We start from the raw sequence: 55171 nt of genomic DNA, 5'->3' as shown, positions 1-55171 counted from the left end.
CGCCGCTGACCGTCGAGGAACAGCGCACGGTGGGCGCTGAACTTGGCGCCGACGCCGTGCGTGCGGGCCAGATCTCCACCGGCATCGGCTTTGTGACCATCCTGGTCTTCATGGTCCTGGCCTATGGCGGTCTGTTCGGCGGGATTTCCGTCGTGGCCCTGCTGATCAACGCCCTGCTGATCTTCGCCATCATGTCGGTGACCCAGGCGACCCTGACGCTTCCCGGCATCGCCGGTCTGATCCTGACCCTGGCCGTGGCCGTGGACGCCAACGTGCTGATCTATGAGCGGATGCGCGACGAGATCAGGGCCGGGCGAACCGCCATCGCGGCGATGGACGCCGGCTTCTCCAAGGCCATGAGCAGCATCATCGACGCCAATGTGACCACCATCCTGGCGGCGCTGATCATGTTCCAGTTCGGCTCCGGGCCTGTCCGGGGCTTCGCCTGGACGCTGTCGATCGGCGTCGTCACCTCGGTGTTCACCGCCGTTCTCGTCACCCAGGTCCTGCTGGCCCTGTGGTTCCGGGCCGCACGGCCCAAGACCCTGCCGATCGTCTGAGGTTGCGAACCATGTGGCCCCTGATCAAGATTCTGCCCGTCAAGACGAACTTCCGGTTCGTGACCTTCGCCAGATATGCCGGCGTCGCCTCCCTGCTGGCGGCGATCGCCTCGCTGTTCCTGGCGCTTTATCCGCTCACCCCGCCCTGCGGCGGCATGAACTGCGGCATCGACTTCACCGGCGGCACACTGCTGGAGATTTCCACTGCGCCGCAGGAGGTCGACCTGGCCGTCGTGCGCGGCGAATTGGGCGCCCTGGATCTGGGCGACGTCCAGGTGCAGGCCTTCGGCGCCCCGACATCGGCCCTCGTTCGCTTCCAGACGCCGGAAGGCGAGAGCGCCGAACAGGCCGTCAGCGAGGTGAAGGCCGCGCTGACCGCCTCGCTCGGCGAGGTGGTCTTCGCCAAGACCGAGGTGGTCGGCCCCAAGGTGTCGGGCGAACTGTTCGAGAGCGGCCTCCTGGCGCTTGGCGTCGCGATCGGCCTGATGCTGCTCTACATCTGGTTCCGGTTCGAACTGCAATACGGGGTGGGCGCGGTCGTGGGCCTGTTCCACGACGTCATCCTGGCGTTCGGCTTCATCGCCCTGTTCGACCTGGAATTCTCGCTGACCACCATCGCCGCCATCCTGACCATCATCGGCTATTCGATGAATGACACCGTCGTGGTGTTCGACCGCCTGCGGGAGAACATTCGAAAGTACAAGGTCATGCCGCTGGGGCAGGTCATCGACCTGACGATCAACGAGACCCTGTCGCGCACGGTGATCACCGGTCTGACCGCCATTCTGGCCCTGACGGGCCTGGCCCTGTTCGGCGGCCCGACCCTGTTCGCGTTCTCGGTGATCATGATCTTCGGCGTCGTCATCGGCACCTATTCGTCCATCTATGTGGCCGCCCCGGTCATCCTGCTGTGGGGCGTCAAGCGCGGCGAGGAAGAGGCCGAGCCCCTGCCGGTCCGCTCCTAGGCCGTGGCCCGGGACGCGCCCAGCCTGGACAGCTTCGGACCCGGCGGCTTCCGGGTGTCCGGGGTCTGGCGGCCGGGGTCCCTGCTGATCGTGTCCGATGTCGCAGCAGCCTGGCCCGTCAGCAGACTCGCCGATGTCACGCCAGATTCCCTCTATCCCGTGTTCGCCGCCGGGGCCCGGGATGTGGAGTTCCTGCTCCTGGGAACCGGCGCGGCCAACGCCCTGCCGCCGCGGCCCCTGCGCGACCTGCTGCAGAAGGGTGGGATCGGCCTGGAGTTCATGGACACTCCGGCCGCGGCGCGGATGTACAATGTGTTGACCGCTGAGGGCCGCCGTCTGGCCTGCGCCCTGATCGCGGTCTGACTAGGCCGACGTCCGGCCAAGATCCTCATCAAGGGACTGGACTTGCGCCGCGATAAGCGCGGCTATAGGGCAGAACCAAGAACAACGGGGAAAACGTCGATGCAGGGCCTGCTGTCCAACTTCCGCAATACGATGATCGTGAGCCTGCTGCTCTCGGTCGTCATGATCGTCGGCTATATGGTGCACAATCGCGGCGCCGACGTGATCTTCGTCCAGGCGGTGTTCCGCTGGATGCACCTGGTCTTCGGCATCCTCTGGATCGGGCTGCTCTACTATTTCAACTTCGTCCAGATCCGGAAGATGCCCGACATCCCGGCCGAGATGAAGCCGGCCATCTCCAAGCACATCGCGCCTGAAGCGCTGTTCTGGTTCCGCTGGGCGGCGCTGTTCACCCTGGTCTCGGGCCTGGCCCTGGCCTGGAGCCGCGGCTTCCTGCTCGAGGCCCTGAGCCTGGGCGCCGCCAGCGGCTTCGTCGTGCCGCAGCACACCTTCATCGGGGTCGGCATGTGGCTGGCCATCATCATGTTCCTGAACGTCTGGCTGTTCATCTGGCCGAACCAGAAGATCGCGCTGGGCATGGTCGAGGCCGACGATGCGGCCAAGGCCAAGGCCGGCCGCACGGCCATGCTGTTCTCGCGCACCAACACGCTGCTCTCGCTGCCGATGCTGGTGACCATGGCCATGAACCAGACCATCTTCGGCTGACCGTCGAAGCACGCTAGGTTTGCAAGGACCCGCCGTCATGGCGGGTCCTTTTCGTTTCCGGAGATCCATGAGCGACGACACATCCCCCCCGGCCCAGGATCTGGACGCCCTGGTCCTGCGGGTCGACCCCGACCGCTGGCTGGCCAGCCGGCTGATCGCCGAACCTGTGGCGCGGGCCGATGTGGTCGCCCTCTACGCCTTCGACCACGAGTTGGCCCGCGCCCCCAAGGTGGCCTCAAACGCCCTGCTGGGCGAGATCCGCCTGGCCTGGTGGCGCGAGGTGCTGGACGAGGCCTATGGGGGCCTGCCGGTGCGCCACCATCCCACCGCCCAGGCCCTGGCGCAGGTGATCGCCCGGCGCAACCTCCCGCGGGCGGATCTGGAGCTGATGATCGACGCGCGCTATCGCGAGTTGGACCCGACGCCGATGACCCCGGAAGAGGCCCTGCTCTGGGCGCGGGAGACCGGCGGCGCCGCCGCGCGGCTGGCGGCCCAGATCCTCGATCCTGACGCCAGCCCCATGGCCGCGGAGGCGGCCGGCGCGGCCTGGGCCTTGTCACGCCGACGGCTGGCCGGCGAGGCGCCGGGCGATCGCGATGCGATTGCGAGCCTCCGCGATCAGGCCCGTGGCCTCAGCGTGGCGGCCTTTCCCGCCGGCGCCCAGGCGGCGCTCTCCAAGGTCTATGCGACCGGCCGAGAGCCTACGGCCTTGGGCAAGCGATGGCGCATCACCCTGGCGGCGCTGACCGGCCGGGTCTGAGCCGGCTATTCAGCCGCCAGGGCCGGCTGGCCGATCCAGGCGTCCAGGTCGGCCAGGGCGCGCTCGCCCACCATCCGCTTCTTGGTCCGGCCCCGTTCCTTGGAGCCTAGCCTGCGGCCCTCGGCGTCCCGCTTGGGGCTCTCCAGGGGCGGGATCAGGCCGTAATTGATGTTCATCGGCTGGAAGGAGCCGGCGCCGCCGTCCAGGTGGCCGCCGGTGATGTGGCCGATCAGGGCGCCCAGCGCCGTCGTCGGCGGCGGCGGGGCCAGAGGACGGCCCAGGCGCTCGGCCGCCGCAAAGCGGCCGGCCAGCAGGCCGACAGCCGCGCTCTCCACATAGCCTTCGACGCCCGTCACCTGGCCGGCGAACCGCAGGCGCGGATCGACCTTCAGCCGCAGGGCGCCGTCCAGCAGCAGGGGACTGTTGATGAAGGTGTTGCGGTGCAGGCCGCCCAAGCGGGCGAAGACGGCCTTCTCCAGGCCGGGGATCATCCGGAAGATCTCGGTCTGGGCACCGTGCTTCAGCTTGGTCTGGAAGCCCACCATGTTCCAAAGGGTGCCCAGCGCATTGTCCTGGCGTAGCTGGACCACCGCATAGGCCTTCTCGTCGGGCTTGTGGGCGTTGGTCAGGCCGACGGGCTTCATGGGGCCGTGGCGCAGGGTTTCGCGGCCGCGCTCGGCCATCACCTCGATGGGCAGGCAGCCGTCGAAATAGGGGACGTGCTCCCAGTCCTTGAACTCGGACTTCGGGCCGGCCAGCAGGGCGTCGATGAAGGCCTCGTACTGCTCCTTGTCCATGGGGCAGTTGATATAGGCCGCCGCATCGCCGCCAGGCCCGACCTTGTCGTAGCGGGACTGGCGCCAGCAGATGTCCATGTTCACCGACTCCACCGTCACGATGGGGGCGATGGCGTCGAAGAAGGACAGGGCGCCTTCGCCGGTCAGATCGAGGATCGCTTGCGACAGGGCCGGCGAGGTGAGGGGGCCGGTGGCGACGATCACATTGTCCCAGTCGCCGGGCGGCAGGCCTGCGACCTCGCCCCGGTCGATCATGACGTTGGGGTGGGCCTCCAGCCGCGCGGTCACGGCGTCGGCGAAGCCGTCGCGGTCCACCGCCAGGGCGCCGCCGGCCGGCACCTGGTTGGCGTCGCCGCAGGCCATGATGATGGAGTCCAGCTTGCGCATCTCGGCGTGGAGCAGGCCGACGGCGTTTCCGGCCCAGTCATCGGCCCGGAAGGAGTTGGAACAGACCAGCTCGGCGAGCTTGTCGGTGTGGTGGGCGTCGGTGCCGCGCACCGGGCGCATTTCGTGCAGGATGACGGGTGCGCCGGCCTGGGCGATCTGCCAGGCGGCTTCGGAACCGGCCAGGCCGCCGCCGATGACATGGATAGGAGAGAGGCTCATGGGCGTTCCATTAGCAACGATCTGCGCACTTCGCGAGCCGGCCCTTGCGGGTGGGCGGGGCGCGCGCCTAGTTTCTCCGCCGATGGTCGGCGACTCCAGGCGCTTCAAGCCTTTGGCGCGTCCGTCTGGGAGCTGAGATGAGCGACTTTTCTTCGGGTGATGCGGCCTTCTCTTCAGGCGATGCGGCCTTCGAGGGCTTTCGGCTGACACGGGAGGCGCCGCGGGTGGTGCTGACCTGGGCCCTGTTCCACCTGATCGTCTCCTTCGTGAGCGCCACGGCCCTCATTCTCCTGGGCGGCGATTTCCTATTGCAGGCCGAGAACGCTGCGGAGATGACCCCGGCCGAGATGGCGGTTTTCATGCGCGACATGGCGCCGGCCTACCTGACCCTGGCTCCCATCGGTCTGTTCGTGGTCTCGGTGGCGGCTGCGGCGGTCTATCGGATCTATCTGCGGCCAGAGGAGGCGGCCGAGCGCGGCTATCTGCGTTTCGGCGCCGATGAAATCCGGCTGATCGGCCTGACCCTCATCTACTATCTGCTGACCATCGGCGGCGTGCTTGCCCTGTCCCTGTTGGCGGCTATCGGCGCGGGCCTCGCCTCCCTGGCGGGGCAGGGCGCCATGGCCCTGGTGGGCGGCGGCATGCTGCTCTTCTTCGGCGGGCTGTGGCTCTATGTGCTGGTGCGCCTGTCCCTGGCGCCGGTCCTGACCTTCGACCAGCAGCGGCTGGTGGTGTTCGGTTCCTGGAGCCTGACCCGCGGGCATTTCTGGCGGATGCTGGGCGCCTATCTGCTGGCGCTCATCTCGATCATTGTGGTCAGTCTGCTGGCCATGGTGATCTTCGCGGCCTTGGCCGGCATCGCCACCGTGGCGACTGGGGGCAGCATGTCGTCCGTGGGCGAGGCCTTCCAGCCCGACTTCAGCTCATTTGGCGCCTATGTCTCGGCCCAGACCGTGCTTTATCTGATGTTCAACGCGGTCCTCACAGCCATCTACTATCCGGTGATCCTCGCGCCGCAGGTGGTCGCCTACCAGGCCTTCCGTCCCGCGCCGGAGGCGCAGGACGGCGGCGTCGAGCTGTCAGCCTAGGCGGTTCAGGCCTGGGCGCTGGGGCGGGCGGTGACCCGCTGATGCCAGGCTGCGAGGTTGGCGTAGTTGGGGTCCATCTCCAGGCCGATCCAGGTGGCGAAGTCCACGGCCGACAGGGCGCAGATGTCGGCAATGGTGAAGTCGTGGCCGGCGATGAAGTCCCGGCAGGCCAGCTCCCGGTCCAGCCACTTCTGAGCTCCGGCATAGGTCTCGCGGTTCGATTCGCCGAAGTCCTTGAACTGGGTCAGCAAGGCGGCGGTATAGGGGTGGGCGTGGCGCCAGTAGTTGCCGATGGGCGTCATCAGCACGAACTCGACCCGGCGAACCCACATGTCCACATGGGCCTTCTCCAGGGCGGTGCGGCCAAACAGCGGCGGCTCAGGATTGGTCTCTTCGAAATAGCGGCAGATGGCGACGGTCTCGGAAATGGTCGCCCCGTCGTCCAGCTCCAGGGTCGGGATCTGGCCCAGCGAGTTCTTGGCCCGATAGTCCGACGACTTGTGCTCGCGCTTGCGCATGTCGACCGTGGTTTCGGGCAGGTCGATGCCCTTTTCAGCCAGGAAAATACGGACGCGGCGCGGGTTCGGCGCCGGCATGGGCGCGCCGTAGAGGATCATGGGTCAGCTCCAAATCGCTTAAACGAATGGAGCGACGCTATTTCGAACAGCTGTTTACGGAAACCCTGACGTAGCGTCAGCCAAGCGCCGGGAGGTCGCGGGCGAGGCCGGACATGACGGCCGCCTCCCAGTCTGCGGGCCAGGCGGCGCCAGTCGCCTGTGCGACCCGGCGGGCGCGTGGCAAAAAACGGTCGCGCAGGTCGCGATTGGCGGCCAGAAGTTCGGCCTTGATCGCCCGCGGCGGGGTCAGCGCCTCCAGCTCTGCGATCTGTTCGGCGGTCAGGAAGGGATAGAGCTTCTTGGCGCCGCCGCGCTCGGCGGGACCGACGCCGTTCTCCTCCAGCATCAGCTCGATCAGCAGCCGGCGCAGATGGCCGACGCCGTCCTGCATCACCACCCACTCCCGCCGTCCGACCGCCACCGGGGCGAGGGAGAGAATGCGCAGGAATTCGGTGACGAGCGCCTCGACGCGCCGCGCGGCAGCCGCTGGATCGGACGGGCGCGCGGGGCGCTCAACCGGACCCTGGCTGGCGTCGCCGAACAGCAGCTTCACGCCCGCAGCGGTCTGGCGGGCGAACTCTTCGGGCGTCGAGAGCACCAGGTCGAACCGAAGCAACTCAGGCGTGGTCCCGTTCACCAGCCGCCCGAACTGGCTCAGGCGCAGGGCTGTGGCGGGCAGGGGGCCGTCCTGGGCCATCAGGTCGCCGAGCAGGCCCGGGATGTCGCCGGCCCCCGCCACCAGGGTGATGTCGATATCGCTCCAGGCGTCGCCACGGCCGGCCCCGAAGCTGCCGGTCAGCCAGGCCGAACCGATGCGCGCCTCGGATCGGAGCGCCGTCTCAAGCGTCTCCAGAAGGGATTGCTGATCCGGCGTCACGGCGAGGGCGCTCCAGGGTTCAGGCGCTCTTGCGGCGGGCCAGGCGGCGCTGTTCGTGGCGATCCAGCACGTCCTTGAGATAGCGGCCAGTCCAACTGGCCGGCTGGGCGGCTACGGCCTCGGGCGTGCCCACCGCGACGATCTCGCCGCCGCCGTCGCCGCCCTCGGGACCGAAGTCCAGCAGCCAGTCGGCGGTCTTGATGACGTCGAGATTGTGCTCGATCACCACCACCGTATTACCCTGGTCGACCAGCTCGTGCAGCACCTCCAGCAGCTTCTGGATGTCCTCGAAGTGCAGGCCGGTGGTGGGCTCATCGAGAATGTAGAGGGTGCGTCCCGTGGCGCGGCGCGACAGTTCCTTGGACAGCTTGACCCGCTGGGCCTCGCCACCCGACAGGGTCGTGGCCGGCTGGCCGACCTTGACGTAGCTCAGGCCCACCCGCTTCAGCGTCTCCATCTTGTCGCGCACGGTTGGCACGGCCTTGAAGAACTCGGCGGCCTCCTCGACGGTCATGTCCAGGACGTCGGAGATCGACTTGCCCTTGAACTGGATCTCAAGCGTCTCGCGGTTGTAGCGCTTACCCTTGCAGACATCACAGGTGACGTAGACGTCGGGCAGGAAGTGCATCTCGATCTTGATCAGGCCGTCGCCCTGGCAGGCCTCGCAGCGGCCGCCCTTGACGTTGAACGAGAAACGCCCCGGCCCGTAGCCGCGGGCCTTGGCCTCGGGCAGGCCGGCGTACCAGTCGCGGATCGGCTGGAAGGCGCCGGTATAGGTGGCCGGGTTAGATCGCGGCGTGCGGCCGATGGGCGACTGGTCGATGTCGATGACCTTGTCGAAGTTCTCCAGCCCCTCGATCCGCTCGTGCTGGGCCGGCGCGTCGCTGGCGTTGTGCAACCGCCTCGCCGCGGCCTTGTAGAGGGTCTCGATGGTGAAGGTCGACTTACCGCCGCCGGAGACGCCGGTGATGCAGGTGAAGACACCCACGGGGATTTCGCCGGTGACGTCCTTCAGATTGTTGCCGCTGGCGCCGATGATGCGGACCACCTTCTTCTTGGAGATGGGCCGCCGATCCCGCGGCACGGCGATCTCGCGGGCGCCGGACAGATACTGGCCTGTCACGCTCTTTGGGTTGGCGATCACCTGCGCAGGCGTGCCCTCGGCGACGATCATGCCGCCGTGGACGCCGGCGGCCGGCCCCATGTCGATCACATAGTCGGCCGTCAGAATGGCTTCTTCGTCGTGCTCGACCACCAGCACCGAATTGCCCAGGTCGCGCAAGCCGCGCAGGCTGTTGAGCAGGCGGGTATTGTCGCGCTGGTGCAGGCCGATGGACGGCTCGTCCAGCACGTACAGCACGCCCGTCAACCCTGAGCCAATCTGGCTGGCCAGGCGGATGCGCTGGCTTTCGCCGCCGGACAGGGTGCCGGAATTGCGCGACATGTTGAGATAGTTCAGCCCCACATCGACCAGGAACCGCAGGCGATCATTGATCTCCTTCAGGATTCGCCGGGCGATCTCCATCTGCTTGTCGGTGAGACGATCCTCCAGGGCGGTGAACCACTCTCCGGCATGCTGGATCGACAGGCGCGAGACCTCGCCGATGTGACGGCCGTCGATCTTCACCGCCAGGGCCTCAGGCTTCAGGCGGTAGCCGTGGCAGACCTCGCAGGGCGTCTCCGACTGGAACCGCCCCAGTTCCTCGCGCACCCAGGCCGAGTCTGTCTCGCGCCAGCGGCGCTCCAGGTTCGGCAGGACGCCTTCAAAGGTCTTGTTGACCTCGTACTTGCGGGCGTTGTCGTCATAGACGAAGTGGATCTTCTGGCCCTTGGAGCCGTGCAGCACCACGTCCTTGGCAGCGTCCGGCAGCATCCACCAGGGCTCGTCCATCGAGAAGTCGTAGTGGCGGGCCAGGGCCTGCAGGGTCTGGGTGTAGAGGGGCGAGGGCCCCTTGGACCAGGGGGCCACGGCGCCCTTGTGCAGGGGCTTGTCCTTGTCGGGGATGACCAGGTCGGCGTCGAAGGCGAGCTTGGCGCCGAGGCCATCGCAGGCCGGGCAGGCGCCGAACGGGTTGTTGAACGAAAAGAGCCTGGGCTCGATCTCGCTGATGGTGAAGCCGGAGACCGGGCAGGCGAAGCGCTCGGAGAAGATGATCCGCCGGGGCTCGGTCTCGCCCTCGGCCACGTCGGCCCATTCGGCGGTGGCGATGCCGTCGGCCAGACGCAGGGCCGTCTCCAGGCTGTCGGCGTAGCGGCTTTCCTGGTCGCCCCGGGTGACCAGCCGGTCCACCACGATGTCGATGTCGTGCTTGAACTTCTTGTCGAGGGTGGGCGCGTCCTCGATCGGATAGAAGGTCCCGTCGATCTTCAGCCGCTGGAAGCCCGCCCGCTGCCACTCGGCGATCTCCTTGCGGTACTCGCCCTTGCGGCCGCGGATCACCGGGGCCAGCAGATAGAGCCGCTCGCCATCGGGCAGGGCGGTCAGCTTGTCGACCATCTGGCTGACGGTCTGGCTCTCGATGGGCAGGCCGGTGGCCGGCGAATAGGGAATGCCGACCCGCGCCCACAACAGGCGCATATAGTCGTGGATCTCGGTGACCGTGCCGACGGTGGAGCGCGGATTGCGGCTGGTGGTCTTCTGCTCGATGGAGATGGCCGGCGACAGACCCTCGATCAGGTCCACATCCGGCTTGCTCATCAGCTCCAGGAACTGGCGGGCATAGGCCGAAAGGCTCTCCACATAGCGGCGCTGGCCCTCGGCATAGATGGTGTCGAAGGCCAGCGAACTCTTGCCCGAGCCGGACAGCCCCGTGAGCACCACCAGCTCCCCCCGCGGGATGTCGACATTGACGTCCTTGAGGTTGTGCTCCCGCGCACCGCGCACGCGGATGAAGTTTAGCTGATCGGCCATGACTGTCCTGGAAACCCTGCCGGCCGCCCAGGTTCCAGACAGCCGGTTTCTATGTAGTGCCGGGACTCAGAGATAACACGAGAACAAGCCGGGAACAAAGCGCCTCAGCGGGTCGCCGCGGCCTGGACCTCGGCGAAGACCCGCAGGGCGTTGCCGCCCCAGAACTTGTCGAGATCCTCCTGAGTGAAGCCGGCCGCGATCAGGCGTTCGGTGAGCGTCGGGAAGGTGGTCACGTCCTCCAGCCCCTTGATCCCGCCGCCGCCGTCAAAGTCCCCCGACAGGCCCACATGGTCGATGCCGGCCACCTCGACCACATGCAGAATGTGCTTCATCAGGTCGTCGAGATTGGCCTGGGGCAGGGGATAGGCCGCCTCGATGGCCGCCAGTTCGGCCAGATAGGCGTCGCGGTTTTCCACCGCCACGTCCCGGCGCTGGCCGTACTTGGCGGTGAGCGCGGCCAAGGCGGCCTGACGCTCGGGGATGCGCGGCACATCGACCATGTAGCCGGAGAAGGCGTTGACCTGGATCACCCCGCCCTTGGCCGCCAGCTTGCGCAGCAGGTCGTCGGGGATGTTGCGCGGGTGGTCATAGACCGCCTTCACGCCCGAGTGGGACAGGATCACCGGGGCGGTGGACAGGTCGAGGATCTGGTCCAGGGTCTGGTCCGAGGCGTGGCTGGGATCGATCACCACGCCCAGCTGGTTGGCGCGGGCCACGAAGGCGCGGCCCTTTTCGCTGAGCCCGCCCCATTCGGGGCCCTTGGGATCGGTGGAGGAGTCGGCCAGGTCGTTGTTGGCGAAGTGGACCGGCCCCATCATCCGGACGCCCAGCTTGTAGAAGGTGTCCATCAGGGTCAGGTCGCCGGCCACCGGCGCGCCGTTCTCGATGCTGATGAAGACGAACTTCTTGCCGGCCGCCTCAGCCGCGGCGGCTTCGGCCGGGGTGGTGACGAGGGCGAAGTGCTCATGCTCCCGGGCCGTCATCTGCAGGATCTCGCCGGCGCGGACAAAGGCGTGGTCCCGGGCTTCGGCGTCGGCCTCAGGGCCGCGGCCCCGCTGCGGGGTGAAGATCACGAATACACCGCCATCGACGCCGCCCTCGACCATGCGGGGATAGTCCACCTGGGTGCCGTCCACGGCGACGTCGTGGCGCTCCATGATGCTCCAGCCCTCGGCCCCGAAATTGGCCGGGGTGTCGAAGTGGGTGTCCAGCACGGTGGCGGCCTCGTGCATCTCTGCGGGGGTCTGGGCCAGCGCGGCGCCGGCGACCGTGGACAACAGGCCGGCGAGCAGAATGGAGCGGATGTTCACGAGACGGACCCCCAGGATGCGATGGAGGGCGGAGGTTAGGTCGCGCCGCCTCGGCAGCGCAACGCCGGAGGTCGTCAATCGGCCGCGAATTTGCATGCCGCCCTGAGGACGACTACATCCGAGGCTCCAGCCCAGAGGAGAGACAGACATGCGCGCCGCAAGCGATTTCCGCTCCGCCCTGCACGCCCACGTCGCCACGGTCTTCTCCCATGTCTGCGCCCTTCGTCACCCTCGACGGTCTCTCCTACAGCACCCCTGACGGCCGTCGGCTCATCGACGACCTGACCCTGGCCTTCGGGCCAGAGCGCACGGGTCTGGTCGGCCGCAATGGCGTGGGTAAGACCACGCTGATCCGCCTGATCCTGGGCGAGCTGACGCCGGCCGCCGGCGCGGTGGCGATCCAGGGCCGCATCGGCGTGCTGCGCCAGATGGTGGAGCCGCCGCCGGGCGCCCGCGCCGCCGATCTCATGGGGCTGGGCGAACCGCTCTCGCGGCTGGCGCGGCTCGAGACGGGCGTCGGGGACGAGGCCGACATGGCCGACGCCGACTGGACCCTGCCATCGCGCCTTGACGCGGCCCTGGTCCGGGTCGGCCTGGCGGGGCTCGACCCCTTGCGCCCCGCGGCCAGCCTGAGCGGCGGAGAGGCGACGCGGGCGGCCCTGGCCGGTCTGCTGGTCCAGGCGCCTGATCTGCTGATCCTCGATGAGCCCACCAACAATCTCGACGCCGAGGCCCGCGCGCTGGTCGCCGATGTGCTGGCACAATGGCGGGGCGGCGCCATCGTGGTCAGCCACGATCGGGAGCTGCTGCGTCAGACCGACCGGATCGTGGAGCTTTCGACCCTGGGGGCGCGGTTCTATGGCGGGAACTACGACCTCTATGCCGAGCGCAAGGCGCAGGAAGAGGCCGCCGCAGAACAGGCCCTCGACAGCGCGGCCCGCGACCTGGCCCGAGCCGGCCGCGACGCCCAGGCCGAACGGGAGCGCAAGGCGCGCCGGGATGCGGGCGGCCGTCGCTTCGCCGCACGGCGCAGCGAGCCGAAGATCCTGCTGGGCGCCCGGGCCGAGCAGGCGGAGAACTCCGGTGGTCGGCAGAACCTGTTGGCCGAGCGCCGCCGCGAGGCCCTGACCGCGCGGCTGGCCGAGGCGCAAGGGGCCGTCGAGCAGGTGCGCCGGCTCGGCTTCGACCTGCCGTCGTGCGGCCTGGCGGCCGGGCGCCGCGTCCTGACCCTCGACAGGGTCGCGCGCCGCCTGCCCGATGGCCGCCGGCTGTTCGAGAACCTGTCCCTGGAGATCACCGGGCCGGAGCGTGTGGCTATCGCCGGACCCAACGGGTCGGGCAAGACCACCCTGCTGCGCCTGGCCGCCGGCGAGATCGCGCCTCAGGCCGGTCTGGCGCGGCTGTGGGTTCCAGCCACCGTGTTCGATCAGCAGACCGCCATGCTGCGGCCGGACGAAACGCTGTTGGAGGCCTTCCTGCGCCTGAACCCGGACGCTGACGTCAACGCCGCGCATGCCGCGCTCGCGCGCTTCCTGTTCCGCAACACCGCCGCCGAACGGCGGGTGGACAGCCTCAGCGGCGGAGAGCGCCTGCGCGCGGCCCTGGCCTGCGTGCTGATAGCGCAGACCCCGCCGCAGCTCCTGATCCTGGACGAGCCCAGCAACCACCTCGACCTCGACTCCCTGGCCGCGGTCGAGGTGGCGCTGCGGGACTATGACGGGGCCCTCCTGATCGTCAGCCACGATCGCGATTTCCTCGCAGCCGTCGGCGTCCAACGGGAGATCCGCCTCAATCCCGGCTGACGACCCGGAACACGCCATTGGCCCGCGCGCACGGCTTGCCGTCGGCGGTTACGAAGGCCTGGGTGAAGCACAGGGTCGAGCCGAGCTTCACGAAGTCGGTCTCGAACGCCAGCCATTGGCCAAGCTGGGCGACCGCCAGGAAGTCCAGGTTCAGGTTCACTGTCACCAGCGACCGGTCGCCGCCAAGCCGATGGGCGCAGGTCAGGCCCATGGCGTTGTCGGCCAGGGCCATCAGGAGACCGCCGTGGACGAAGCCCCGGCCATTGGCGTGGGCCGGGCCGGCGCGGAGCCCCAGGATGACCGCCGTGTCCGTCTTTCGAACGAACAGGGGTTCCCAGGGCTCGGTCAGCGGGCTCTGTCGGTCATGCGGAACGAAGCCTTCGGGCGGGACAAGTTCGGTTTCCATGGCGATCCCTCACGCCGCCAGCTTGGCGAGGTTCTCCAGGGTGAGCACGCAGGCCTCGGCGGCCTCGGCGCCCTTCTTTCGGAAGTGGGCGTGGAAGAAGGCGTGATGCGCGTCGTGCTCATGGAAGTGGTGCGGGGTCAGCACCACGGAGAAGACCGGCGTCTGGGTGGCGAGCTGGACCTGCATCAGGGCGGCGACCACGGTCTGGGCCACGAAGTCGTGCCGGTAGATGCCGCCGTCGATCACGAAGGCCGCGCCCACCACCGCGGCGTAGCGGCCGGTGTGGATGAGGCTCTGGGCGTGCAACGGGATCTCGAAGGCGCCGGGGACCTCGAAGCGGTCGATGCGGTCGGGGCCAAAGCCCCGCTCGGCCATGGCGTCGGTGAAGCCGGTATGGGCTTCATCGACGATGTCGCGATGCCAGAGGGACTGGACAAAGGCGATGCGTCCGGCGCGGTAGGCGCCATTGGCGGTGGGGAGTTCATAGGCGGCTTGGGTCATGGTCGTTTCCCTGACGGGTGGATGAACCACGACTCAGGGGCGCGCTGGACGGACCATGCGGGCGCACGCGCCCTCAAGGTGTCGCCCAACGGTTCTCATAACCGGACTCTAACCGTCGGCCCCGGGATCACACCGGGTCTGCTCGTCCCTGGCGGCGGTGAGGCCGACAGGCGCCCGCGGGCTCGTCCGGATCTTCGCAGACCCGGCATTACCGCCGGTGGGGAATTACACCCCGCCCTGAGAACGTAGATCGCCGGAACCCCCGGCGACGGCGCCAGACTAGCCGCATATCTGCGCGGCGAACAAGCGTTTGGATCAGGCGCGCTTGTTCAGGGTGATGGCGGTGGCGGTGTTGTTGGCGGTCTGGCTGGAGCGGGGACCATAGCCCACGGCCTGGCCGCGCTGGGCCGTGACCTCGTCGGCGATGGCCTTGACCAGGCCTTCCGTGATGGTGCGGGCCGCCTCGATGGCGCGGCCCTGGCGGGCGAGGACGGCGTCGAATGCCTCGGTGGCGCGGACCAGGCGCGCGCGCTGGGCCAGGGGGGCGCCCGCCACCAGGGCGGGATCAGCCCGAACCCGCGCAGATTCGTGGCGGTAGAGATTGGCCAGGCGGGTGGTCTCGTCGAGCTGGGCGGCGGCCTCATGCGGGCGGCCCTCCTCGAAGGCCTGGGCGCTCCGGGCCACCAGTTCGGTGAGGCGGTCGGTCAGCATGACCAGTTGTTCGACGCGGTCCTGCGCGTCCGTCGCGGCGATCGCCATGGCGGCTACCCCTCCAGGCCTTGAAGCTTCAACATCTCGCGGGCCACCGTATCGGCCAGTCCGATCCCGCCGCTCTGGGTCGTCTCCTTGGCGAAGGCCTCGGTGAGGAAGGAGCGGAACTGGTTTTCCGCCTGGCCGCCGCCGAATGGGGCGGACACCTCGGTGGCGGTGAACATCTGCTGCATCATGATCGACAGGAAGGCGGCCTCGAAGTCGTTGGCGGTCTTCTCGATCTGGCCGCGCTTGGCGAGTTCGGCGGTGTTGGCTGCGCCCTCAGCGGCATGCGGGGCGGGGGTGATGGCGGAGATGGGGGAAAGCGCGCTCATCACATCACCTCGATGTCGGCCTGCAGGGCGCCGGCGGCCTTGATGGTCTGCAGGATGGAGATCATGTCCCGCGGCGTGACGCCCAGCGCATTGAGGCCGGCGACCAGGTCGGAGAGCGAGGCGCCGCTGCGGACCGTCAGGAACTGCCGGCCGCGCTCCTCCTCCACATCAACTTGGGTCTGAGGCACGACGACCGTCTCACCCTGGCTGAAGGGCGCCGGCTGGACCACGGCGGGGAATTCCTGGACGCGGATGGTCAGGTTGCCCTGGGCGATGGCCACGGTGGAGACGCGGACGGCCTCGCCCATGACGATGACGCCGGACACCTCGTCGATGACCACCTTGGCCGGAGTGTCGGGATTGACCGAGATGTTCTCGATCTGCGCCATGAAGGCGGTCATGTCGTGGCCGGCGGGCGGGCGCACGGCGACGATGGTCGGGTTCTGGGCGTAGGCCGTGCCGGGAAACTGCCGGTTCACCGCCTCGGCGATCCGGCGCGAGGTGGTGAAGTCGGGATTGCGCAGGGTCATGCGCATCTGGCCCATGGAGGCGAGCTGGAAGCCCAGCTCCCGTTCCACCAGGGCGCCGCCGGCGATGCGGCCGGCGGTCGGCACGCCCTTGGAGATCGAGGAGCCCGAGGCGCCGCCGGCCGAGATCGAGCCGGTCTGGACGGTGCCTTGCGCCACCGCATAGGCCTCGCCATCGGCGCCCATCAGCGGCGTCACCAGCAGGGTGCCACCCTGCAGGCTCTTGGCGTCGCCCATGGCCGAGACCGTGGCGTCCACCGGCGATCCGGCCGCGGCGAAGGCCGGCAGGCGGGCCGTGACCATCACGGCGGCAACGTTCTTGGTGTTGATATTGGCGTCGCGGGTGTTGACGCCCATCCGCTCGAGCATCCCCTCGAGGCTCTGGCGGGTGAAGGGCGCGTTGCGCAGGGAGTCGCCGGTGCCGTTCAGGCCGACGACAATGCCGTAGCCCACCAGCATGTTGTCGCGCACGCCCTCGAACTCGACGATGTCCTTGATGCGGGACGCCGACAGGGCGGGGCTGGCCGCCAGGCTGGCGGCGATCAGGATGGCGCTGAACAAGCGGAACGGGTGGGACATGGAGTCTCGCCGGGCATGAGGAACCTGGACCTGCCCTTGCGACGACCATGCCAGATGGGAGCGCCTGAAAAGTCTAACAATTACAGTTAATGGTCGCAGGTCCGGCCTGACGGCGAGGCGGCAAGCTGCAGAATTTGCCCGGCATTAACCATACCCTAAGGCCGCCGGCCCAAGGTCTGGCTTGAGTTCATTCTGCGTGATGTGGGTCGCATGAAAGTCAGTGGTGCAGGCGGCGCAGGGGGCGCTTCAGGTCCGGGTCGGGCCCGGGGCGCGCAGGGGAGCGAGGGGTTCAAGCTGCCGTCCGCGGGCGGCGCAGCCTCGGCGGCCGCTGCCGGGCCGACCACCGGGGCTTCGGCCTTGGGCGGAGTCGGGGCTCTGCTCGCCCTGCAGGAGACGGGGGGGCCGCTCGAGCGCAAGCGCCGCGCTGTCAGGCGGGCAGGACGCATCCTCGATGTCCTGGAGGAGGTGAAGATCGCCCTGGTGGGCGGCGACCTCTCCATGAGCCAGCTGGAGCGCCTGGGCCGCGCGGTCCGCGAAGAGCGTGACCAGACCGAGGATGCCGCTCTGGAAGGCGTTCTCAATGAGATCGAGACGCGGGCGGCCGTGGAACTGGCCAAACTTGAGATGGCTCGTTCTGCTGCTCTTCCAGCGCGAAGTGAGTCGCGTTGAATGTCGCGGGAGTTCTGCTATATAGCCGCCTCCCAAGTTCCGGGGATACGTCCAGGGGCGTGAGGTATCGATTATGTCGACCACTGTCTTGGCTAAAGAAGACTCCTATCGTCCGTCTGAGGACGAAGAGTTCATGAACGACCGTCAGGTCGAGTATTTCCGACAGAAGTTGAATGACTGGAAGGAAGAGATTCTCCGTGAATCTCGCGAAACACTTTCGCACCTGCAGAATGAAACTGAAAACCTGCCGGATGATATCGATCGCGCTTGGTCGGCCACCGATCGTGCGCTTGAATTACGCACCCGCGATCGTCAACGAAAGCTGATCTCCAAGATCGACGAAGCCCTGCGCCGGATCGAGGACGGCAGTTACGGCTATTGCGAAGAGACCGGCGAGCCCATCGGCATCGCGCGGCTGGAAGCGCGCCCCATCGCCACCCTCAGCCTGGAAGCCCAGGAACGCCACGAGCGTCGCGAGCGCGTCCATCGCGACGACTGAGGCTCCGGACGTCCGGCGGCGCCTCGGCGCCTGCCGGATGCCGACCTTCGGGGGATCAAGTGATCTGCGTCGCGGTCCGCGGAGCGTCGTCCTCGTCTCCGGCCGCCAGACGAGCCTGGATCAGAGGCAGGATGTCATCCACCCGGGTCGCCACCGCCCAGCTGTCCATGAAGTCCCGGGGCGTGAGGCGCGCGTCCACCGTGTGCTGCAGCAGTTGGAACAGCGGCTCCCAGAACCCGTCGGGGCTGTAGAAGACCACCGGCTTGCGATGCAGGTCCAGGCGCCGCCAGGACAGCAGCTCGATGATCTCCTCCAGGGTGCCGATGCCGCCGGGCAGGACCACGAAGCCGTCCGAGCGCTCGAACATGATCTGCTTCCGCTCGTGCATGGAGCGCACGACGATGGTCTCGACCACATCCAGGGCCCGCTCGCGACTGGTCAGGAACTGCGGGATGATCCCCAGCACGTCCCCGCCGGCCTCGTGTGCGGCCCGCGCGCAGGCGCCCATGAGGCCCACCCCGCCGCCGCCATAGACCAGGCGCAGGTTCGCCGCCGCCAGGGCGCGGCCGAAGTCGGCGGCGTCGGTCAGCAAGCTCGGTTTCGCGGCGTCCGAAGAGCCGCAGAAGACACAGACGGACTCGATGCGATCGGGCGAAGCGCCCATAGGATGTGTGCCTCCGGGAGAATGACGGGCTCGCCAGGCGAGCCGGGAATCCGAGTAGCTAGGCTCTGACATGATGCGATTCAAGGAAACCCTGCCCGGTGCGGCCTTTGGCTCGGTTCTGATGCTGAGCCTGCTCCTTGTGGGCTGCGGCGAGGCGCAGGTGAATCCGGGCGCCGGCCTCAACCGCGAACCCCAGGCCCAGGCCACCTATACCGCCCCGCCGCAGGGGACCGGCGTGGTCCGGGAGGGGGCGGGCCGGGTGCTGATCGGTCGGGCCGCGCCTTCGGCCCGCGTGCGGCTGGCCACCCCTGAGGGCGAGGTGCGGATGACGGAGGCCGATGCGCAAGGCGCTTGGCGGATCGGGCTGCCGCTGGCCGAGGCGCCGAAGATCTTTGGCCTTTCCATGATGCTGGACGACCGCACTGTCCAGGCGGAGGGCTATCAACTGGTCCTGCCGGATGATCGCCTGGTGCTGCTGCGGGCTGGCGCCGGCGCCGTCGTGTCGCCGGTTCCGTCGGGCGGGGCCGAAGGTCCAGCCGCGCCGCGCCTGCTGGCCTTCGATTTCGACGAGGAAGGCGGCGCCGTGGTGTCTGGCCGTGCGACGCCGGAGATCGCCCTGTCGATCCGTATCGACGGCCGGCCAGTGTCCACCGACGGGGCCACCGACGCCCAGGGACGGTTCAGCCTGCCGTTCGGCGCGCCGGTGCCGCCGGGACCGCATCGCATCGACGTCATGGGCGAACAGCTCGTCCTCACCGCCCAGGTGGACGCCACGCCCGCCGCGCCGCCAGAGAGCGGGGCCTTCACCGCACGCGCCACGTCATCTGGCCTTCGCATTGATTGGCTAACCCCCGGCGGCGGCGTCCAGTCGACCCTGCTGCTCGATTGACCGGAGTTTTCGTTTGAACCCGCCTGGATTGGCCCGGGGCCGCAACAGCGGCGACCTGGCGCTCGCCCCGGACTTCCGGTTCTGGCCGGCCATGGCCGATCTCGGTCGGCTGGTCATGCGATCCGGCGCGCCGCAGCTGCGCCTGCGTCTGGCCGCCGCCGTCGTGCTGGTGCTGGCCGGCAAGCTGGCCGCGGTGATCTCGCCGGTGATGCTGGGGGAGGCGATCAACACCCTGTCGGTCCCGGGCGGCGTGGTGGTGATCGGCGGCGGTTTCGTCGCCCTGGCGCTCGCCTTTGCAGGCCTGCGCCTGCTGTCGGCCTGCGCGCCCTTCGCCCGCGACGCCGTGTTCACCGCAGTCTCCCAGGCGACGATGGCCCGGGCAGCTGTCGAAGGGTTCGGCCACGCGGTCTCCCTGTCCCTGGATTTCCACCAGAGCAAGCAGACCGGGACCCTGGCCCGGGTGATCGAGCGCGGCGCGCGCTCCACTGATTTCCTGATCCGCAGCGTGGTGTTCAACCTCGGTCCCACAGCGGTGGAGCTGGTGCTGGCCATGGGCGTCATGGTGGTGCGGCTCGACTGGCGGTTCGCCGCCACCGCCCTGCTGACCGTGGTCATCTACGCCATCGTCACCTTCAAGATCACCGACTGGCGCCTGTCCCATCGCCGGGAGCTGAACGAGGCCGACGCCCGCGCCGCGGGCCTGTCGGTGGACGCCCTGATCAACTTCGAGACGGTGAAGACCTTCGGCGCCGAAACCCGCGCCGTGGGCGCCTATGGCCAGGCGCTGAACACCTATGTGGGCGCAGCCGTGAAGGCCAACACTTCGCTCTCCCTGCTGAACGGCGCCCAGGCGGTGATCCTCAATCTCGGCCTGGCGGTGATGACCGTGCTGGCCGGCATGGAGGTGGCGGCCGGGAGCATGCAGATCGGCGACGTGACCATGGCCATCCTGCTGCTGATCGGCATCTATGCGCCGCTCAGCATGCTGGGCTTCAACTATCGCGAGATCCGCCAGGCCTTTATCGACATGGAGCAGCTGGTGGCCCTGACCGGCCGGGCGCCGGACATCATCGACGCGGCCGATGCTCAGCCCCTGCCGCCGGCGGCGCCGCAGGGCGCGCGGCTGGAATTCCGCGACGTGGCCTTCCGCCATGACGCCCGTAGCCAGGGCCTGCTGGATGTCAGCTTCGTGGCCGAGCCTGGGGCCACCGTCGCCCTGGTCGGGCCTTCGGGGGCGGGCAAGACCACCGCCGTGCGACTGGCCCTGCGCCTGATCGATCCGCAAGCCGGTGCGGTGATGCTGGACGGCATCGATCTTCGCCAGGTCCGCCAGTCGGCCCTGCGCCGCGCCGTGGCCCTGGTGCCGCAGGACGTGGCCCTGTTCAACGACACCCTGCGGGCCAATATCGCCTTCGCCCGGCCAGACGCCAGCGCGGCCGACATCCAGGCTGCGGCCGAGGCCGCCGAGCTGGGCGCCTTCCTCGAAGGCCTGCCGGAGGGGCTCGACACCATGGTCGGCGAGCGGGGGCTGAAGCTGTCCGGCGGCGAGCGCCAGCGGGTGGGCATCGCCCGCGCCCTGCTGGCTGATCCCCGCCTGCTGATCCTGGACGAGGCCACCAGCGCCCTGGATGGGCGGACGGAAGAGGCGATCCAGGCGACCCTGCGCAAAGTCCGCACCGGACGGACCACCCTGGTGGTGGCCCACCGGCTTTCGACCATCGTTGACGCCGACCTGATCGTCGTGCTGCGCCGGGGTCGGGTCGTCGAACACGGGACTCACGACAGCCTGCTGGCCTCGGCCGGCGAATACGCCGCGCTGTGGCGGCGCCAGACCCGCCAGCGCTGAGACCTATTCGGCCGCCCGGGGCAGGGCTGCGTCATTGGCGGGGCGGCCGTCCCTGGGGCGCAGGCCCAGTCGGCGACGACCCCAGTTCGCGGCCCTATGCAGGCGTTCGGCATAGACCTTGGGGGCGGCCAGCATGACCGGCGTCAGGACCAGGGTGAGCAGGGTGGCGAAGGACAGGCCCCAGACCACCGCGGCCGATAGCTGGACCCACCATTCCGAGCCCGGCGCCCGATACTCGATGTGGCCGACCCGGAAGTTGGGGTGCAGCTGGAACATCAGGGGCAACAGGCCGACCACCGTCACCACCGTGGTCAGGATCACCGGGCGGAACCGCTGGGTGGCGGCCCGCACGGCGGCGTCATCGGCCGGATAGCCCGAGCGACGGAGCTGGTAGTAGGTGTCCACCAGCACGATGTTGTGGCCCACCACGACGCCGGCCAGGGCGACGATGCCGGTGCCCAGCATGATCACCGACACATAGTTGAAGGTGCCCAGGAAGTTGATCTGCACCCCCAGCAGCACGCCCACGGTTGAGAGCGCCACCGCCGAGAGGGTCACCACCACGCCGTAGAAGCTGTTGAACTGCCACAGCAGAATGACCCCCATCAGGAACAGGGAGACGGCCATGGCGACCATGAAGAACTGGGCCGCCTCCTGGCCCTCTTCGTCGGCGCCGGTGAACTTCCAGCGCACCTGATCGTCGATGTCGGCCTGTTCCAGCCAGGGCCGCAGCTCGGCGATCTTCTGGTTGGCGGCGACGCCGTCGATGGCGTTGGCCTGAACGATGACCAGCCGCTCGCCGTCCCGCCGCTGGATGGTGGTCACCTGCTGGGCGGGCGCCTGGCGGATGAAATAGCTGGCCGGCACGGGACCAAGCGCAGTGGAGATCTTCAGGTCGTCGAAGGCGGCCATGTTGCGCGCCTCCGGCGGAAAGCGGATGCGGATGTCCAGTTCGTCCTCGGCGTCATCGGGACGGAAGCGGCCCACCAGGACACCGGTGGTGATGAACTGGATGGCCTGGCCGACGGACAGGACGTCCACGCCATAGCGGCCGGCGGCCTGGCGATCGACCGCCAGGTTCAGCTCGATCCCCGGCGAGGTGCGGTTGTCCTCCAGCTCGAACAGTTGCGGGTCTGAGGCCAGGCGCGCGCGGACCAGGTCGGCGGCGGCGTTCAGCGCTTCGGGATTCTGGCCGCGCAGCTCGACCTGCACGTCCTTGCCGGTGGGCGGCCCGCCCTGCGGCTCGCGCACCTCGATCAGCACGCCGGGCAGGTCGGTCAGGCGGGTGCGGATATCGTCCACGATGTCGGCCCCGCGGAGGTCCAGGGCGAGGCGCTCCTCGAAGTCGACGAGATCCACCTGCAGACGGCCCACCGTGTCATTGGGCGGCCCGCCGCCGCCGCCGCCGGGGCTGGTGGCGCCTGATCGGGTGTAGATGGAATTGACCCCGGGCACGTCCAGCAGGCGGGCCTCCACCTGGCGGACCAGCACGTCATGGGCCTCGGGCGACAGGTTGCCCCGGGCCTTCACATAGACCTGCGCCCACTCCGGATCTTCTTCCAGGAAGAACTCGGTGCGGTGCGGAGTCATGGCGAACCAGGCGACGATGGCGGCCACGATCAGGAAGGTGGCGGCGAAGGTCCGGGTCGGCGCTGCCCCCAGGGTCCAGAGGGTGCGGGCATACCAGCCCATGAAACCCGACATCTCTCGCGGATCGCCCCGCTCGGACTTCTCGATCTCAGCCAGGTGCGCCTCGTCCACGGCGGCGTTGCGCCCGAAGATCGAGCCCAGCGCCGGGGTGAAGATCAGGGCCACGAAGATCGAGGCGCCGAGCACATACATGAGCGTCAGGGGCAGGAAGCTCATGAACTTGCCCGGGATCGAGTTCCAGAACATGAACGGCAGGAAGGCGCAGAGCGTCGTCAGGGTGCCGTTCAGCACGGGGAAGAACATCCGCTTGCCCGCCGCGGCGAAGGCTTCCTCCTTCGGCAGGCCTTCGGCCATCTTGCGGTCGGCGTACTCGACCACGACGATGCCGCCGTCCACCAGGATGCCGACCGCCAGGACCAGGCCGAACATCACCATCTGATTCAGGGTCACGCCCGAGGCGTTGAGCATCAGGAAGGCCAGCATGAAGCAGGCCGGGATCGCCGCGCCGACCATCAGCCCCTGCCGGATGCCGAGGCTGTAGACGATGATCATCATCACCAGGATGGTGGCGATCAGCAGGCCCGATTCCAGCACCACCAGGGTGCGGTGGATGAAGTCGCTCTGGTCATAGGTGTAGGAGACTCGGATCGTCTCCGGCCAGCGGGTCTCCTCCTCGGCGACCACCGCCCGGACTGCGTCCACGGTGTCGAGAATGTTCGATCCGCTGCGCTTGGCCACCTCCAGCGACATGGCTGGCTCGCCATTGAAGCGGGTGATGAAGTTGGGTTCCTTGAAGGTGCGCCGCACCTCGCCGATGTCGCCCACGGTGATCACCCGATCGCCGTTCTTCTTGATCGGCAGGCTCAGGATGTCGGAAGGCTCCTCGACCACGCCGGGCACCTTGACGGCGAACTGCCCGCCGCCGGAGCGCAGGTTGCCGGCCGGCACCAGCTGGTTGTTTCGGCTGATCACCTGGGCCAGTTCGCCGGTGGTGACGTTGTAGGCCTCCATCCGCAGGGGATCGATGGTGACCTCGAGCATCTCCTCGCGGCCGCCGGTCAGCTGCACTTCCAGCACGCCGGGGGCGGCCTCCAGGCGGTCCTGCAGGCTGCGGGCGATGCGATAGAGCTCGCGCTCAGGCGCGGCGCCAGACAGCACGATGCCGATCACCGGCTCGCCGCTGAAATTCGCCTCTTCGATGATCGGCTCTTCGGCGTCCGGGGGGAAACGTCCGCGGGCCAGATCCACCTTGGCGCGGACCTCCGCGAGGGCGGTGTCCTTGTCGAAGTCGGCCTCGAACTCCAGGTTGACGATGGCCATGCTCTGGCGGGCCGCGGAGTTCATCTCCTTCAGCCCTTCGATGGACTGGAGCTCCACCTCCAGGGGTTTGACCAGCAGGCGTTCGGAATCCTCCGGGCTCACCCCCGGATAGGGGACGATCACCGAGACGAAGGGGAAGTCGATGTCGGGATTGGCTTCCCGCGGCATGGCCAGATAGGCGAACAGGCCGAAGATGCCGGCGATCAGCGTGACCCCCAGCACGACCTTCCGTCGCTTGATGGCGCCGTCGATCAACGGACCGATCATAGTCGCAAGCCTCCTGTGCGGCGCGCCCTAAACCCTAGCGGGCCAGCGCCACGCGAACCTTCTGTCCCTGGTCGACGTAGGACTGGCCGACGGTGATGACCCGGGTCTGACCCGTGAGGCCGCGGACCCAGACGCCGTCGGCGCCTTCCTCCATCACCTGCACCGGCGTGAAGGCGACCACGTCGCCCGCGCCCACAAAACGCACCCCCTGCCGGCCCTCGGAGTCGAGGACCAGGGCCGAAGGCGGCACCAGGTGCGCTGGCCCCGAAGCGCTGGTGATCTTGACGTCCGCCGACAGGCCCGAGCGCACGGCGCCGCGCGGGTTGCGTGCGACGACTTCCAGGCGATAGGTGCGGGTGGCCGGATCGGCTTCCCGCGCCACATAGCGGACCTGGCCCGAAATCACCTGGCCGGAGACCAGTGTGGCCGTGGCTGGCTCGCCGCCCGTCAGCCGACCCGCCTGGGTTTCCGGCACGTCCCCGACGATCAGGATGGGGTCGAGCTCGATCAAGGCGCCGCAGGCCTGGCCCGGGGAGAGATAGGTCCCCACCTCGGCCTCGCGCTTGTCAAAGACGCCGGCGAAGGGCGCGCGAATATTGACCTGTTCCAAGGCGATCTCCGCCTGGCGCACGGCGGCGGCGGCGGCGTCCAGATTGGCCTGGTCCTGCAGCACCTGAGTTTCGGAGCGATAGCCCTTCTCGGCCAGGGCCGCCGAGGCCTTGCGCTGCAGTTCCCGCGAACGCAGGGCGGCCCGGGCCTGATCGAGCGACGCCTGGCGGGCGTCCACCGACAGGCGACAGAGGACGGCGCCCCGGGGGACGACCGCGCCCTCGCGGGTCGGCGTCGCTACGACCACGCCGGAGGTTTCGCTTCGGACCGTGACGCTGCGGGCGGCCTCGGTCCGGCCGCGCAGGGTCACCTGATAGGGCCGGATCACTTCCTCGACCACGGCGACCTGGACCTGCGGCGTCTCATCGGCCTTGTCGGCCGCCTCAGCCGGGGCGCTGTCGCCGCCGCCGAGAACCGTCATCAGGATAAAATAGAGCGCAAGCGCCCCAAAGACGCCAAGAATGAAATAGTGAGACGTCTTGAGACGCATAAATCTGTTTCCCCCGGCTGCAACGACGGCATGTGCAGCCCGTCCAAGCCCGCATTCCCATGTTCTTTGGGATCACGCGCCGGTTGTGCTGCGCTGCCGACCCTCACGCAAATGAAATCGCAGACAGGATCACTTTCGAGCTGCGACTGTGCCTGACGAACCGCAGCGAACGGCATAGGATTGCGACGAACCCCAAGGACGCCTCATCGGCGCCCGTCAGCCTTCAGAGGGAGCCTCCATGAGATACCTCCACACCATGGTCCGCGTGCGGGACCTCGACGCCTCGCTGGACTTCTATTGCAACAAGCTTGGCCTGACCGAGCTTTCCCGGGTGGAGAACGCCGCAGGGCGGTTCACGCTGGTCTTCCTGTGCGCCCCGGGGGACGAGGAGATGGCCAAGGTCAGCCGCGCGCCGACGGTCGAGCTGACCTTCAACTGGGATCCTGAGGATTATCAGGGCGGCCGCAATTTCGGCCATCTGGCCTATGCGGTGGACGATATCTACGCCGTCTGCCAGCGCCTGACGGAGGGCGGCGTCACCATCAACCGGCCTCCGCGGGACGGCCATATGGCCTTTATCCGCTCGCCGGACGGCATTTCGGTGGAGTTGCTGCAGGCGGGCGCGGCCCTGCCGCCGGCCGAGCCCTGGGCGTCGATGCCCAATGAGGGCCAATGGTGATGGCTGGCGGGGCGAGGCTCACGCTCAATGACGGCCGGATGATTCCGCAGGTCGGGCTCGGCGTATGGCGGACCCCCGCCGATGACGCCGCCGTCGTGGTCCGCACGGCGCTCGAAGCTGGCTACCGGGCGGTGGACACCGCGGCCATCTATGGCAATGAGGCCGGGGTCGGGGAGGGCGTCCGCGCCTCGGGTCTCCCCCGCGACGAAGTGTTCGTCACCACCAAGCTCTGGAACGAGAGCCAGGGCTATGACCGCGCCCTGCGGGCCTTCGACAAGAGCGTGGAGCGCCTGGGTCTCGACCATGTGGATCTCTATCTGATCCACTGGCCCTGCCCGCAGCAGGGACTCTACCTGGAGTCGTGGAAAGCGCTGATCCGGCTGCGCGAAGAGGGACGGGCCAGGTCCATCGGCGTGTCCAATTTCGCCGCTGAGCACCTGGAAAGGATCATCAGCGAGACCGGTGTGGTCCCGGCGGTGAACCAGATCGAACTTCACCCCAGGTTCCAGCAGGCCAGCCTGCGAGCCGCCAACGCCGCAGCCGGCGTGCTGACCGAATCATGGAGCCCCCTGGGACAGGGGCAGATCCTGGAGGATCCGATCATCGCAGGCCTGGCGGCCAAGCACGGCGTGACGCCGGCCCAGGTGGTGATCCGCTGGCATGTTCAGCTTGGTCTGATCGTCATTCCGAAATCGGTGACGCCGGCCCGGATCGTCCAGAACCTGGACGTCTTCGGTTTCGCCCTCGACACCAACGACATGGCCGCCATGGCCAGCCTCGACACAGAAAACGGCCGTATCGGTCCCGATCCAGCGAGCTTCGGCTGAGCAGGGCGACCTGTGATCGAACTGGACGTGGGGATTGCGCCCGTTTGGCGCTGGTCGAAGCCTCTGGCCTCAAAGGCTGCGACGGTGCGGTGGCTCCCCGAGCAGGACTCGAACCTGCGACAAGTCGGTTAACAGCCGACTGCTCTACCAACTGAGCTATCGGGGATCAGCACCGTAGGGCGGCGCGTATACGCCGGGCTGGCGGGCGGTGCAAGCCTCGCGAAGCGCCCTATCCACAGCCGGCGAAAAAAAGAGCCCGGCCGAAGCCGGGCTTGAGAAGGTTGGTGATGGTGGGGTGTCTTCAGAGAAGACGCTGAGAGGGTGGGCGTTTATGGTTAAGCGAAGATTAATGGTCATCGGCGGCGGGACTGTCGGGCGCCGGATAGACAAGCCCTGGACGAGGCTCTAGAGCCGAAACCACCAGCCGTTCGGATCCAGGCAGGCTGAGAATGCGAGCCACGCCTCGCGGGGGGGCTTTCAGGACGTCATGCGGTTGTTCCAGCAGAACATCGTATTCGCGTACGGCCTGGCGATTCTCAGCGCAGCTCTGGCTTTCTATGTTCGTTGGCTTTTGGACGGCGTGCTGCCTCCGGGCTTTCCCTATCTGACCTTTTTCCCCGCGGTGATTCTCACGGCCTTCCTGGCAGGGCTTTGGCCAGGAATTCTCTGCGCGGCGCTGTCGGGTCTCGCCGCCTGGTGGTTCTTCATTCCCCCCCTGGGCTTCAGCCTCTCGGCGGCCAGCGGGCTGACCCTGGTCTTCTTTGTTTTCGTGGTTGCGGTGGATATCACCGTGATCGAGCTGATGCGCCGGGCCATGACCAGTCTTGGCGCCGAACAGGCCCTGACCGCCCAGCTCTATGAGCGTCAAAGGGTGATGTTTCAGGAACTGCAGCACAGGGTCGCCAACAACATGACTTTCGTCGCCGCCCTGCTGCAGATCAAGAAGCGTGCGATCAATAATCCCCAGGCGTCGGCAGCCTTGGATGAGGCGCGCGAGCGGCTGGTCACCATGGCCCAGATTCATCGACGCCTCTATGACCCAGCCACGCTGGAGCTCAGTGTCGAGGGGTCTCTACGGGAGCTCTGCGACGACCTCGTCCAGGCCGCCGGGGCGGAGGGCGTAGCCTGTTCGGTGCGGGCCGATGGGGTCGATCTCGATACGACCCGGCTGGTGACCTTGTCCCTCCTGGTGGCTGAGGTGGTCACCAATTCCCTCAAGCATGCCTTCGAGGGCCGCGCCTCCGGTCAGATCACCATCGATCTCGCCCCCCTGGACGATGACCGCGCCGCGCTGGTGATCGCCGACGATGGTCCGGGCTTTCCTGACCCCAATCCCGATCTGGAAGGCCGCAGCAGCCTGGGGTTTGGCATCATGCAGAGCCTTGCGGGACAGCTTGATGGCGCTCTGGATTTCCCGGCCGGCGGCAGCGGCGCGCGCGTGCGGCTGATCTTCCCCAGCTAGGCGCCGCCGACCCGACAAGTGCGGCGGCCATTGGCCCGTCGCCATCGGGCTGTGTCACCACGGCTTCACGTCCGGATGCGAAACCTCCCTCCCGACGGCGGGGCTCCCCGACGCCTGGATTTTGACAGCGTAGAGGTTCTCCATGCGGCGACGATCAGGTGCGATCCTGGCGGCGATCAGCCTTGGGCTCGCAGGATGCGGCGGGGAGGCCAAGACCACCGACGGCGCCTGGCAGGGCGAAATGCGGGAGGTCCGGATGGCGGTCCGCGGGTCGGAGGACGACCCCATGGTGACCCGACGCCTCACCGCCTACAAGACCTACATCGGCAAGGCGACCGGGCTGCCGGTCAAGCTGTACGAGTCCTCCGACTACAACGGCACGATCCAGGCGCTATCGAGCGGTCAGGTCGACATCGCCACCATTGCGGGGGGCGGTTACGCCAATGTGGACGCCCAGATCGGCGATCTGGCCCAGCCCATCCTCACCGTCCGGCAGGCTGAAGGCGACATCGGCTACTATTCCGGCCTCCTCGTAATGGCCTCGAGCCCCTATCGCTCCATCCAGGATCTGAAGGGCAAGACCCTCGGCTACGTGGATTTCAACTCCACCTCGGGCTACCTGTTTCCCCGCTCGGCGATGCGCGAGCAGGGAATCGAGCCAGACACCTATTTCGGCCGTTCGAGCTTCGCCGGCGGGCACACCCAGGCGGTGATGGCCCTGGATAACGGCCAGTTCGACGCCGCTATGATCAGCATGGGCGGCGGCGACCCCGAGCACGGGTTCACCACCGGCGCTCACTTCACCATGGCGCGGCGTGGCGTCGTCGATCTGGACGACTTCCGGATCATCTGGACGGCCGGCCCCATTCCCAACAGCGCAGTGGTCGTCCGCACCGACCGGCCCCAGCCCTTCATCGACGCGGTCCGTGGCGCCATGGCCGCCTTGCCCTATGACGATCCGGAGGTCTGGCGCGACATCGGTCAGCCGGATGGCGCGGCCTATACCGCCGTCACCCGCGAACACTACGCCCAGATCATCAAGCTGCGCGCCGACGATATCGCCGCTCGCCGCAGCGGAGAGCGGCAATGAGACGCGTAATCCTCGCCGCCACCGCGGTCCTCCTCAGCGCCGCCCAGGCCCAGACCCCGACCCTGCCGCTGCGGATCGCCGAGGTGGGGGGGGCTGCTGGTCCCTGCTCGCCGCTGGACGCCGAGGCGCCGGCCGGACAGAAGGCCTATTTCAAGCTGCTGGCCGAGCGCCTGCAGACCGAGGTGCTTAATTGTCCGATGGCGGACGACACGGCTGCGGCTAGCGCCCTCGCCGCCGGCCAGGTTGATGTGGCGCGCTTGAACGGCGCAGCCTTCGGGCCGGTGTCCGGGACGGTGCGCAGCGTGCTGACCACCCGGGCGAAGGGGGCCTTGAACCGCCTGCCGATCGTCGTCGCCACGCTGAACACCGCCCCAACGCGAACCCTGGGCGATCTGGCGGGCGCGACCCTGGTGTTCGGCGGCCCGATGAAGGCCAGCCTGGAGGTTCCCAGGCTGGCCCTGGCCGACTATGGCGCCGATGAGGCGTTCTTCGGCGCGCAGACGGTGGCCGAGGACTATGAGACGGCTGCGGCCCGCCTGCGCAGCGGTCAGGCCCAGGCCATGGTCCTGCACGCCGGCGCCTGGCAGAAGCTCTGTCGCGGCGATCAGCCGGGCCTGGATCTCTGCACCGACCTGCGGGTCGTCTGGCGCCAGCGGCCCGTCGCCGACCACGCCTGGGCGGTGAGGACCGACATGAGCGACGATCGTCGTTTCCGCCTGCTCGGCATCCATGTGGCCATGCACAACGAGGCGCCGGAGGCCTTCACCTGGATCGCCGGCCCGGAGGCCGAGGAGTTCGAGCCCACTGAGGCCAAGGCCCTGATCCACCAGGGCCCCACGGTCGGCTCATGAACGCCCCGAGTCCGACGGTCGAGACCTTTGAGCGCGACCGCCGACGGATGCTGATCCGCCAGCGGACCCAGGCGGTGATCGGCCTGGCGATCTTCACAGTCCTGCTGCTGGTCTCCTTCCAGCGCAGCCAGTTCTTCGGCTCCGACATCGGCGGCGACCCGCTGGGGCGGATGGCCGACTTCCTGCAAAGGATGAATCCGGACCTGAAGCCCGAGGCCCTGTTGGCCAGCCGCCAGACCCAGGGCTCGTTGCATTCCTGGTTCTACGCCCTGCCGATCTGGTTGCGGGCGGCGTGGCAGACGGTGGAGATGGCGATCCTGGCCACCGCCCTGGGGTCGGTCCTGGCCCTGGGGGCGTCGTTCCTCACCGCCCAGAACCTCATGCCCTTCGCGCCGGTGCGCTTTGTCGTCCGTCGCATCCTGGAGGCGATCCGGACCCTGCCGGACCTCATCATGGCGCTGATCCTGGTGGCCGCCTTCGGGGTCGGCCCCCTGGCCGGCGTCCTGACCCTGACCATTTCGACCCTGGGGGGCCTCGGCAAGTTGTTCGCCGAGATCAACGAAGAGATCGATCCCCGGCAGCTGGAGGCGCTGCAGGCCGCCGGCGCCGGACCGCTGAAGAAGATCCGCTATGGGGTCATGCCCCAGGTCCTGCCCAACTACGCCTCCTACGCGCTGATCCGGCTGGAAGGAAATCTGGCGGGGGCCGCGGCTCTGGGCATCGTCGGGGCCGGCGGCATCGGCCTCGAACTGCAGCGGGCCATCACCTACACCGAGTTCGACACCTATCTGGCTATCCTGATGATCATCATCGCCATGATCTTCCTGATCGATCTGTTCTCCGAAGCCGTGCGCCATCGGCTTATCGGTCTGGAGAAGGCCTGATGACCGGCCCCGCATACGATCAAGCCCTGACCATCGCGCCGGCCGCTCTGAGAGCGCCTTGGACCCGCAGGGTTCGAGACGCGCTCCTGCTGTTGCTGGCCCTCGTCGCCCTGGTGGCCATGGGGATCGACCTGGAACTGGCGCCCGGCGCCTTGATGACCGGCTTCGGAAAGCTCGGCCGCTTCCTGGGTGAGATGTTCCCGCCCTCATCCGGCGGGCAGTCGGTCCGCATCTTCAAGGCCCTCGCCGAGACCTTCGCCATGGCCTTCGCCGGCACGGTGATCGCCGCGTTGGTGGCCCTGCCGCTGGGTGTGATCGGCGCCAAGACGGTGGTCCCCAACATTGCCCTGCACTTCGCCTTTCGACGCTTCCTCGACATTTTCCGAGGGGTGCCCGCCCTGGTCTGGGCCCTGATCCTGGTCTCGGCGTTTGGCCTGGGGCCCTTCGGCGGGGTGGTCGCCCTGGCCCTGGCCGATATTCCGAACCTCGCCAAGCTGTTCTCGGAGGCTCTTGAGAACAGCGACGCCAAGCCCCTGGAAGGGGTACGCTCGGCCGGGGCTTCGCCCCTGGCGGTGATGCGCTTCGGGCTTGCGCCGCAATTCGCCCCGGTGGCCACCAGCCAGACCCTGTTCTTCCTGGAAGGCAATTTCCGTAACGCTGGCGTTTTGGGCATCGTCGGGGCCGGCGGCATCGGCTTCGAACTGGACGAGCGGATCCGCATCTTCGCCTTCGACGAAGTGGCCTTCATCATCCTGCTCTACATGATCGCGGTGGCCTGCCTCGACACCCTGTCACGCTGGTTCCGCAATCGCCTGGCCTAGGCCCCGAAGGGGCGGTAGGCGCCCGGGGCGGAATCGACAGGCGCCGAACTCGCCAGACCTACGGTGACCGCGCCCCAGGCGCAGGCTTGGTCCAGGGCCCGCATCATGCTGGCGCCGGCGCTGAGCGCTTCCAGCAGGCCGGCCGCGAAGACGTCTCCGGCGCCGGTCGAATCGATCACCTTGGCCGGGGGCGGCCGCACGGTGATGGGCGCGCCGGCGCTGTAGGCGCTGGCTCCGTCGGCGCCATGGGTGACGACGATGGCCGATAGCTGCGGCCCGAACACAGCGCGGGCGGCCTCGAACGGGGCCGCCAGGACGGCGGGCTCAAGATCGTCAGCCGAACAGACCACCACATCGGCGGGCCCGGCATAGGCCGGCGCCGGCCAATGGACCACCACGGGACCACGGCTGCGGGCGGCCCAGGCGTCGGCGCCGGGGAAGGCGGCTCGCACATAGACTCCGTCCGGCTGGACGCCGGGGTGGTCTGCGGGCGAGGCCAGGGGCGGCAGAACGAGTCGGGCGCGGTCGATATCCAGGCCCAGCACCAGACGCTCGCCGTCCGGCTCGATCAGGATCAGGGTCGTGCGGCTCTCGCCGGGGCGGCGGCCGACCAGGGCCACATCGAGGCCCGCCGCCCCGGCCAGGGCGATCGACTGGTCGCCGCCGCCGTCCGCGGCCACCAGGCTGGCCAGCCTGACCGTGTGTCCAGCCCGGACGAGGGCCACGCCGGCATTGGCGCCGCCGCCGCCGAGGCGGGGACCGAGCTGGGCCTCCAGGCTGCGGCCGACGACCCGACCGCCACGCTCGAGCGCGGCCTCCAGCCAGACCGGACGGTCCAGGGCCAGCGCGCCGATCACCAGGAAGTCCGCCATGCTGTCGCCTCCGCTTGCCCACACCTAAGGCAGGGGGGTGACGAGGGCGAGACACCCCGCCACGGCCCAGCCGACAAATCCTCCCTTGGTGCGCGCAAGGGTCTCGAGGGCCGTCACGTCGGGGTCACCGGGCGGGCCTAAGCTGCAAAGGATCAAGAGGTTACCGCCGAACCCTGGAGGCAGGATGCTAGAGCTGCGCAACGTGACCAAGCGGTTCGGGGAGGTCAGCGCCGTCGATGGCGTGTCCTTCAAGTGCGACCGCGGCGAGTTCATCGGGGTGATCGGACGCTCAGGCGCCGGGAAGTCCACCCTGTTGCGCATGATCAACCGGCTCGCCGATCCGACCTCGGGCCAGATCCTCTGGGACGGCGAGGATGTCGGCAAGCTGAAGGGCAAGCCGCTGCGCCGCTGGCGTCGCCGCTGCGCCATGATCTTCCAGCAGTTCAACCTCTGCCCACGCCTGGACGTGATCACCAATGTCCTGGTGGGCGTGCTGGCCGAGCGGCCGACCTCCACCTCCCTGTTAAAGATTTTCCCCGCCGAGGACCGCGCCCGCGCCATCCTCGAGCTGGATCGCCTCGACATGGCCCAGGTGGCCCTACAACGGGCCGCCACGCTTTCGGGCGGACAGCAACAGCGGGTGGCCATCGCCCGCGCCATGCTGCAGGAGCCGGATATGCTGCTGGCCGACGAGCCTGTGGCCTCGCTGGATCCCATCAACACCGAAGTGGTGATGGAGGCGCTGGAAGACGTCTGCCGCGAACGCGGCATTCCTGTGATCGTCAACCTGCACAGCCTGGACATCGCCCGGCGCTACTGCACGCGCATCATCGGCATGTCGAAGGGCAAGATCATCTATGACGGCGCGCCGTCGGGCCTGACGCCGGAGGTGATCGACAGGATCTACGGCGTGCGAACCGGCCGCGCCGGCCGCGCCTTCGCCACCCAGGCCGTGGCCGCCGCCTGATGGGTCTGAAACTCGCCGACCGGCCCCTCGCGCCGGGCTACCGCTATTTCGAACGGTTCACGCCGCCTGTCGAGCCAGCCGAGAAGGTTCGCGGCCCCGAGCCCGCGATCAACGCCCAGGCGCAGGTGCATGACAGCATCCTTGGCCCCTGGTGCCGGGTGGGCGCGCGCACCAGCCTGTCGGAAACCGCCATGGGGGCCTTCAGCTATATCGTGAACGATTCCAGCTCGGCCTATGCCGAGATCGGCAAGTTCTGCTCGATCGCCAGGGACGTCCGGATCAATCCGGGCAACCATCCCACCTGGAAGGCGGCGCAGCACCATTTCAGCTACCGCGCCATCTCCTATGAGCTGGGCGAAGAGGACGACCAGGACTTCTTCGACTGGCGCCGTTCGCATACCGTCACCCTCGGTCACGACGTGTGGCTGGGCCATGGGGTGACCGTGCTGCCGGGGGTCACCGTGGGCACGGGCGCGGTTGTCGGCGCCGGCGCGGTGGTGTCCAAGGATGTCGCCCCCTTCACCATTGTGGGCGGGGTGCCGTCCAAGCCGATCCGCGAACGCTTCCCCAAGGCGGTGCAGGACGGCCTTCTTGCGATCGCCTGGTGGGACTGGGAACATGAACGCCTCGCCGACGCCCTCGACGACTTCCGCGCCCTCGACGCCGACGCCTTCGTCGAAAAGTACGCCTAAGGGCGGCTTGCTGATCCTGGTGGTCGGCCCCTCGGGCGTCGGCAAGGACACGCTGATGGACGGCGCGCGCCTCGCCCTGGCCGACGATTCCGAGGTGGTGTTCGTACGTCGCGACATCACCCGTCCGGCCGAGGCTGGCGGCGAAGACCACCAGCCGGTCAGCGAGGCGGAGTTTCTCCGCCGCGAGCAGGCCGGTGACTACACCCTGTCCTGGCGCGCTCACGGGCTCTGTTACGGCGTGCCGGCGGATATCCTGCAGGATCTGGCCATGGGCCGCCGCGTGGTGGCCAATGTGTCCCGCGGGGTGATCGACGAGGCCCGACGCCGACTGGGGGCCGTCCGTGTCGTGTCGGTCAGCGCCGATCCCGAGCAGCTCGCCGAGCGCCTTCGCCAACGCGGTCGCGAGTCCGAAATCGAGATCGCCGACCGTATCGCCCGCGCCCAGGCCTACGCCATCGCCGGTCATGACGTGGTCGAACTGCGTAACGACAGCGACCGCGAGAGTGGGATCGCCGCGCTGATCGCTGCGATCTGCGACTAGGCCCGCGCCGTCTCGCTGGCGAAGCTGAAGCGGGACATGACCTCGAAGGGCGCGTCGCGGTCGGCCTGGCGGTAGATGGCGACGCTGTCGAAGCGGTGCGGCCCGGTCACATAGGCGAAGAGCTGCAGCAGGGTCTCCAGCACGCGGGCGCGAAGGGCGTCGTCGGCGATTCCACTGGTCAGCGTCATGTGGAAGCGGAAGTCGTCGAAGATGTAGGGATAGCCCCATTCCAGCATCCGGGCGTCCTGGGCCGGGGTCAGGCCCGCCTTGCGCCGGCGGGCGATGTCGGCCTCCGACAGGGGGGCGCGGAAGGGATCGAAGTCCCGCACGCAGGCCTCGGCCAGGGCGTCCATGGCGGGGCAGGGGTCATTGAGCCGGAAGGCCAGGAAGCGGCCGAGCGCCTGGGGCGAGATGGAGGCCTCGAACGCGGCCCGGCGGCCGGCGAAGCCCTCGGCGAAGTCCAGCAGGTCGCGCTCGCTCGCGCCGTCGGCCAGCTCGAACGGGGCCTTCAGGGTGGCGTGGAAGCCATAGCCCCGGGGGCTGGCGGTCAGGGCGTCCAGGTCGAGGTCGGCCAGGGCCGGGATGGCCGGCCGGACGCAATCGACCTTGCGGTGCGGATCGCGACCGAGCCAGGCGCAGGCCAGGTCCCAGAGGTCCCCTTGCGGGTCGGGGGCGTAATAGACGGCGTAGCGGGGGCTCATGCCACCCGCGCGCCCTGACGCCAGACTTCCACCGGCACGGGCCAGCCCAGGCTGCGCCGGGAGACGCGAACCAGGTCGGCGCGCTGGCCGGCGACGATTTCGCCGCGGTCATCAAGGCCCAGGCTGCGGGCCGGGGCCGAGCTGACCGTGGCCATGGCGTGCTGCGGCGCCCAGCCCAGGTCGTCGATCAGCATGAAGGCGGAGCGCAGCATGGAGAGGGGCACATAGTCCGAGGCGAGGATGTCGAGCACGCCGGCCTCGGCGCTCTCACGGGCCGACAGATTGCCCGAATGCGAGCCGCCGCGCACGAAGTTCGGCGCGCCCATGGCCACGAACATGCCCAGATCACGCGCCTTGCGGGCCGCCGTGAGGGTCACCGGGAACTCCGCGATGACGCAGCCGTCGTCATGGGCCTCTTCCACATGGTCCAGGGTCTCGTCGTCGTGGGCGGCCAGCGGCAGGCCATATTCCCGGGCGAAGGCGACCACCTTGCGACGGTTATCATAGGCCACGCCCGGATCACGGCCGGAATGGCGTCGCGCCAGCATTTCCTCGATCTCGTCAGCTGTGCGACCGGCCGCGGCCATCCGCTCCTGCAGGCGATCCACATTGGCGGTCTGACGCTGGCCAGGGGTGTGGTCCATGATCGACAGCAGTTTCAGACGCGGATTGTCGGCGTGCGGCTCCAGCAGGTTGAGCAGCTCGGGATTGGTCACTTCGCAGCGCAGGTGCAGCAGATGGTCAGCGCGCAGGGCGCCGTCGGTCTGCGCCTGGTCCATGCCGCCGATCATGGGACCCAGCGCGTCCTTGCGGTCCAGGCCGTCCTTGCGGCCATGCAGGCTCAGAGAGTCCAGCACGGTGGTGATGCCGGCGGTGACGCACTGGCCGTCATGGGCCAACGCCGCCCCATAGGCGTCCCAGAGGGCGCCGGGACGGGGCTGGTAGTGCTTTTCCAGGTTGTCGGTGTGGATATCGATCAGGCCCGCGACCAGCACATCGCCAGTCCAGTCCAGCGCGCCGGAGGGGGCGGAGGCCCGGGCCTCCACGGCGGCGATGACGCCGTCGCGGAGGACCAGTTCGGCGGCGATCTGGCCCGTGGGCGTGATCACCTGGTCGGAGAAGATGCGGGTCTCGGTCATGGTCACGCCGCCGCCTTGAACTGGGCGACTTCGAACAGCCGGCTGGCCACCGAGTCGCGGACATCGAGGTCGTGGAAGATGCCGATCATGGCGGCGCCCTCGGCCAGGGCCTCGTTGATCAGCCGCACGACGATGGCGCGGTTCTCCGCGTCCAGGGAGGCTGTGGGTTCATCCAGCAGCAGCACGGGATACTTGCGGATGAAGCTGCGGGCGATGTTCACCCGCTGCTGCTCGCCGCCGGAGAAGGTGGCCGGCGGCAGGTCCCAGTGGGCCTGGGGCAGGCGGAGCGCCGACAGGAGCTCGCAGGCGCGGTCCTTGGCCTCGTCGAACGCGACGCCGTTTTCCAGCAGGGGCTCCATCACCAGCTGCAGGGTCGGCACCCGGGGGATGACCCGCAGGAACTGCGAGACATAGCCCAGGGTCCGGCGGCGGACGTCCAGCACCTCGTGGGGACTGGCCTGGGTGATGTCCACATAGGCGCCGTCATGCCAGACCTTCACCGCCCCTTGGGTCGGCAGGTAGTTGCCGAAGATGGAGCGCATGAGGGTCGACTTGCCGACGCCGGACTCGCCGGCCAGCACGACGCATTCGCCGGCGGCGACCTGCAGGGTCAGGTCCTGGAAGACCGGGATGGTGGCCGCCTCGGCATTATGCAGCACGAAGATTTTGGCCAGGTCTTCGACGATGATCAGGGGTTTGTCGGTCATGGCTCTAGATCTGCAGGACGGAGGAGACGAGGAGCTGGGTGTAGGGGTGCTGGGGATCGTCCAGCACCTGGTCGGTGAGGCCGGTTTCCACCACCTCGCCACCCTTCATGACCATCAGGCGGTCGGCCATCAGCCGGGCCACGGCCATGTCGTGGGTGACGATGATCACCGCCAGGCCCAGGTCGCGGACCAGCTCACGCAGCAGGTCGAGCAGGCGCGCCTGAACCGAGACGTCGAGGCCGCCGGTGGGCTCATCCATGAACACCAGGCGCGGGCCGTGGATCAGGTTGCGGGCCACCTGGATCCGCTGCTGCATGCCGCCGGAGAAGTTGCGCGGCTTGTCGTCGATGCGGCGGGTGTCGAGCTCCACCCGGTCCAGCCAGTCGATGGTGGCCTGGCGCATATTGCCGTAGTGGCGACCGCCCAGGTTCATCAGCGGCTCGGCGACATTGGCGCCGCCGGAGACCCGCATGCGCAGGCCATCGCGCGGGTTCTGGTGCACGAAGCCCCATTCCTCGCGCTGCATCCGGCGCCGGTCGGGCTCGGACATGCCGTAGATGTCGGTGAGGCCGAAGCGGCGGGTGTCGAAGCGGACCTCGCCCGAGGTCGGCGTCAGCTTGCCGGAGATGCAGTTGAGCAGGGTGGTCTTGCCCGATCCGCTCTCACCGACGATGCCGAGCACCTCGCCCGGACGCAGGTCGAAGGCCACGTCGCGGCAGCCCAGGACATGGCCGTACCACTTGGTCAGGCCCTCGACGCTGAGCAGCGGCGCTGGCGCTATTCTGCCAGGGATGGCGTTCATTGGGCGGGCTCCTTCAGGGCGGCGTCCTGGTCGAGGGTGTGGCCGGCCATGGGGCCGACATGGCCCGCCTCGCGGCGTTCGGCGCAGTGGTGGCTGTCGGAGCAGACGAACATCTTATCGCCGGCGTCATCGAGGATGACCTCATCGAGGTAGGAGTCCTCGGCCCCGCAAAGGGCGCAGGTCTCTTCCCAGGTCTGGGTCTCGAAGGGGTAGTCCTCGAAGTCCAGGCTGCGCACGCGGGTGAAGGGCGGCACGGCGTAGATCCGCTTTTCCCGGCCCGCCCCGAACAACATGACCGCTTCGTTCTGGGCCATCTTGGGGTTGTCGAACTTGGGGATCGGCGAGGGCGACATCAGGTAGCGCTCCTCCACCATCACCGGATAGCCGGCGGTGGCGGCGATGCGTCCATAGGTTGAGACGTTCTCATAGAGCGAGACGTACTGCAGGCCGTACTCTTCGTAGGCGTGCATGGCGCGGGTCTCTGTCTCGCGCGCTTCCAGGCCGCGCAGGGGCTCGGGCTGAGGCACCTGGTAGACCAGGACCTGGCCCTGCTTCAGGGGCTTTTCCGGGATCCGGTGGCGGGTCTGGATGATGGTCGCCTCACCGGTGTCCTCGGTGGTGGCCACGTCGGCCACATTGGCGAAGAACCGGCGGATGGAGACGGCGTTGGTGGTGTCATCGGCGCCCTGGTCGATGCACTTGTAGACATCGTCGGGGCCGATGATCGCGGCGGTCAGCTGGATGCCGCCGGTGCCCCAGCCATAGGGCACGGGCATTTCCCGCGAGCCGAAGGGCACCTGGTATCCGGGGATGGCCAGGGCCTTCAGGATCGAGCGGCGGATCATCCGCTTCGTCTGCTCGTCGAGATAGGCGTAGTTGTAGTAGCGCTCGGGCGCATTGGCGCGAGCCGGGACGGGCGTACTCATTCTGCGGCTTCCTTCAGGGCGGCGCGGCGCTCGAAGTGCTCCTTGCGGAGCCGGCGGATCAGTTGCAGGTCGGCCTGGAAGTCGACGTAGTGGGGCAGCTTCAGGTGCTGCACGAAGCCCGAGGCCTCCACATTGTCGGAGTGGTAGAGGACAAACTCCTCGTCCTGCACCGGCGCGTCGGCCTGTTCGCCCACTTCGCGGTGACGCAGGGCGCGGTCGACGATGGCCATGCTCATGGCCTTGCGCTCGCAGTGGCCGAAGGTCAGGCCATAGCCGCGGGTGTACTGCGGCGGACGCTCGGCCGAGCCGGCGAAGCCCGACAGCATGGTGCATTCCGTCAGGGTGATCTCGCCGATCTCGATGGGGAAACCGAGTTCGTCGGGCACGAATTCGACGGCCACTTCACCCAGGCGGATCTCGCCGCAGAGGGGGTGGGTCGAACCCCAGCCGCGCTGCGAGGAATAGGCAAGGCTGAGCAGGAAACCCTCGTCGCCCCGGGCCAGGGCCTGCAGGCGCTGGTCGCGATCGGCGGGGAATTTCATCGGCTGGCGGGTCAGGTCGTACGGCTCGGGCGCCTCATCGGTGCGGACGTCGTGCTCCAGCAGATCCTCATGCCGGAACACCGAGGCGATGTTGGGCATGGGATAAACCTGGGGCTCTTCGGCCTGGGGCGCGGGCTCAGGGGCCACGCCGCCTTCGGCCGCCAGGGCGAAGTCGAGCAGGCGGTGAGTGTAGTCGAAGGTGGGGCCCAGCACCTGGCCGCCAGGAATGTCCTTGAAGGCGGCCGAGACACGGCGGCGCACCGCCATGGCTTCGGTCTCCACGGGCAGGGAGGCCCCGAAGCGGGGCAGGGTGGTGCGATAGGCCCGCAGCAGGAAGATGGCCTCGGGCAGATCGCCTCGGGCCTGCTTGACCGCAAGCGCGGCCAGGTCGCGGTCGTAGCAGGAGCCTTCGCTCATCACCCGATCGACGGCGAGCGACAGCTGTTCGCGAACCTGCGCCACCTCCAGTTCGCCGACCGTGGGATCGCCGCGGCGATCCTCGGCCAGCCACTGGTGCGCGTGGGTGATCGCCTTCTCGCCGCCTTTGACGGAAACATAGGCCATGTCAGCCTCCCTTGATCTGAGCGGTTGTGGTGCGCGGCAGGGCGAGCAGCTGGTCGTCTGAGACCAGCAGAACGTCGACGCCGAACTGGAACTGCGCCTGGTTGGCCTCGATCTGCGTCCAGAAGTCCTGGGGCAGGCCCTGGGGCGCGATATCGGTGGTGGTCTGGATGCCCGGGCCGCTGAGCGTCACCGTCGGGCCGCCCTCGAGGGAGGCCAGCTGCAGGATCACCGTGGTGGAGCGGTCGGGGTACTTGGCGTCGCCCTGGTTGAAGGCGGCCAGGTTCGGCGCCTTGGCCATGTCGGTGACGATGGCGAAGGCGGCGTCCTGGGCGTTGGTGGTCAGCGGGCAGCCGCAGTGGAAGCGCAGCCAGGCCTCGGCCTCGGAGTCGGCCAGGGTCGGGTCGAGCCAGACCTGAGTCTCGAAGTCGAACAGGGTGAGCGCCACGGCGCCGGCCGCCTTGCCCAGCCCGGTCGGGGCCTGGGGCGCGCGGTCGAAGCGGGTGATGCGGCCGGGGCGGGCCATGCATTCCATCACCTCGCGGAACACCGCCTGGCTTTCGCGGACAGGGTCGGCGAAGGCCGGGGCGATGCGGCTGAGATCGAGGGTGGCGACGCTCATTGGGGGCCTCGGGTGCGAACCATGGTGAAGAAGTCGACCTTGGTGGCCGCGGCCTTGCGGGCGGCGGTGTCGCGGCGCTCGGCCTGGGCGCGGGCCAGCTTGGCGACCACGGCGCCCTCGACCGCCGGGCGAAGGGCCGGGGCCTGCATCATGGCGTCGACGGCGGCGGCGAGTTCGGCGTGGCGACGGTCGCGGCCGGCGACATAGCCGATCCCGGTCTCGCCGCTGTCCAGCCGCACCGCGGCGCGGGTGACGGTCATCTCCCCCACATTGAAGGCGTCGCCGGCGCCGCCCATGCGGCCGCGCACCAGCACAAGACCGGTCTCCGGCGCGCGCAGCGCCGAATAGGTTGGGGCTTCGGCCAGGGCGTCCCAGGCGGCGATCATCTCGGCGGGCTGCGCCTTGGCCAGGATGGACAACCAATTGCGGCGCTCGACGTTCGCCGTCTCGTGGACCGGTTCAGCCGGCATGTCTCACCTCGACAAGTAAGTAAAATGTTGTATTCGTCCTATGCATTGGGTATTCGAAAGCCGAATTGGCGACAACAAGCCAAGTATGAAAGTTATTTTACAGTAGTAAAACTTGTCTAGAACATCCGACGTAGACTGATCACGAGGTGATGGAATGTCAGGTGGAATGCCGTTGTGGCGAGAGATCGCCCAGTCGCTGGAGCGGCAGATACGATCGCGCGAACTGACTCCGGGCGACAAACTGCCCACCGAACACGAGTTGTCGCGTCAGTTCATGGTCAACCGCCATACGGTGCGGCGCGCCCTGTCCGACCTGCAGGAAAAGGGCATCGTCGAATCGACTCAGGGACGCGGCAGCTTCGTGCGCCGCCCGTCGCGGCCGGCCCGCCTGCAGAAGCGGCCACGCTTTACCGAAGCCGTCCTGCGCAGCGGGGCCGAACCCACCACCCAGATCCTCAAGCTTGAAGTGCGCCCGGCGATCAGCGCCGTGGCCGAGGCCCTGGGCCTGAAGGTCGGCGCCCCCGTGATCTTCATGGAGCGGCAGCGTTTCGTGGACGGCGAGCCGACGGCCCTTGGCCTCCACCATTTCAGCTTCGAGCGGTTCCCGACCTTCATCGAGATGTACAAGGTCCGCGGCACCATCACCCAGACCCTGCGCGACAGCGGCGTGCCCGACTATACCCGGCGGCGCACCTCGATCTCGGCGCGCCTGCCGACCCCGCAGGAGGCCGAGCAACTCCACGTGCCGCGCCATGTGCCCCTGATGATCCGAAGGTACCTCAATGTGGACGGCCTGGGCCGCCCGCTGGAATTCGGCGAATCCCGCTCGACCGCCGAGATCGAGATCATTTTCCAGGACCCCGAGCGGGACTGAGTTTCTAGAATTTTACCAGGAGAAGAGCGTGGAACTGGCGTTTCGAAACGCGCGCGTGGTGACGGGCGACGAAGACTTCATCGGATCGGTGCTGGTGCGTGACGGCGTGGTCGCAGAGGTGAGCCCTGGCGCCGGGGGCGTCGGGGAAGATTTCGAGGGCGACGTCCTGATGCCCGGCGTCGTGGACCTGCATACCGACAGCCTGGAAAAGCACTATTTCCCCCGGCCCAATATCGACTGGAATCCCGTCTCGGCGGCGGTGACCCATGATGGCTGCTGCCTGTCTGTGGGGGTGACCACCATCCTCAACTCCCTGACGCTGGGCTCCTTCAATCCCTCGGCGGCGCGGAACACCGACAATCTGCGGCGACTGGTCGATGGGCTCCACGACGCCCAGGACCACGGCATGCTGCGGGCCGATCACAGGATCCACTGGCGCTGCGAGACCACCGCCGATGATCTCCGCTCGCGCCTGGAGGTCATGGCCGATCATCCGATGACGGCCATGTTCTCGCTCATGGACCACACGCCAGGCCAGCGGCAGTACCGTAATCTGGAGAAGCATCTGGCCAACTGGCAGGCCAATGGCATGAGCGAAGCCACCGCCCTTGAGCGTCTCGCCCAGGTCCGTGACCGCCAGGCCCGCAACGCCGAGGGCAACCGCACCCACGTGGCGCAGATGGCCAAGAGCCGTGGGACCCCTCTGGCCAGCCACGACGATGAGAGCCTGGCCCATGTGGACGAGGCCGCCGATCTCGGGGCCACCGTGGCCGAGTTTCCCGTGACGGCCGAGGCCGCCCGCCGGGCCCGAGAGCGGGGCATGGTGGTGGTCATGGGCGGCCCCAACCTGATCCGCGGCGGCTCCTACTCCGGAAACGTGCCGGCCGCGGAGCTCGCCCAGGCCGACCTGCTCGACGCCTTCGCTTCGGACTATGTCCCCCGCAGCCTGGTGGAGTGCGCCTTCGCCATGACGCGGGAGCCGTTCGGCTGGAGCCTCGCTCAGGCGGTCGCCCTGGTCACTGCCGGGCCGGCCCGGGCCGTGGGACTGGACGACCGGGGCGAGATCGCGCCCGGGCGCCGGGCCGACCTGCTGCGGGTGCGCTTGGCCGGCGACCTGCCCCTGGTGCGCGGCGTCTGGACCCAGGGCAAACGGGCCGCCTGATCACTCGGACCAGCCATGCGGATCGTCACCCTCAACACCTGGAAGAACGAAGGCCGGTACGACCACCGGCTCGCCCTGATGGCCGAGGGCCTAGCCGCCCTCGCGCCTGACGTGGTGTGCCTGCAGGAGGCCTTCCAGGCGCAGGGCCGTGACACGGCCGCCCGTCTGGGAGAGGCCCTGGGCCTGTATGTCTCGATAGAGCCCGCTCGACGTAAGGCCCGCCTCCACGAGGGCCGACCCATGGACAGCGCTTCGGGGCTGGCCATTCTGTCGCGGGCGGCGCCGCAGGCGAGGGGCCGTATCGCCTTGCCCGTCGATCCAGCCGACGGCGAACGCATCGCCCAATGGATTCAGGCGACGCCTGATCTGCGCATTCTGAACCTGCATCTCACCCATCTTAGAGGCTCGGAGGCCTCGGCCCTTCGTGGACGGCAGCTGGCGCACGCCATGGCCGAAGCCGCTTCGCCGGGATCCAGGCTGCTGGCGGTCGGGGATTTCAACGCCCCAGCGACCGCGCCCGAGCTTGCGGCGGTGGCGGCCGGCCTCGATCCCGCCGCGCCGCCCACATTGCAGGGCGAGCGCGCCGGGCGGCCGATCAGCCCCGCGGGCGCGGCGATCGATCACGCCATTCTCGTCGAGACTGGCCGTTGGCGCCTCGTCAGCCGATTCAACGCCCTGGATCGGCCCGATGCGGACGGCTTCTTCCCCAGCGACCACGCCGCCGTCGTCGCAGATCTCGCACGGGCCTGAGGGCCCGCCTCAGTCTTGAGACTCCGCAAAAAAAAAGCGCCCCAGCAAAGCCGGGACGCCAAGGCATGTCCGTTGGCGAGCCGCGATCACGCGGCCCGCCAGGGACAGGGGATTAGAAGGTGGCGCGGACGCCGGCCATGAACTTGCGGCCGAAGCCTTCGATTTCGTAGGGGCGGTTTTCGACGCCTTGGTAGCGTACGCCGCGCTCGTCGGTCAGGTTGTTGCCGTCGAAGAAGACCGAGAAGTTGGGATTGATCTCGTAGCGGATCGACAGGTCCCAACGGGTCGTGGCGTCCCAGTAGAGGTTGGAGTTGTCGGAGCTGCCGCTCGGGAACACCTCGTCCAGCCAGGCCGTCCGGTGCTGGTACGACAGCCGGGTCGAGAGGCCGTAATTCTCGTAGAACAGCGTGGCCGAGGTGATGCGGTCAGACGTGCCCGGGAACTCTACCTTGGGACCTTCGGGGGTCTCGAACTCCCCCTTGGTGAACGACACGCTGCCTTGGAAGCCGAAGCCGGACAGCGGGCCGGGCAGGAAGGTGAAGGGCTGGTTGTAGATGAACTCCACGCCGCTCAGATAGCCGTCGCCGCCATTGACGGTGGCCGAGATCAGGTACTGGCTGCGGTCAACTCCGTCGAAGTTATAGCTGTCATCGCCGACCACCTGGGTGGACGAGAACAACACGTCCTTTACTTCGCGGTGGAAAGCGCTGGCGGCCAGCAGCGAAGCTGGGCCGAAGTACCACTCCACCGAACCGTCGAGACCATAGGCCGTTTCCGGGACGGCGAAGGGGTTGCCGCCGCTGATGGTTTGGGCGTTGTCGTTGACCGAAACCGTCGCCCGCAAGCCGGCGAGACTGGGGCGCGCCTGACCCGAGATGAAGGCCGCACGCAGCTTCAGGTCGTCGGAATAGTCGAAGGTGTAGTGCAGGCTCGGAAAGATGTTGGTCTCTTCCGACGAGAAGCTCAGCGGCTGCAGGACGCCGCCGGCATTGGCTAGGCCGTCGGTCTCGATTTCCGTGCGCTCGACGCGCAGGCCGCCGACCAGGGTATGGCGATCCCAGCGCCAGCGGTTCATGACATAGCCGGACAGGACCTTTTCATCGACCGTGTTGTCGGCGCGGGTGTCCCAGTCATAGACGGCATAGTTGGCGCCGGCTGCGTTGGCCGCGCGCGCAGCGTCCATCAACTCGTCCAGCTTGGAGCGCATCGCCGGGTTGTGCATGTAGCCGACGGTGAAGCCGTGGTCGAAGTTGGTGTCCCACGGCACGGTGGTCACGTAGGAGTAGGGATTCCAGTCGATGCCCAGTTGGGCGGCGATGGTCCGCAGGTTGAAGCCGTTGCGGTTGCCTGACACGACGGTGCCGTCCGGCCGCACCAAGGCGACGGTGCGGCTGTCCTGGCTACGGTCGTCGAACTGGAAGCCGGCGGAGAACAGGGCGTCGGCGCCGAAGCTTTCCCACTCGCGGCTGATGTCACCCTTGGCCGTGAAGGCGTCGGTCTCCAGCAGCGAGCTCGATTCTGTAGCGAACTCCTCATTCAACGACATCTGATCCAGCGAGGTGCGCGCCGGGCCACGTGTCGGAACGCCACCCACCAGGATGGTGTCGTACATCGTGTTATGCGGGAAGCCGCCGGAGACAGCGTTCACCTGCGTCACGATCGATGGCAGAAGCAGGGCGTTGGCGAGGGTCGGCGTAGAGGAGAGCCCGCCGGCGGTCTGCTGGGTGACCAGCGGGATGTCGCTGTTGAACTCGGTCTCGGTGTAGGCCAAGTCCCAGTTGCCTTTCCAGCCTCCCCATTCGTGGTCGCCATGCAGGTTGGTCAGCTTCACGCTGTTGGAGAAGGTGCCGTACTCAAAGGTTGCATCCTGCGGCACGCCGACGCCTTCGAAGGTGTCGAAGTTACGCGTGGTGATCTGATAGGCCCGGTCGTACTGGAAGCGGTTCTGGTTGCGCTCTTCGAAGTCGTTGAATTCGGTCTTCAGGTGGGTCAGGCGGAACCGGTGGTTGTCATTCGGAGCGTATTCGATGCGGCCCGAATAGGACTCCGTCTGGCGGGTGATGATGTACTTGGTGATGCGGAGCTGTGTGATGCCCACATCATCGAACCGCGGTTCGGAGTTGTCGGTGTGCTGCTCGAAGGAATAGTGCGAGCCGATCAGGCTGACACCCCAGGTGTCGTTGGCCCAGGACAGGCGGCCGGAATACTGTTCCACCGGGCCATCGCCCATGTCCACAAAGCCGCCGCCGGCGTCGAAGAAGCCATGGAAGCCCGGGTTGTCGAGCGGTGAGAAGGTGCGGATGTCCACCCGTCCGGCCAGGGCTTCGGCGGGCATGTTCGGCAGCAGGGTCTTGCTCAGCGTCAGTTCGCTGATCTGGGCGGCCGGCACGGAGTCGAAGCGGAAGATGCGATTCTCAGCGCCAAGAACGTTGACGCCATCGAGGGCCACCGTGGTCCAGCGCGTCGGGGCGCCACGGATCTGGATATAGCGCTCCTGGCCCTGGTCGCGCTGCACGCCGACGCCGGGAAGGCGGGCCAGCGCGCCGGCGGCGGTGGCGTCGGGGAAGCGGCCGATGGTGTCTGAGGCGATGACGTTGACGATATTGTCGGACGCCTTCTGGATCTCCAGCGACTTTTCGATGGAGTCGCGGATCGGGGTGGCGGTGACCACGACTTCCGCGACCTCCGCCTCTTGGGCCAGGGCAGGCGCCGCGGCGGCGGCCAGAATGGGCAGAGAGGCCGAGACGGCCAGAAGAGCACGGCGCGTGCGAGCGCCACTATGGCGCGCGGCTGGGCGCAGATGATTGGATGACATGGGTCCGTCCCCCTTGTTGCTGTGATCAGCGGACGGGAGCCTCGACTAGGCTACGCTGGTGTCATCCATTCGTGGGTTTGGTGATGTCTCGATGTTGTCGCCGGGACTTGTCGGTTAGACAGGGGCGGGCGACGCACCTATCCCGAGGGGACAAGTGCGCCGACCAACCTAGCCGTGCAGCTTTTTGGCCACCTCGGCGATACGGCGGCCCTGATAGCGGGCGCCGTCCAGTTCGGTCTGGCTTGGCTGGCGCGAGCCGTCGCCGCCGGTGATGGTCGTGGCGCCATAGGGGCTGCCGCCGGTCACTTCGTCCAGGCGCATCTGGGCCTGATATCCATAGTCCATGCCGACCACCACCAGGCCGAAGTGCATCAGGTTGGTGATCAGCGAGAACAGCGTGGTCTCCTGGCCGCCGTGCTGGGTGGCTGTGGCGGTGAAGGCGCCGCCGACCTTGCCGTTCAGTGCGCCGCTGGCCCACAGGCCGCCGGCCTGGTCGAGGAAGTTGGCCATCTGCGAGGCCATCCGGCCAAAGCGCGTGCCGACGCCGACGATGATGGCGTCATAGTCCGCCAGGTCCTGAATGGACGCCACCGGCGCCTCCTGGTCCATCTTGTAGTGGGCCGCCTTGGCGACCTCTTCGGGCACCAGGTCGGGGACCCGCTTGATGTCAACCTGGACGCCGACTTCGCGGGCTCCCTCGGCCACGGCCTTGGCCATGGTTTCGATGTGGCCATAGGCCGAATAGTAAAGGACCAGAACCTTGGTCATGTCGCGCTCCTGCAGATTGGAAAATGGGGAGGGGACGCGGCCTTAGGCCGCGTCCACCAGGACGAGTTCGGAGTCTTCCAGGGCGGTGATGGTCAGGGACGTCTCACCGGTGATGGCGGCGCCGTCCCGGGCCTCCAGGGTCACGCCATTGACCTCCACCCGACCCTTGGCCGGCACCAGATAGGCGTGGCGCGCGGCGTCCAGGACATGCTCGGTGGTCTCACCGGCCTTCAGGGTCGCCCCCAGGACGCGGGCAGGGGTGCGGATCGGCAGGGCCTCGCCGTCGTTCTCGAAGCCGCTCGCCAGGGTCACGAAGCGCCCCGACCGGTCGCCCTTCGGAAACGGCTTGGCCCCCCAGGCCGGCGCGCCGCCGGTCCGCTCGGGCTCGATCCAGATCTGGAAGATGCGGGTCGTGTCGCTCTCCAGATTGTACTCCGCATGGCGGATGCCGGAGCCCGCGCTCATCACCTGGACGTCGCCGGCCTCGGTGCGGCCCTTGTTGCCCAGGCTGTCCTGGTGGGTGATGGCCCCCTCGCGGACATAGGTGATGATCTCCATGTCTGCGTGGGGATGGGGCGGAAAGCCCGAATTCGGCGCGATCTCGTCGTCGTTCCACACTCGGATCGGTCCCCAGCCCATGCGCTGCGGATCGAAGTAGTTGGCGAAGGAGAAGTGGTGGCGGGCCTTCAGCCAACCGTGGTCGGCGCCGCCCAGTTCGGAAAACCCTCTGCGCTCAATCATCTCTCAAACCTCCGCGCCGTCGTCGGCGCCGTTGCTTGCCCGCGCCCTCGTAGGCGCCATTGCTTGAGGAGAAGATAGGCCACATGATCGGATTAGAAATAGAAACTACCGAAAAGCATCGTTTCCATAAACATGACGTCGTTACCTGACCTCGAGGCCATGGCGATCTTCGCCAAGGTGGTGGAGATGCGCTCCTTCTCGGCCGCCGCCGCCGAGCTCAAACTGTCCAAGGCGACGGTCTCCAAGGCGGTCACCCGCCTGGAGATGCGCCTGGGCGCGCGGCTGTTCAACCGCACCTCGCGCCGCCTGGCCCTTACCGAAAGCGGCGCGCGGCTGGCCGACCGCGCCCGTCAGCTGCTGGCCGACGGAGAGGCGGCCGAGGACGAAATCCTGGCCCAGTCGTCCCAGCCACGCGGGCTGGTGCGCCTGGCCGCGCCCATGTCGTTCGGGCTGATCGAACTTGCGCCCCTGCTGCCCGAGATCCTGGCCGCCTATCCGGAAGTGGCCATCGATCTTCACATGAGCGATGAGGCCATTGATCTGGTCGGCATGGGGTTCGACATGGCCCTGCGGATCGCCAGCCTGCCGGACTCCTCTCTGATCGCCCGGCGGATCGGGCCGGTGCGCCGACATGTGGTCGCGTCACCGAACTACCTGGCCCGCCATGGGCGTCCGACCCATCCCAGCCATCTCGCCGAGCACGCCTGTCTGGGCTACGCCTATCTGCCGAGCCCGGAGACATGGCGCTTCGTCAATGCGACAGGCGAGGAGGTGTCCGTGCGCCCCAGCGGGCCCCTGCGCGCCAACAACGCCGAGGCTCTGTTGCCGGCCCTGGAGGCGGGCCTCGGCCTCGCTGTCCAGCCCGATTTCATTGTCCGAGACTGTCTGGCGGCCGGGCGGCTGGAGGTGGTGCTGGAGGGCTGGAGCCCGCCGCCGGTGGCCCTGCATCTGGTCATGCCGCCGGGCGGTCCGCGACCGGCGCGGGTGGAGGCGGTGGCGAGCTTGCTGACCAGGCGCCTGGCGCAGCGATGTGCGATCGCCATCTCGTCAGTCTCGACAGCCGACGTATCGTGAGCCAGGGATAGGGCGATGGGCAAGCCTCTGGGAGCCGTCATGAGACCGCGAAAGGCCTTCGCCTGCGTGATCCTGGCCGCAACGGTCGGGCTTGCGGGATGTGGCTCGATTTCCCGCCCAAGCGCGGACCTGGTCGAGCTGTCGGCCCCGCCTGAGCCCACCCCTTTGGACGCCTTCCGCTTCGTCGCCACAGACGAGGCCGGCAGCCAGGCCTTCCTTGAAAGCTGGCGGGCCCAGCGCAGTCAGGCCGACGAGGGTGTGACCGTGCTGGCGGTGTCCGGCGGCGGCGCCAACGGCGCGTTCGGGGCCGGCCTGCTGGTGGGCTGGACGGAGGCGGGAACGCGTCCCGTCTTCGACATTGTCACCGGCGTCAGTACGGGGGCCCTGATGGCGCCCTTCGCCTATCTCGGCCCTGAATGGGACGCCGAGCTGACCGCCGCCTATACCGATCCGGACGCGGCCCGCCTGACCGAGGGGCAGTGGGGCCTGCTGCGGCGGCCCAGCCTCTACAGCGACCGCTCGCTCCGCGCCCTGGTAGGCAAGTATGTCGACAGCCCTCTGTTGAGGGCCATCGCAGTTGAGCATAAGGCCGGCCGGCGCCTGCTGGTGGCGACCACCAATCTCGACGCCCAGGAAGAGGTGATCTGGGATATGGGCGCCATCGCCCTGGCCGGCCAGGCGCCAGGCCAGGCTCCGGCCGCCCTGGCGTTGTTTCGCAACGTGATGGTGGCCTCAGCCAGCATCCCAGGGGTCTTTCCGCCGGTGATGATGGATCCTGGGCGCGGTGGTGATCTTGCCGAGATGCATGTGGACGGCGGCGTGACCACCCCCTTCGTCCTGGCGCCCGCCACCATGTCATTCTGGGAGCCCAAGAGCGCCCTGGCGCCAACTGATCTCTATGTGATCATCAACGGCGAGATCGAGGCTCGGCGCACCATCACCAAGGGGGCGACCCTGCCGATCCTGATGCGCAGTTTCGACACCATGTCGAAGGCTGATCTGCGGGCGCACCTGCTGGCCAGCGTCGCCTTCGCCGAGCGGAACGGCGCGGCCCTGCGCTACGCGGCCATCCCGACGGAGCTGGGCGCCGACAGCCTGGCCTTCGACATGGAGTCCATGGGCAAGCTGTTCGACGCCGGACGCGCCGCCGGGGCGGCGGGCACGGCGTTCCAGGAGGTGATCCCCGAAGACATTTCGCACCCAGCGGGACCGCCGTAGGCGAGCAGGCTCAGGCTGCGGTCGAGGCGGCAGGGGCGGTTCCGGCCTGGGCTTCGGCCTCGCCCGGCTTGGCCAGCCGCACGCTGCGGCCTTCGAACACGGCGCCGGTTTCCATGGCCAGCTGTTCGTGGGCGATGTCGCCCTCGATATGGGCGGTGCCATAAAGGCGCACCTGCCGGGCCTTCATGGGGCCTTTCACATGGCCGCGGATCTCGGCGATCACGGCCACCACGGAGCCCTCGATGCGGCCCTGTGGACCAAGGCTGAGCTTGCCGACGCGGATGTCGCCGCGCACCAGGCCGTCGATCTGCACCTCGGCCTCGCCGGCTATATCGCCCTGTACACAGAGGCCCGGACCGATCAGCGACGCCGCTTTGGGCTTCGGCGCAGGCTGCGGCGGCTGGGCGCGCAGGGCCTGATCTTCGTCAGGCCGGCGCTGAGGTGAAGTCTTGCTGGATTTGTCGAACATGGCGCGTCCCGTCCCGATACGTTTCGACACGTACCGTGCAAACTCAAGGCCAGTTCGAGATCAACGTTCCGCCAGCGCCCCTCTGACCAGGCGGGCATAGAGGCGTTCCTCCAGGCCCCGGGGTTTCGAGAGGCCCAGGCGGTCCAGCGCTGCGACCAGGCCGGGCGGATCTTTGCCGGGCGTCAGGCCGCGCAAGGCCAGGGCGGCGATATCGGTCTTGGACGCCGCCGCGGCCTTGATCTTCTGCAGCGCCGGAGCCAGGTCCTGCTCGACCTGCGTCATCTCGCTGCCGAAAGGGAAGGGCGGCAGGTCGCCGGCCTTGCGGAACGGCTCCAGCCGTTCGCCGACGACCGCAGCCGTATTGCCGGCCGCGAAGGCGCTGATCCTGTGGTCGCCCGGGAGCTTGCCTGCGGCCTTGGCCTGATCCGCCAGGGTTTCGTGGAAGGCGGCGTCGGCCACCTCCAGCATCCGAGCAATCACCTCGCCGTCCCGGGCGCCGCGCAGATCGGCGACGCCATACTCGGTCACCACCATGTCGCGCAGGTGCCGGGGAATGGTGGTGTGGCCATAGGACCAGCGGATGTTGGATTCCGGCCCATCGCTGGCCTGTCGGCTGGCCGGCAGGGTCATGATCGACCGGGCGTCGGGCAGGGCGAAGGCCTGGGCGACGAAATTGTACTGGCCGCCGACCCCGCTCACCACCCGGCCGTCCTCCAGCGCGTCGGAGGCCACGGCGCCGAGCAGGGTGGCGATCATGGCGTTGTTGACGAAGCGCGCGCCCTTGCGATCAGCCACCCGCTTGTCGAAGTCCGCGCCGTGCAGCTCGTTGACGAAGCCCACATCGGTCATCCGGAACTTGGCGCGCTCCTCCAGCGGCATGTCGCGCAGGGCGGCGTAGAAGTCCCGCGGCGCCAAGAAGAAGGCGGCGTCCAGCACCGCGCCGTCCACCTCGCGTTTCAGAACGCCGGCGCGGTAGAGCTCTAGGAAGGCGTCCACGAACATCTCGGTGGCCGCATAGATCCCCTCCTCGAAGGGCGCGGTGTGGCGCTGGAGCCGATCATCGGGCGGGGTCAGCGCCTTCAGAATCTCCACGAACCTGACCGGCTGCCGGTGACGCAGGATCAGCGCATGGGCCACCGCATGGCCCATGGAGCCGATGCCGATCTCCAATGTGCCGCCGTCGGGGATCAGGCTCGCGACGTGGAAGCCCATGGCGTAGTGGGTCAGGCTGACCGGCTGCTTGGGCGGGCCAGGCAGGGGAAACTCCACCTCCGGGCTCTCCAGCATCATGGCGAAGACCTCAGGCGGCAGTTCGCCGGGACCTGGCATGTAGGGCAGTTCGGAATTCACCTGGCCCACCAGGATGAGGTCGCTCCGGCCCTCGGCCTTGGCCTTGAGGAGTTCCAGGGTCAGGTCGGTGTTGCAGGAGAGGCTGTAGCTTTCGGCGTCGTCCCGCTCGCCCTTGGCCACCAGCTGGGCGACCACATTGCAGCCGCGTTCCAGGATGTAGCGGCTAGCGTGGGTGTAATTGGCGCTGATGTAGTTCTGCTGCACCTCGGGATCATTCAGCCACATGCCGGCCTGCAGGAAGAACTCGTCCACCTCGATATTGGGCGGCAGGCCGCCCCGGCGCTGGGCCTGGGCGTAGGCCAGTTCGGGATAGCCCCCCAGGGTGCGTTCCAGTATCGGCCCCATGAACCGCTTTTCCAGCAGGCTGCCGGGTTCTGGCGGCGTCAGGGTCAGCGCGGTGAAGATCCGCAGCGAGATCGAGAGGTCGGTGGCCGCCCGGGCATAGAGGGCGTTGGCGATATGGTTGGCCTTGCCCAGGCCGAGCGGCAGTCCCAGCACCACCTTGCCGTCCAGCCGTTCGATGATGGCCCTGGCGACATCGTCGGCCTGGGTCATCCGCAGCATGGCCGAACTCACGTCAGACGATCCCAACCCTGGTCGGGACGGAAACGCTCGCCATGGATGGCGGCGAGCTCATCCATGCGGGTCTTGAGCGTCTGCGCGCCGGCCTCGCGGGCATAGTGGATCGGGCCGCCGCGGAAGGGGGCGAAGCCGGCGCCGAAGATCATCGCGCCATCGACCACGTCCTCGTCCGCGACCACGCCCTGGCGTAGGCATTCCAGGCAGGCGTCGATCATCGGCAGGATCAGGCGGTCGGTCATCTCTTGGGTCGGCTTGGCGAAGGACCTGGCCTTCTGGGCTTCTCCGTCCTTCCAGGCGTAGATGCCCTTGCCGGTCTTGCGGCCCAGGTCGCCCGCCGTGACCTTGGCGCGCAGGGTGTCGGGCGGGACGGGCAGGGGCTTTTCCAGGTTTGCCTTCAGGCTGTCGGCGACGGCGATGCCCACATCCAGCCCCACCTGGTCGGCGAGCGTCGCGGGGCCTACCGGCATGCCGAAGGCTTCGGCGGCGGCGTCGATGGTTTCGGGCGCGTGGCCTTCCTGCATCATCACCATGGCTTCGAGCATGTAGGGCGTCAGCGCCCGGTTCACGAGGAAGCCCGGCGCACTGCGCACCGGCGCCGGCAGACGGTCGATGGCGCCCAGGAAGGCCTTGGCCAGATCGAGCGTCTCGCCTGAGACCCCTTCATGGGTGACGATCTCCACCAGCTGCATCCGCGAGACCGGATTGAAGAAGTGTATGCCGATCAGCCGCTCGGGCTTTGAAAGCCCCTCGGCCAGGTCCTCCAGCCGTATCGAGGAGGTGTTTGTGGCCAGCACCGCGCCGGGCTTCATGCGCGGCTCGAGGTCGGCATAGATTTTCTTTTTGAGTTCAAGCTTTTCCGGCGCCGCCTCGATGATCAGGTCGGCATGGCGGACGCCGTGGCCGTCCGGGTCTGGGATCAGGCGGTCCAGGGCGTCACGGGTCTTGGCGCTGTCGTGCCCGAGCTTGGGATAGAGGGTCGCAGCGCGGCCCACGGCCTGGGCGATGATCTCGGGCTTCAGGTCGGCCAGGGTGACCTTGATCCCGTGCCAAGCCGCCCAGGCGGCGATGTCGCCCCCCATGGCGCCGGCCCCGATGACATGCAGGTGGCGCGGCGGCATCGCCTCGACCTCGGTCAGCCGCTTCATCTTCTCCCGCAGGAAGAAGACGCGGATCAGGTTCTGGGCGGCGTCCGTCGTCATCAGCCGGGCGAAGGAGGCGATCTCGGCCTTGCGCATCGCCTTCAGGTCGTCGCCGTGTCGCTCCCACAGGTCCGCCAGGGCGCCCGGCGCGGGATAGTGTTCCGGCGGCGCCTGCTTGGCGGCCTGGCTGCGCATACGATCAGCCGCGGCGCGGCGGGGAAGATCGGCGTGCAGGATACGTTCGGTGACCTGGTGGCGCAGCCGGCCCAGGCGGCCGGGCTTGGACGAGCGGAACTCGCCCCGGGCGACCGCGGCGACGGCGGCGCGCACATGGCGCTCTTCGGTGACGGCGTCGGCCAGGCCGATGACCTTGGCCTCCCCCGGCCGTTTGGCCTTGCCGGTCAGCATCATCTGCATGGCTTCCAGCGGGTCGATCAGGTCCAGCAGGCGGGCCGTGCCGCCCAGCCCCGGATGCAGGCCGAGCTGAACTTCCGGAAATCCGAGGCGCGCCTCGTCGCCGACCAGGATGCGGTGGTCGCAGGCCAGCGCGATCTCCAGTCCACCGCCCAGGGCGTAACCATGGATGACGGCGACCGTCGGCATGCTGAGCTTGGCGAGGCGATCGACCACCTCGTGGGCGCGGGTCATCCGCTGCTCCATCTCCTGGGCGTCGCGGGCGCCGACAAAGGCTTTCACATCGGCGCCGGCGAA

Annotated in this window: 54 protein-coding genes, 1 tRNA gene and 1 riboswitch (1 of these 56 cut by a window edge); of the genes, 26 read left to right on the top strand and 29 right to left on the bottom strand. The window is 68.1% G+C overall.

Going from position 1 to position 55171, the window contains the following annotated elements:
• The 5 genes from secD to V7702_RS02415 all read left to right on the top strand — a co-directional run.
• Window positions 1-560: the 3' end of a protein translocase subunit SecD gene (gene secD / locus V7702_RS02435; RefSeq protein ID WP_335648553.1), read on the top strand. The gene continues 1045 nt to the left of window position 1, outside the view; the window shows 560 of its 1605 coding nt (coding positions 1046-1605); its start codon lies off the left edge, out of view; it ends in the stop codon at window positions 558-560.
• An 11-nt stretch (window positions 561-571) separates the two neighbouring features.
• The gene (gene secF, locus V7702_RS02430) at window positions 572-1525 is read left to right on the top strand and encodes a protein translocase subunit SecF (RefSeq protein WP_335648552.1); all 954 of its coding nucleotides are present in this window, start codon (window positions 572-574) and stop codon (window positions 1523-1525) included.
• A gap of 3 nt (window positions 1526-1528) precedes the next feature.
• The gene (locus V7702_RS02425; RefSeq protein WP_335648551.1) at window positions 1529-1888 is read left to right on the top strand and encodes an Mth938-like domain-containing protein; all 360 of its coding nucleotides are present in this window, start codon (window positions 1529-1531) and stop codon (window positions 1886-1888) included.
• A 99-nt stretch (window positions 1889-1987) separates the two neighbouring features.
• Window positions 1988-2593 carry a urate hydroxylase PuuD gene (locus V7702_RS02420; protein WP_335648550.1) on the top strand — a complete coding sequence of 202 codons (606 nt, stop codon included), beginning with the start codon at window positions 1988-1990 and terminating at the stop codon, window positions 2591-2593.
• 67 nt (window positions 2594-2660) lie between these two features.
• The gene (locus tag V7702_RS02415) at window positions 2661-3353 is read left to right on the top strand and encodes a squalene/phytoene synthase family protein (RefSeq protein ID WP_335648549.1); all 693 of its coding nucleotides are present in this window, start codon (window positions 2661-2663) and stop codon (window positions 3351-3353) included.
• 5 nt (window positions 3354-3358) lie between these two features.
• Here the strand turns inward: V7702_RS02415 and trmFO are convergent, their stop codons facing one another.
• Window positions 3359-4756 carry a methylenetetrahydrofolate--tRNA-(uracil(54)-C(5))-methyltransferase (FADH(2)-oxidizing) TrmFO gene (trmFO, locus tag V7702_RS02410; protein ID WP_335648548.1) on the bottom strand — a complete coding sequence of 466 codons (1398 nt, stop codon included), beginning with the start codon at window positions 4754-4756 and terminating at the stop codon, window positions 3359-3361.
• Between the two features lie 137 nt (window positions 4757-4893).
• On the opposite strand from trmFO, the gene V7702_RS02405 reads away from it, so the two are divergent.
• Complete coding sequence (locus V7702_RS02405; RefSeq protein ID WP_335648547.1) at window positions 4894-5844, top strand: hypothetical protein; 951 nt, start codon at window positions 4894-4896, stop codon at window positions 5842-5844.
• Window positions 5845-5849: 5 nt separating this feature from the next.
• Here V7702_RS02405 and V7702_RS02400 read toward each other — a convergent pair whose 3' ends face one another.
• From V7702_RS02400 to V7702_RS02385, 4 genes are all read right to left on the bottom strand, one after another.
• Window positions 5850-6461 (bottom strand): glutathione S-transferase family protein, encoded by a 612-nt coding sequence (locus tag V7702_RS02400; protein ID WP_335648546.1) that lies wholly within the window; start codon window positions 6459-6461, stop codon window positions 5850-5852.
• A 76-nt stretch (window positions 6462-6537) separates the two neighbouring features.
• A complete protein-coding gene (locus tag V7702_RS02395; RefSeq protein ID WP_335648545.1) occupies window positions 6538-7338 on the bottom strand; it encodes a hypothetical protein in 801 nt (266 codons plus the stop codon).
• Window positions 7339-7357: 19 nt separating this feature from the next.
• Window positions 7358-10249 carry an excinuclease ABC subunit UvrA gene (gene uvrA, locus V7702_RS02390; protein ID WP_335648544.1) on the bottom strand — a complete coding sequence of 964 codons (2892 nt, stop codon included), beginning with the start codon at window positions 10247-10249 and terminating at the stop codon, window positions 7358-7360.
• Window positions 10250-10353: 104 nt separating this feature from the next.
• On the bottom strand, window positions 10354-11559 hold the full coding sequence (locus tag V7702_RS02385; protein ID WP_335648543.1) for a dipeptidase: 1206 nt from the start codon (window positions 11557-11559) through the stop codon (window positions 10354-10356).
• 209 nt (window positions 11560-11768) lie between these two features.
• Here V7702_RS02385 and V7702_RS02380 point away from each other — a divergent pair, with 209 nt between their 5' ends.
• Window positions 11769-13361 carry an ABC-F family ATP-binding cassette domain-containing protein gene (locus tag V7702_RS02380; RefSeq protein WP_335648542.1) on the top strand — a complete coding sequence of 531 codons (1593 nt, stop codon included), beginning with the start codon at window positions 11769-11771 and terminating at the stop codon, window positions 13359-13361.
• Here the strand turns inward: V7702_RS02380 and V7702_RS02375 are convergent.
• From V7702_RS02375 to V7702_RS02355, 5 genes are all read right to left on the bottom strand, one after another.
• On the bottom strand, window positions 13348-13767 hold the full coding sequence (locus V7702_RS02375) for a PaaI family thioesterase (RefSeq protein WP_335648541.1): 420 nt from the start codon (window positions 13765-13767) through the stop codon (window positions 13348-13350). The two genes, V7702_RS02380 and V7702_RS02375, sit on opposite strands and share 14 nt — an antisense overlap.
• Window positions 13768-13776: 9 nt before the next feature.
• Window positions 13777-14268, bottom strand: a complete 492-nt coding sequence (locus tag V7702_RS02370) for a 6,7-dimethyl-8-ribityllumazine synthase (RefSeq protein ID WP_335648540.1) — start codon at window positions 14266-14268, stop codon at window positions 13777-13779.
• Window positions 14269-14355: 87 nt separating this feature from the next.
• Window positions 14356-14517: riboswitch (FMN riboswitch) on the bottom strand.
• Window positions 14518-14583: 66 nt separating this feature from the next.
• On the bottom strand, window positions 14584-15027 hold the full coding sequence (locus V7702_RS02365) for a flagellar basal body protein (RefSeq protein ID WP_335648539.1): 444 nt from the start codon (window positions 15025-15027) through the stop codon (window positions 14584-14586).
• Between the two features lie 5 nt (window positions 15028-15032).
• Entirely contained in the window at window positions 15033-15353 is a 321-nt protein-coding gene (locus V7702_RS02360; protein WP_335648538.1) for a rod-binding protein, read from the bottom strand.
• The gene (locus tag V7702_RS02355) at window positions 15353-16459 is read right to left on the bottom strand and encodes a flagellar basal body P-ring protein FlgI (protein WP_335648537.1); all 1107 of its coding nucleotides are present in this window, start codon (window positions 16457-16459) and stop codon (window positions 15353-15355) included. Before V7702_RS02355 ends, V7702_RS02360 begins: the two co-directional genes overlap by 1 nt.
• A 210-nt stretch (window positions 16460-16669) precedes the next feature.
• Here V7702_RS02355 and fliX point away from each other — a divergent pair, with 210 nt between their 5' ends.
• Together fliX and dksA are read left to right on the top strand one after the other, a co-directional pair.
• On the top strand, window positions 16670-17128 hold the full coding sequence (gene fliX, locus V7702_RS02350; protein WP_335648536.1) for a flagellar assembly regulator FliX: 459 nt from the start codon (window positions 16670-16672) through the stop codon (window positions 17126-17128).
• Between the two features lie 70 nt (window positions 17129-17198).
• The gene (dksA, locus tag V7702_RS02345; protein WP_335648558.1) at window positions 17199-17627 is read left to right on the top strand and encodes an RNA polymerase-binding protein DksA; all 429 of its coding nucleotides are present in this window, start codon (window positions 17199-17201) and stop codon (window positions 17625-17627) included.
• Between the two features lie 55 nt (window positions 17628-17682).
• Here dksA and V7702_RS02340 read toward each other — a convergent pair whose 3' ends face one another.
• Complete coding sequence (locus V7702_RS02340) at window positions 17683-18291, bottom strand: TIGR00730 family Rossman fold protein (protein WP_335648535.1); 609 nt, start codon at window positions 18289-18291, stop codon at window positions 17683-17685.
• Between the two features lie 70 nt (window positions 18292-18361).
• Here V7702_RS02340 and V7702_RS02335 point away from each other — a divergent pair, with 70 nt between their 5' ends.
• Complete coding sequence (locus V7702_RS02335) at window positions 18362-19180, top strand: hypothetical protein (protein ID WP_335648534.1); 819 nt, start codon at window positions 18362-18364, stop codon at window positions 19178-19180.
• A gap of 91 nt (window positions 19181-19271) precedes the next feature.
• A complete protein-coding gene (locus V7702_RS02330; protein ID WP_335648557.1) occupies window positions 19272-21026 on the top strand; it encodes an ABCB family ABC transporter ATP-binding protein/permease in 1755 nt (584 codons plus the stop codon).
• A 3-nt stretch (window positions 21027-21029) separates the two neighbouring features.
• Here the strand turns inward: V7702_RS02330 and V7702_RS02325 are convergent, their stop codons facing one another.
• Both V7702_RS02325 and V7702_RS02320 read right to left on the bottom strand, forming a co-directional pair.
• A complete protein-coding gene (locus tag V7702_RS02325) occupies window positions 21030-24263 on the bottom strand; it encodes an efflux RND transporter permease subunit (RefSeq protein WP_335648533.1) in 3234 nt (1077 codons plus the stop codon).
• A gap of 34 nt (window positions 24264-24297) precedes the next feature.
• Window positions 24298-25362, bottom strand: coding sequence for an efflux RND transporter periplasmic adaptor subunit (locus V7702_RS02320; RefSeq protein ID WP_335648532.1), 1065 nt, complete (start codon window positions 25360-25362; stop codon window positions 24298-24300).
• A 238-nt stretch (window positions 25363-25600) separates the two neighbouring features.
• Here V7702_RS02320 and V7702_RS02315 point away from each other — a divergent pair, with 238 nt between their 5' ends.
• Both V7702_RS02315 and V7702_RS02310 read left to right on the top strand, forming a co-directional pair.
• A complete protein-coding gene (locus V7702_RS02315; RefSeq protein ID WP_335648531.1) occupies window positions 25601-26041 on the top strand; it encodes a VOC family protein in 441 nt (146 codons plus the stop codon).
• Window positions 26035-26868, top strand: a complete 834-nt coding sequence (locus V7702_RS02310) for an aldo/keto reductase (protein ID WP_442958385.1) — start codon at window positions 26035-26037, stop codon at window positions 26866-26868. The genes V7702_RS02315 and V7702_RS02310 overlap by 7 nt, the downstream gene beginning before the upstream one ends.
• A gap of 90 nt (window positions 26869-26958) precedes the next feature.
• On the opposite strand, the gene V7702_RS02305 is transcribed toward V7702_RS02310, so the two are convergent.
• A tRNA-Asn gene (locus V7702_RS02305) sits at window positions 26959-27034 on the bottom strand.
• Between the two features lie 321 nt (window positions 27035-27355).
• On the opposite strand from V7702_RS02305, the gene V7702_RS02300 reads away from it, so the two are divergent.
• The 5 genes from V7702_RS02300 (at window position 27356) to phnE (V7702_RS02280) (ending at window position 31976) form a co-directional block, all read left to right on the top strand.
• Complete coding sequence (locus tag V7702_RS02300; protein WP_335648530.1) at window positions 27356-28330, top strand: sensor histidine kinase; 975 nt, start codon at window positions 27356-27358, stop codon at window positions 28328-28330.
• 142 nt (window positions 28331-28472) lie between these two features.
• Entirely contained in the window at window positions 28473-29420 is a 948-nt protein-coding gene (gene phnD, locus V7702_RS02295; RefSeq protein ID WP_335648529.1) for a phosphate/phosphite/phosphonate ABC transporter substrate-binding protein, read from the top strand.
• Complete coding sequence (locus tag V7702_RS02290) at window positions 29417-30271, top strand: PhnD/SsuA/transferrin family substrate-binding protein (protein ID WP_335648528.1); 855 nt, start codon at window positions 29417-29419, stop codon at window positions 30269-30271. Before phnD ends, V7702_RS02290 begins: the two co-directional genes overlap by 4 nt.
• Entirely contained in the window at window positions 30268-31155 is an 888-nt protein-coding gene (phnE, locus tag V7702_RS02285) for a phosphonate ABC transporter, permease protein PhnE (RefSeq protein ID WP_335648527.1), read from the top strand. Before V7702_RS02290 ends, phnE (V7702_RS02285) begins: the two co-directional genes overlap by 4 nt.
• On the top strand, window positions 31155-31976 hold the full coding sequence (phnE, locus tag V7702_RS02280; RefSeq protein ID WP_335648526.1) for a phosphonate ABC transporter, permease protein PhnE: 822 nt from the start codon (window positions 31155-31157) through the stop codon (window positions 31974-31976). Before phnE (V7702_RS02285) ends, phnE (V7702_RS02280) begins: the two co-directional genes overlap by 1 nt.
• On the opposite strand, the gene V7702_RS02275 is transcribed toward phnE (V7702_RS02280), so the two are convergent.
• Window positions 31973-32848, bottom strand: a complete 876-nt coding sequence (locus V7702_RS02275; protein WP_335648525.1) for a PfkB family carbohydrate kinase — start codon at window positions 32846-32848, stop codon at window positions 31973-31975. The genes phnE (V7702_RS02280) and V7702_RS02275 overlap by 4 nt on opposite strands.
• A 184-nt stretch (window positions 32849-33032) precedes the next feature.
• On the opposite strand from V7702_RS02275, the gene phnC reads away from it, so the two are divergent.
• The 3 genes from phnC to phnN are packed head-to-tail and all read left to right on the top strand — an operon-like array spanning window position 33033 to window position 35048.
• On the top strand, window positions 33033-33815 hold the full coding sequence (gene phnC, locus V7702_RS02270) for a phosphonate ABC transporter ATP-binding protein (RefSeq protein ID WP_335648524.1): 783 nt from the start codon (window positions 33033-33035) through the stop codon (window positions 33813-33815).
• Entirely contained in the window at window positions 33815-34507 is a 693-nt protein-coding gene (locus tag V7702_RS02265) for a hypothetical protein (RefSeq protein ID WP_335648523.1), read from the top strand. The genes phnC and V7702_RS02265 overlap by 1 nt, the downstream gene beginning before the upstream one ends.
• Before the next feature lie 7 nt (window positions 34508-34514).
• Window positions 34515-35048, top strand: coding sequence for a phosphonate metabolism protein/1,5-bisphosphokinase (PRPP-forming) PhnN (gene phnN, locus V7702_RS02260; RefSeq protein ID WP_335648522.1), 534 nt, complete (start codon window positions 34515-34517; stop codon window positions 35046-35048).
• Here the strand turns inward: phnN and V7702_RS02255 are convergent.
• Genes V7702_RS02255 through phnG form a run of 8 tightly spaced genes read right to left on the bottom strand, consistent with a single transcriptional unit; the run spans window position 35045 to window position 41518 of the window.
• Window positions 35045-35749, bottom strand: a complete 705-nt coding sequence (locus V7702_RS02255; RefSeq protein WP_335648521.1) for a DUF1045 domain-containing protein — start codon at window positions 35747-35749, stop codon at window positions 35045-35047. The genes phnN and V7702_RS02255 overlap by 4 nt on opposite strands.
• Window positions 35746-36888, bottom strand: coding sequence for an alpha-D-ribose 1-methylphosphonate 5-triphosphate diphosphatase (locus V7702_RS02250; RefSeq protein ID WP_335648520.1), 1143 nt, complete (start codon window positions 36886-36888; stop codon window positions 35746-35748). Before V7702_RS02250 ends, V7702_RS02255 begins: the two co-directional genes overlap by 4 nt.
• 2 nt (window positions 36889-36890) lie before the next feature.
• Window positions 36891-37595 carry a phosphonate C-P lyase system protein PhnL gene (phnL, locus tag V7702_RS02245; protein ID WP_335648519.1) on the bottom strand — a complete coding sequence of 235 codons (705 nt, stop codon included), beginning with the start codon at window positions 37593-37595 and terminating at the stop codon, window positions 36891-36893.
• Between the two features lie 4 nt (window positions 37596-37599).
• Window positions 37600-38397 carry a phosphonate C-P lyase system protein PhnK gene (gene phnK, locus V7702_RS02240; RefSeq protein ID WP_335648518.1) on the bottom strand — a complete coding sequence of 266 codons (798 nt, stop codon included), beginning with the start codon at window positions 38395-38397 and terminating at the stop codon, window positions 37600-37602.
• Window positions 38394-39323 (bottom strand): alpha-D-ribose 1-methylphosphonate 5-phosphate C-P-lyase PhnJ, encoded by a 930-nt coding sequence (locus V7702_RS02235; RefSeq protein WP_335648517.1) that lies wholly within the window; start codon window positions 39321-39323, stop codon window positions 38394-38396. Before V7702_RS02235 ends, phnK begins: the two co-directional genes overlap by 4 nt.
• Entirely contained in the window at window positions 39320-40429 is a 1110-nt protein-coding gene (locus tag V7702_RS02230) for a carbon-phosphorus lyase complex subunit PhnI (protein WP_335648516.1), read from the bottom strand. The genes V7702_RS02235 and V7702_RS02230 overlap by 4 nt, the downstream gene beginning before the upstream one ends.
• 1 nt (window position 40430) lies before the next feature.
• Window positions 40431-41048: a phosphonate C-P lyase system protein PhnH gene (gene phnH, locus V7702_RS02225; RefSeq protein WP_335648515.1), complete on the bottom strand. Its 618-nt coding sequence runs from the start codon at window positions 41046-41048 to the stop codon at window positions 40431-40433.
• Window positions 41045-41518 (bottom strand): phosphonate C-P lyase system protein PhnG, encoded by a 474-nt coding sequence (phnG, locus tag V7702_RS02220; RefSeq protein WP_335648514.1) that lies wholly within the window; start codon window positions 41516-41518, stop codon window positions 41045-41047. Before phnG ends, phnH begins: the two co-directional genes overlap by 4 nt.
• Window positions 41519-41684: 166 nt before the next feature.
• On the opposite strand from phnG, the gene phnF reads away from it, so the two are divergent.
• Genes phnF through V7702_RS02205 form a run of 3 tightly spaced genes read left to right on the top strand, consistent with a single transcriptional unit; the run spans window position 41685 to window position 44304 of the window.
• A complete protein-coding gene (gene phnF, locus V7702_RS02215) occupies window positions 41685-42392 on the top strand; it encodes a phosphonate metabolism transcriptional regulator PhnF (RefSeq protein ID WP_335648513.1) in 708 nt (235 codons plus the stop codon).
• 28 nt (window positions 42393-42420) lie between these two features.
• On the top strand, window positions 42421-43554 hold the full coding sequence (locus V7702_RS02210) for an alpha-D-ribose 1-methylphosphonate 5-triphosphate diphosphatase (RefSeq protein WP_335648512.1): 1134 nt from the start codon (window positions 42421-42423) through the stop codon (window positions 43552-43554).
• Window positions 43555-43569: 15 nt separating this feature from the next.
• Window positions 43570-44304, top strand: a complete 735-nt coding sequence (locus V7702_RS02205; protein WP_335648511.1) for an endonuclease/exonuclease/phosphatase family protein — start codon at window positions 43570-43572, stop codon at window positions 44302-44304.
• A gap of 112 nt (window positions 44305-44416) precedes the next feature.
• Here the strand turns inward: V7702_RS02205 and V7702_RS02200 are convergent, their stop codons facing one another.
• The 3 genes from V7702_RS02200 to V7702_RS02190 form a co-directional block, all read right to left on the bottom strand.
• Window positions 44417-47119, bottom strand: a complete 2703-nt coding sequence (locus V7702_RS02200) for a TonB-dependent receptor (RefSeq protein ID WP_335648510.1) — start codon at window positions 47117-47119, stop codon at window positions 44417-44419.
• Between the two features lie 168 nt (window positions 47120-47287).
• Window positions 47288-47887 (bottom strand): NAD(P)H:quinone oxidoreductase, encoded by a 600-nt coding sequence (gene wrbA, locus V7702_RS02195; protein ID WP_335648509.1) that lies wholly within the window; start codon window positions 47885-47887, stop codon window positions 47288-47290.
• Between the two features lie 42 nt (window positions 47888-47929).
• On the bottom strand, window positions 47930-48628 hold the full coding sequence (locus V7702_RS02190) for a pirin family protein (RefSeq protein WP_335648508.1): 699 nt from the start codon (window positions 48626-48628) through the stop codon (window positions 47930-47932).
• 132 nt (window positions 48629-48760) lie between these two features.
• Between V7702_RS02190 and V7702_RS02185 the strand changes: the two genes are divergently transcribed.
• Complete coding sequence (locus V7702_RS02185; protein WP_335648507.1) at window positions 48761-49702, top strand: LysR family transcriptional regulator; 942 nt, start codon at window positions 48761-48763, stop codon at window positions 49700-49702.
• A gap of 39 nt (window positions 49703-49741) precedes the next feature.
• Window positions 49742-50920, top strand: a complete 1179-nt coding sequence (locus V7702_RS02180) for a patatin-like phospholipase family protein (protein WP_335648506.1) — start codon at window positions 49742-49744, stop codon at window positions 50918-50920.
• 10 nt (window positions 50921-50930) lie between these two features.
• On the opposite strand, the gene V7702_RS02175 is transcribed toward V7702_RS02180, so the two are convergent.
• The 3 genes from V7702_RS02175 to V7702_RS02165 all read right to left on the bottom strand — a co-directional run.
• A complete protein-coding gene (locus tag V7702_RS02175; protein WP_335648505.1) occupies window positions 50931-51389 on the bottom strand; it encodes a bactofilin family protein in 459 nt (152 codons plus the stop codon).
• 60 nt (window positions 51390-51449) lie between these two features.
• Window positions 51450-53315 (bottom strand): acetyl-CoA hydrolase/transferase C-terminal domain-containing protein, encoded by a 1866-nt coding sequence (locus tag V7702_RS02170; protein WP_335648504.1) that lies wholly within the window; start codon window positions 53313-53315, stop codon window positions 51450-51452.
• The coding region (locus tag V7702_RS02165; protein ID WP_335648503.1) for a 3-hydroxyacyl-CoA dehydrogenase NAD-binding domain-containing protein at window positions 53312-55171 on the bottom strand (1860 nt) is incomplete at its 5' end. The genes V7702_RS02170 and V7702_RS02165, both read right to left, overlap by 4 nt.

Source organism: Phenylobacterium sp., from assembly GCF_036963605.1.
GTDB lineage: Bacteria > Pseudomonadota > Alphaproteobacteria > Caulobacterales > Caulobacteraceae > Phenylobacterium.
The sequence above is the reverse complement of the archived record's forward strand: the minus strand, read 5'-3'. Positions and strand labels throughout refer to the sequence as shown.

Coding starts and splice junctions, on each gene's coding strand:
- V7702_RS02365 (WP_335648539.1), bottom strand. CDS start 15,027: ATGGCGATCGCCGCGACGGACGCGCAGGACCGCGTCGAACAACTGGTC.
- phnL (WP_335648519.1), bottom strand. CDS start 37,595: ATGACCGACAAACCCCTGATCATCGTCGAAGACCTGGCCAAAATCTTC.
- V7702_RS02275 (WP_335648525.1), bottom strand. CDS start 32,848: ATGGCGGACTTCCTGGTGATCGGCGCGCTGGCCCTGGACCGTCCGGTC.
- V7702_RS02375 (WP_335648541.1), bottom strand. CDS start 13,767: ATGGAAACCGAACTTGTCCCGCCCGAAGGCTTCGTTCCGCATGACCGA.
- V7702_RS02200 (WP_335648510.1), bottom strand. CDS start 47,119: ATGTCATCCAATCATCTGCGCCCAGCCGCGCGCCATAGTGGCGCTCGC.
- phnD (WP_335648529.1), top strand. CDS start 28,473: ATGCGGCGACGATCAGGTGCGATCCTGGCGGCGATCAGCCTTGGGCTC.
- uvrA (WP_335648544.1), bottom strand. CDS start 10,249: ATGGCCGATCAGCTAAACTTCATCCGCGTGCGCGGTGCGCGGGAGCAC.
- V7702_RS02415 (WP_335648549.1), top strand. CDS start 2,661: ATGAGCGACGACACATCCCCCCCGGCCCAGGATCTGGACGCCCTGGTC.
- V7702_RS02325 (WP_335648533.1), bottom strand. CDS start 24,263: ATGATCGGTCCGTTGATCGACGGCGCCATCAAGCGACGGAAGGTCGTG.
- V7702_RS02370 (WP_335648540.1), bottom strand. CDS start 14,268: ATGACCCAAGCCGCCTATGAACTCCCCACCGCCAATGGCGCCTACCGC.
- fliX (WP_335648536.1), top strand. CDS start 16,670: ATGAAAGTCAGTGGTGCAGGCGGCGCAGGGGGCGCTTCAGGTCCGGGT.
- V7702_RS02300 (WP_335648530.1), top strand. CDS start 27,356: ATGCGGTTGTTCCAGCAGAACATCGTATTCGCGTACGGCCTGGCGATT.
- V7702_RS02400 (WP_335648546.1), bottom strand. CDS start 6,461: ATGATCCTCTACGGCGCGCCCATGCCGGCGCCGAACCCGCGCCGCGTC.
- V7702_RS02255 (WP_335648521.1), bottom strand. CDS start 35,749: ATGAGCCCCCGCTACGCCGTCTATTACGCCCCCGACCCGCAAGGGGAC.
- phnF (WP_335648513.1), top strand. CDS start 41,685: ATGCCGTTGTGGCGAGAGATCGCCCAGTCGCTGGAGCGGCAGATACGA.
- V7702_RS02290 (WP_335648528.1), top strand. CDS start 29,417: ATGAGACGCGTAATCCTCGCCGCCACCGCGGTCCTCCTCAGCGCCGCC.
- V7702_RS02230 (WP_335648516.1), bottom strand. CDS start 40,429: ATGGCCTATGTTTCCGTCAAAGGCGGCGAGAAGGCGATCACCCACGCG.
- V7702_RS02405 (WP_335648547.1), top strand. CDS start 4,894: ATGAGCGACTTTTCTTCGGGTGATGCGGCCTTCTCTTCAGGCGATGCG.
- phnE (WP_335648526.1), top strand. CDS start 31,155: ATGACCGGCCCCGCATACGATCAAGCCCTGACCATCGCGCCGGCCGCT.
- secF (WP_335648552.1), top strand. CDS start 572: ATGTGGCCCCTGATCAAGATTCTGCCCGTCAAGACGAACTTCCGGTTC.
- V7702_RS02420 (WP_335648550.1), top strand. CDS start 1,988: ATGCAGGGCCTGCTGTCCAACTTCCGCAATACGATGATCGTGAGCCTG.
- phnG (WP_335648514.1), bottom strand. CDS start 41,518: ATGCCGGCTGAACCGGTCCACGAGACGGCGAACGTCGAGCGCCGCAAT.
- phnK (WP_335648518.1), bottom strand. CDS start 38,397: ATGAACGCCATCCCTGGCAGAATAGCGCCAGCGCCGCTGCTCAGCGTC.
- V7702_RS02380 (WP_335648542.1), top strand. CDS start 11,769: ATGTCTGCGCCCTTCGTCACCCTCGACGGTCTCTCCTACAGCACCCCT.
- V7702_RS02265 (WP_335648523.1), top strand. CDS start 33,815: ATGGGTCTGAAACTCGCCGACCGGCCCCTCGCGCCGGGCTACCGCTAT.
- V7702_RS02360 (WP_335648538.1), bottom strand. CDS start 15,353: ATGAGCGCGCTTTCCCCCATCTCCGCCATCACCCCCGCCCCGCATGCC.
- wrbA (WP_335648509.1), bottom strand. CDS start 47,887: ATGACCAAGGTTCTGGTCCTTTACTATTCGGCCTATGGCCACATCGAA.
- V7702_RS02205 (WP_335648511.1), top strand. CDS start 43,570: ATGCGGATCGTCACCCTCAACACCTGGAAGAACGAAGGCCGGTACGAC.
- V7702_RS02190 (WP_335648508.1), bottom strand. CDS start 48,628: ATGATTGAGCGCAGAGGGTTTTCCGAACTGGGCGGCGCCGACCACGGT.
- trmFO (WP_335648548.1), bottom strand. CDS start 4,756: ATGAGCCTCTCTCCTATCCATGTCATCGGCGGCGGCCTGGCCGGTTCC.
- phnH (WP_335648515.1), bottom strand. CDS start 41,048: ATGAGCGTCGCCACCCTCGATCTCAGCCGCATCGCCCCGGCCTTCGCC.
- V7702_RS02185 (WP_335648507.1), top strand. CDS start 48,761: ATGACGTCGTTACCTGACCTCGAGGCCATGGCGATCTTCGCCAAGGTG.
- V7702_RS02340 (WP_335648535.1), bottom strand. CDS start 18,291: ATGGGCGCTTCGCCCGATCGCATCGAGTCCGTCTGTGTCTTCTGCGGC.
- V7702_RS02250 (WP_335648520.1), bottom strand. CDS start 36,888: ATGACCGAGACCCGCATCTTCTCCGACCAGGTGATCACGCCCACGGGC.
- V7702_RS02335 (WP_335648534.1), top strand. CDS start 18,362: ATGATGCGATTCAAGGAAACCCTGCCCGGTGCGGCCTTTGGCTCGGTT.
- V7702_RS02315 (WP_335648531.1), top strand. CDS start 25,601: ATGAGATACCTCCACACCATGGTCCGCGTGCGGGACCTCGACGCCTCG.
- phnC (WP_335648524.1), top strand. CDS start 33,033: ATGCTAGAGCTGCGCAACGTGACCAAGCGGTTCGGGGAGGTCAGCGCC.
- V7702_RS02180 (WP_335648506.1), top strand. CDS start 49,742: ATGAGACCGCGAAAGGCCTTCGCCTGCGTGATCCTGGCCGCAACGGTC.
- V7702_RS02355 (WP_335648537.1), bottom strand. CDS start 16,459: ATGTCCCACCCGTTCCGCTTGTTCAGCGCCATCCTGATCGCCGCCAGC.
- V7702_RS02175 (WP_335648505.1), bottom strand. CDS start 51,389: ATGTTCGACAAATCCAGCAAGACTTCACCTCAGCGCCGGCCTGACGAA.
- V7702_RS02330 (WP_335648557.1), top strand. CDS start 19,272: ATGGCCGATCTCGGTCGGCTGGTCATGCGATCCGGCGCGCCGCAGCTG.
- V7702_RS02320 (WP_335648532.1), bottom strand. CDS start 25,362: ATGCGTCTCAAGACGTCTCACTATTTCATTCTTGGCGTCTTTGGGGCG.
- phnE (WP_335648527.1), top strand. CDS start 30,268: ATGAACGCCCCGAGTCCGACGGTCGAGACCTTTGAGCGCGACCGCCGA.
- V7702_RS02235 (WP_335648517.1), bottom strand. CDS start 39,323: ATGAGTACGCCCGTCCCGGCTCGCGCCAATGCGCCCGAGCGCTACTAC.
- V7702_RS02310 (WP_442958385.1), top strand. CDS start 26,035: ATGGTGATGGCTGGCGGGGCGAGGCTCACGCTCAATGACGGCCGGATG.